Source organism: Salinicola endophyticus, assembly GCF_040536835.1.
GTDB classification, from domain to species: Bacteria; Pseudomonadota; Gammaproteobacteria; order Pseudomonadales; family Halomonadaceae; genus Salinicola; species Salinicola endophyticus_A.
In genome coordinates this window covers 3,517,970-3,573,483 of the sequence record NZ_CP159578.1, presented here as the reverse complement: position 1 = coordinate 3,573,483, position 55,514 = coordinate 3,517,970, and the positions used below count along the sequence as shown (strand labels likewise).

Below are 55,514 nucleotides of genomic sequence, written 5' to 3'. Positions count from 1 at the left end.
AGGCGGTCTTGGGGTCGACCTGATGACGATAGGCGAAGACGAAGTCGTCGGCGGTCAACGGCTGGCCGTCGGACCACTCGAGCCCGTCGCGCAGATGGAAGGTGTAGGTCTTGCCGTCGTCGGAGACCTCCCAGCTCTTCGCCGCGCCGGGGATGATATGGCCCGCGGCGTCGATCGCGATCGGCCCCTCGAACAGATCGCGCAATACGTCCTCTTCCCATACGCCACCGGTGATCTTGGCCGGGCTGAGCGAGGCGGGATCGCCCGAGATCCCCATGTGCAAGGTGGCGGCGGGCAGCGAGAGCGAGGTCAGGCCGGCGGCCAGACCGATGGCGAGGGCGAGCGGATGAGAGCGCATCGGCAGGGGTTCCTTGTAGCTGTTGTTGGTCATGACGATAGGGTGACGACCGTCTGATAGCGGCCGTCGAGCGTTGGTGGCGAATGGTCGTCGACGGTAGCAGGGCCTTCGCGGCCGGGGTAAATGAATAATAGTGAAACCGTTATAACTATCTACCGCGTGCGCTCCCGCGCCTCGCCCCTGGCGCACTGCCACCACGCCGGCCGGCGAAGCCGGGATGACGCTCTGCCGGCGTTTGGCTACAATAGTCGACCTTTTGGCGCAGCCCGGCGCCGGGTGCCGCCTCCGCGGTTGGTGCGGCCTGGCGGGTGCCCACGCTCATGATGGCAGGAGTCCCATGCAAGAGATCAATCCGATCAACAACCTCATCAAGGACCTGTCCGAACGGACAGACGTCCTGAGGGGGTATCTTTGACTATGCCGAGAAGAAGGATCGGCTAGAAGAAGTCTCGCGCGAGCTGGAGAACCCCGAGGTCTGGAACGACCCCGACTACGCCCAGAAACTGGGCAAGGAGCGGGCGTCGCTGGAAGCCGTGGTCGAGACCATCGATACCCTGGACAGCGGCCTGGCCGACAACCGCGAGCTGCTCGAGCTGGCGGTGATGGAGGAGGACGATGCCACCGTCGATGAGGTGCGCAAGGAGCTCGCCTACCTCGAAGGGCAACTGGACAAGCTGGAGTTCCGGCGCATGTTCGCCGGGGAGATGGACGAGAACAACGCCTATCTCGACATCCAGGCCGGCTCCGGTGGCACCGAGGCCCAGGACTGGGCCAACATGCTGCTGCGCATGTATCTGCGCTGGGCCGAGCACCATGGCTTCAAGGCGGAGCTGACCGAAGTCTCCGCCGGCGAGGTCGCGGGCATCAAGTCGGCCACCGTGCATGTGCAGGGCGATTACGCCTTCGGCTGGCTGCGTACCGAGACCGGCGTGCACCGGCTGGTGCGCAAGAGCCCGTTCGACTCCGGCGGGCGCCGGCACACCTCGTTCGCCTCGGTGTTTCTCTCCCCGGAGGTCGATGACAACTTCGAGGTGGAGATCAACCCGTCCGATCTGCGTGTCGACACCTACCGCTCCTCCGGGGCCGGCGGCCAGCACGTCAACACCACCGACTCGGCGGTGCGTATCACCCACGAGCCCACCGGTATCGTGGTGGCGTGCCAGAGCCAGCGTAGCCAGCACGCCAACCGCGACTTCGCCATGAAACAGCTCAAGGCGAAGCTGTGGGAGCACGAGATGCAGAAGCGCAATGCCGCCAAGCAGCAGGCCGAGGACAGCAAGGCCGATATCGGCTGGGGCAGCCAGATCCGCTCCTACGTACTCGATGACCAGCGGATCAAGGATCTGCGCACCGGGGTGCAGACGAGCAACTGCGAGAAGGTGCTCGATGGGGAGTTGGATCAGTTTATCGAGGCGAGCCTGAAACAGGGGCTTTAAGGCGCGTGTCTGCGCTCGACGAGGCGGTGTTGCGCCGGCGCTCATCCTGCTCATGGACAACCGCGTCCACTGCGCGGATTCGCGCCGGCGCGCCTAGCCTCGTCGTCGCTCGAACCCCGCGCTGCTAGCGCTGGCCGGGTTGATACCCTAGAGCGGTTCGGGAATTCGACCCCCGCGCTACGAGCGTTGGCCGGTTGATTCCCTGAGCGATCATTGCCAAACCCTCGGACGATGGGCGCCGGTGCCAGGGCAAGGTGCGCAGCAGTGAGCCGGCCGTTTCACGGATTCGACGGCGTTATCGATTCGACGACTTCATAGATACGATTTTCCACAGGCGACGACATGGCGAACCAGGACAACCCGCAATCTCCCTCCGCTGCACCGACCGACGTGCAGGAAGAAAATCGGCTGATCGCGGAGCGTCGCGGCAAGCTGGCTGAACGCCGCGAGCGCGCGGCGGAGCAGGGCGGCAGCGCCTTCCCCAACGCCTTCCGCCGCGACAGCCTGGCCGCCGAGCTGCAGGCCGAGCTGGGCGAGCAGGACAAGGCGGCGCTGGAGGCGCTGGACCGTCAGGCTGCGGTCGCCGGGCGGATCATGCGCAAGCGCGGCCCGTTCATCGTGATTCAGGACGTCTCCGGGCAGATCCAGCTCTACGTCGACAAGAAGGGGCTGCCCGCCGAGCTGCTGGCGGACATCCAGAGCTGGGACATCGGCGATATCGTCGCCGGCAGCGGCCCGGTGCACAAATCCGGCAAGGGCGATCTCTACGTCATGCTGCGTCAGGCGGAGCTGCTGACCAAGAGCCTGCGCCCGCTGCCCGACAAGTTCCACGGCCTCACCGATCTCGAGGCGCGCTACCGTCAGCGCTATGTCGACCTGATCATGAACCCGCAGTCGCGGCGCGTGTTCGAGGTGCGCTCCGGGGTGATCGCGGCGATCCGGCGCTTCATGGTCGAGCGCGGCTTCATGGAGGTCGAGACGCCGATGCTGCAGCCGATCCCCGGCGGTGCCACCGCGCGGCCCTTTGTCACCCACCACAATGCGCTGGATATCGACATGTACCTGCGCATCGCCCCGGAGCTCTATCTCAAGCGACTGGTGGTGGGCGGCTTCGAGCGGGTGTTCGAGATCAACCGCAACTTCCGCAACGAGGGGCTGTCGACGCGTCACAATCCCGAGTTCACCATGCTCGAGTTCTACTGGGCCTACGCCGACTACCAGGACCTGCTCGACTTCACCGAGGCGATGATCCGTGACGTCGCTGAGCGCGTGCTGGGTAGCAGCGTGGTGGTCTATCAGGGCACCGAGTATGACCTGGGCCAGCCGTTCCGGCGCCTGACCCTGCGCCAGTCGATCCTCGAACATGGCGATGGCATCGGCGAGGCGGACATCGATACGCTCGACGGTGCCACCGCCACCTGCCGCCGTCTGGGCATCGAGGTCAAGTCGAGCTGGGGCCTGGGCAAGCTGCAGACCGAGATCTTCGAAGCGGTGGCCGAGCATCGCCTCGACCAGCCCACCTTCATCACCGAGTATCCGGCCGAGGTCAGCCCGCTGGCACGGCGCAACGATACCAACCCCCACGTCACCGACCGCTTCGAGTTCTTCGTCGGCGGGCGCGAGATCGCCAACGGCTTCTCTGAGCTCAACGACGCCGAAGACCAGGCCGAGCGCTTCGCCGCCCAGGCCGCGGAGAAGGATGCCGGTGATCTCGAAGCGATGTACTACGACGCCGACTACGTGCGCGCGCTGGAGTACGGCATGCCGCCCACGGCGGGCGAGGGTATCGGCATCGACCGCCTGGTGATGCTGCTCACCGACAGCCCCTCGATCCGCGACGTGCTGCTGTTCCCGGCGATGCGCCCGGAGTGATCGCCGCTCGCGGCAGCGCTGTCGCCGGCGCCCGCTGCGCGAGCGACGGCGCTGACCCGAGCGCGATAGGGTTCGCAGGCGGCGAGGCCGGCAGCGTTCAGCCCAGCGGGGCGACGCCGAGGCCCTCGACCAGGGTTTCCAGCGCGCGCAGGCCGGCGACCGAGTTGCCGTAGCTGTCGAGCCGCGGCGACCACACGCAGAGGCTCATCTGCCCCGGTACGATCGCCACGATGCCGCCGCCCACGCCGCTCTTGCCGGGCAGGCCCACGCGCCAGGCGAAGTCACCGGCGGCGTCGTAGAGACCGCAGGTCAGCAGCAGGGCGTTGAGCTGGCGGTTCTGCTGCGGGGTGACGATGACGCCGCCGTCGTCTGGATGCACGCCGCGATTGGCCAGGAAGGCGAACGCCCGCGCCACGTCGACGCAGCTCATCGACAGCGCGCAGCCGTGGAAGTAGACGTCGAGCACCTCGTCGACCTCGCCGTGAAGATTGCCATAGGCCTTCATCAGATAGGCGAGCGCGGCGTTGCGCGCCTTGTGTGCCATCTCCGAGCTGGCGACCCGGGTATCGAAGCCGAGCGTCGGGTTGCCCGCCAGGCGCCGCGCCAGCTCGCGCATGACCCAGTGGATCGACATGATCCGCGACACCAGCAGATCGGTGACCAGCAGTGCGCCGGCGTTGATGAACGGATTGCGCGGAATACCGCGCTCCACTTCCAGCTGCACGATCGAGTTGAATGCCTGCCCCGAGGGCTCACGGCCGACCCGCTGCCAGATATCGGCCTCGTCCAGATGCTGGATCGCGATGATCAGGTTGAGCAGCTTGGAGATCGACTGGATCGAGAACGGCGTATCCGCCGCCCCGGCCCGATAGACGCGCCCGGCGACGTCGCACACGGCGATGCCGAACTGATCCGGCACCACTTCCGCCAGTGCCGGTATGTAGTTGGCCACCTGGCCCTCACCGAAGTGGCGCGGCGCGTCGTGGGCGATACGCGCGAGCAGGTCATCGAGGGCGCTGGGGTCGAACGAAGTGGACATGGCGATGGTGGCAGTCGGCTGACAAGGGGGCGCCAGTGTAGGGCGCCGCCGCGCCGATTGCATCTGCCGCTCCGCCGCCGTCGGGCGCCGCGGCGGGCGCTGCAATCCAGGGTTGGTCATGGGCGCGACGAACGCTCATACTGTCGGCGCTGCGCGCAGCGCCGCACCATTGCGGCGTCGAGCTCACCGGCCTGAGGGCTGGCAGATTCGACGCCGTCGGTTTCGATGCAAAGGGGTGACACCATGAAGCTGCTCAACCGTTCCGCACTCAGCGTGAAGCCCACTCAGGCCTTCGTCGACTGGGTCAATTCGCTCGAACCCACAATGGGCGAGGACGATCTCACCCTCGACGACATCGCGGCGGAGACCACCGTCTATCTGATCCCCGAGATGGATACGCCGGAAGCGCTGGCGGCCTACGTCGAAGAGCGCTGCGTGGATATTCTCGAAAGCGAGCTGCGCGCCTGGGAAGAGGATTCACGGCAGTGGCCGGAGGTGGTCGATCTGGCGCTGTTCGAACAGTTCCTGACCGTCGAGCACAGCTATCTGGCGATCGACCTGGATGACGAGGTCGAGCTGGAGACCGCCGAGGTCGATGACGAGCTGCTGATGGAGACCGACGAGGAGTGAGCGAGACCCTGGGGCTGGCTAGTCGCGCGCTGTCGGAGGTGGGCGTGGCGGTATGCTGAAACGGCTGTTCGAGGTACGTGACGGCGACGACGGGCTGCCCGGGCGCGAGCGCAAGCTGGCGCTGCTGGCGCTGGTCACCGGCACGCAGATGGCGGTGCTCGACAGCGGCATCGTCAATATCGCACTGCCGACCCTGGCCGACGAACTCGGGATCAGCGGCGCGGCATCGATCTGGATCGCCAACGTCTACCAGTTGGTCACCGCGGCGCTGCTGCTCACCTTTGCCGCGCTGAGCCGGGTCATTGGCCGGCATCGGCTCTATATCGGCGGTCTGGCGGTGTTCACCCTGGCCTCGCTGGCCTGCGCGCTGTCGCGCTCGTTCGAGCTGCTGCTGGTGTCGCGCATGCTGCAGGGGATCGGCGCGGCGGCGATGCTGAGCATCGGCCCGTCGCTCTACCGTGTCATCTTTCCCACCCGCCTGCTGGGCTCGGCGATCGGCCTCAGTGCGCTCACCGTGGCCTTCGGGATCGCCGCCGGGCCGTCGATCGGTGGCCTGATCCTTCATCTGGCGAGCTGGCCTTGGCTGTTCGCGATCAATGTCCCGGTGGGGCTGCTGGCGCTGTTTCTGGCGACCCGTTCGCTGCCGCGTGAGCCGGCCCGGCGAGCGCACTTCGATGTCTGGGGGGCGCTGCTGTCGATCGTGATGTTGAGCGGCAGCGTCTTCGCCCTGGATCAGTTCGGCCATGGCGACGGCGGGGCGATGGCGCTGGTCACCCTGGCCCTGGCACTGGCCTGCCTGGTGGGCTTCGTCTATCGTCAGCGCCATGTCGACAGCCCGCTGGTGCCGCTGGCGCTGTTCCAGGAGCCGCGCTTCTCGTTCGCCGCGGTCACCTCGATGTTCGCCTTTCTGGCCCAGGGCATCGCCTTCGTCGGGTTGCCGTTCCTCTACCAGACGGTGATGGGCGTCTCGCCGATCGCCTCGGCGCTACTGTTCACGCCCTGGCCGCTGGTGATCATGGTGATCGGGCCGGTGGCCGGGCGACTCGCCGACAAGGCCAACCCGGCGCTGATCAGCTCGCTGGGACTCGGGTTGTTCCTGCTCGGCATGCTCGCGCTGACCGGGCTCGATGCCGACTCCAGCTATGTCGATGTGATCTGGCGCACGGCGCTGTGTGGCGTCGGCTACGGCCTGTTCCAGGCCCCCAACAATCGCGAGATGATCGGCAGTGTGCCGCTGGCGCTGAGCGCCAACGCCTCCGGCGTGCTCGCCTCGGTGCGCACTTTCGGGCAGTCACTGGGCACCGCCCTGGTGGGTCTGATCCTGGGGCTGTCGTTCGGCTCGCTGACGCTGTCGCTGTGGCTGGGCTGCGTTTCGGTGGTGGTGGCGCTGGCGCTGAGCCTCTACCGGGTGCCGCTGGCGGCCCGCGAGCGCCGCGGCTGAGGCGGCTCCCGGTGCCGTCGCCGCGACGGCCGCCAGACGTTACAATGATCCGACTGGCACAGGAGGTGTTGCATGAGTGTTCAAACCCGCATCGAAGAGAAGTTGGCCGCGCTCGAGCCGCAGTATCTGACGGTCGAGAACGAGAGCCACATGCACCATGTGCCGCCCGACTCGGAAACCCACTTCAAGGTGACCCTGGTCTCCGAGCGCTTCGCCGGGCTGATGCCGGTCAAGCGCCACCAGTTGATCTACTCGGTGCTGGCCGATGAGCTGGCCGGCCCGGTGCACGCCCTGGCGCTGCACCTCTATACGCCGCAGCAGTGGGCAGCGCGTGGCGGCAGCCGTCCCGACTCGCCCAACTGCCGCGGGGGAGGCGGGCGGTGATCGCCGACCCCCAAAGGCTGCAGTACCTCGAGGCGATGGGCATTCCGGCCTGGGTCTCGCGCTACCGCTTGATCAATGCCCGGCCCACCGCACAGTCCGAGTGGGAAATGCCAGCGGCAGCGGAGAAACCCGCGCCGGGACAGCGTCTCCATGCGCTGCTGGAAACGCCCCCGGCCCAGCCCGAGCCCGTGGCGCGAACGCCCGCCGAGGTGGCCCCCGAGTCCGCCGGCCAGGGCGAGAGCAGCGCCCCGGTGGCGCGTGCCCGGGCCCTGCTGGGCGAGGATCGGGCGCCCGCCGAGGCATCTGCCCCTGTCTTCGATAAACCCGTCGATACGCCAGCCGAGCCCCCGGCACCGGTGGCGGCGGACGGCGAGCGGGCCGCACCGCTGCGCTTCTCGCTGACGCTGGCGGTGCTCGATCAGCGCTGGTGGCTGCTGTTGCCCGGCGCGCGCGAAGGGCTGTCGGCGCCGGCCCAGGCGCTGCTCAAGCAGATGCTCGCGGCGGCCGGGCTGCCCGGCGACTGGCGGGCGCTGTCGAGCCTCGACTGGCCGCTGATGGAGACGCCGGTGGACGACCCTGTCGGTGAGGCCCGCGACGGCCTGGCGGTGTTCTGTGAGGGTCAGGCGATGCGCAACGGCCTGGCCATCGAGGGGGCCATCGTGATCCCCGGTGATGACGCCGCGGCGCTGTTCGCGGACGACGACACGCCGCTCGAGGTCGACTGCCACCGCTGGCCGCATCCGGCCACCCTGCTCGGCGACCCGGGGGCCAAGCGTGCCTGCTGGCCGCAGCTGCATGCCACCGGCGAGGCGTGGCGGCAGGCGGCCGCCGGCGCTGCCTGAGCCGAGCCGCGCGCATGACTGTCATTCCCTCTCTACCGAAATCGCCGCGTCTGTTGGGCACGGAGGATCTGGTCCCCTGGGCCCGCTTCGAAGTGCTCGCCAATGACGATGCCTGGTCGACCACGCTGCTCGGCGGCGCACTGAGCGACGACACCCTGGAAGTGTGGGGCGTGTTCGATGCCGCTGAACTGCGCGCGGTAGCGGTGGTGGCCTATCTGCCGTTCGATGCCGAGCTGCAGTCGATCAGCGTGCATCCGGACGCGCGCCGGCGCGGTCTCGCCGCGGCGCTGTTGACGTGGCTGCTGGCGCGGACGGCGCAGCGCGGGGCAGAACGCATGCTGCTGGAGGTGCGGGCGTCGAACCAGGCTGCGCAGCGGCTCTACCACAAGCTGGGCTTTGCCGAGGATGGCCGGCGGCGGGGCTACTATCGCTGTGACGACGGCGGCAGTGAAGAGGCGGTACTGATGTCGCGGGCGCTGCACTCGGGCGGTCCCGCCGAGTAGGCGGCGACACCGACGGCCGGGGATGTCGTCGGTGTCGCGAGACGGGCGGAGCAGGCCGGGCTGAGCGGGACGCCCTGGCGCGCTTTCAGGCGCTGGCGTCGCTTTGCGTCTCGTCGAGCGCGCGCAGCTTGTCGAGCAGACCGCCCAGGCGGCGTTCCCACTCGTCGCGCTCCTGGCGCAGCTGGGCGTTCTCGGCCTTCAGCTCTTCGTTTTCCATCTTCAGCATCTCGATGCTGTCGACCGCGTTCTGAATCTTCTGCTCGAGCTGGGCGAAGATCTCTCCGTTCATGACGCTCTCCTTGGGGTTGACGACGGTTGCAGGCGCCGCAGGCGTAACGCGCCAGCGTGCGGGTAATAAGGTGGCGAATGACGCCCGCCACTGCCGATGATTCGGCTGGCCGCCAGCCTACGTGGCGTGGCCGACGGCGACAAGCGTCTCGATGTGGAGACGGCGGCGTCAGGCGGCTGGCGGGGTGCGGCGGAACAGCCGGGCGTGGCTGTCGCCGGCGCGCAGCTCGCGGTGCAACTGCCACCCGGGCGGCGCCTGCCAGGCCAGCTCGTGCTCGGTCTCGACGTAGATCCAGGCGTGCGGCGCAAGCCAGCCACCCTGCTCCAGCCGTTCGCAGGTGGCCGTCGCCAGCCCCTGACGGAACGGTGGGTCGAGGAACACCAGCCCGAAGGGCTGCGCCGCGCCGGCCAGGTAGGCGGCGACATCGCTGCGATGGACCGTGGCCTGCACCCCCAGGGTATCCAGGTTGCGCGTCAGCGCGGCGGCTACCGGAGCCGCCGCTTCGACGAAGTGCACCTCGCCGGCGCCGCGGGAGAGCGCCTCCAGCCCCAGCGCGCCGGTACCCGCGAACAGGTCCAGCACTCGCGTGCCCGCGAGTTCGAAGGCGAGCCAGTTGAACAGCGTCTCGCGCACCCGGTCCGGGGTCGGACGCAGGCCGGGGTTGTCGAGTATCGGCAGCCGGCGACGGCGGAACTCACCGCCGATAAGGCGCAGTTCGCCGCGCCCACCGTGGGAGGCACGCTGGCCGCGACGGCCGCTGTCGGCGGCAGGGGAGGTGGCACGCCCGCCGGGCGCGCCACGCTGGGATCGACGTCGATTCATGGCGCGCAATTGTACCCCCGCCACCCTCGCGGTGATAGGATTGGCGCTCGATATCGACCTTTTCCGAGAGCGTGTCGACGCCCGCCGACCCGGCGGCGTCGCCACGGCCATCAGCAGCGAAGTCATCCATGTTCGGACTATTCAAGAGCCGCAAGAAACAGCAGCAGGAGCAGGAAGCCGCCCGCCGGGAAGCGGAGGCGGCCGAAGCGCGTGCCGCTGAGGAAGCCCAAGCCGCCGAGGCGCCGGCAGAGAGCGCTGCGGTGCAGCCGGAGCCCCCCGAGCCTGAGACGCCTGCCGTGGATGAGGCGGTGCAGGCCGCCGACCCCGAGCGTGGCGCTGCGGTCGACTACGCTCCCGCGCCGGTCGAGACCAGCGCCGCTCGCGCGGCGCTGGATGCTCCGCTGGCCGAAGAGGCCGCGGTCTCCGCCCTCGACGAGACCCCGGCTGCGCCGAGCCGTGAGACGGCGCTGGCCCACGACGCCGCGGCGCCGGCCGCAGACGAAACCGCATCACCTGCTGCTTCGGCGGCCGAAGCGGCGCCCGCGGAGGTGGTTGCCGACGAGCCTGTAGCGACTGAGCCTGTAACGACCGGCCCTGTCAGAACCGAGAGAGACGCGGTCGATGACGTAGCGGCGGCGCAGGCCCCCCCGGCCCCGCGCGAAAAGCCCAAGGGCGGCTGGCTGGCGCGGGTGCGCGCCGGACTCGGGCGTACCCGCGCCAACCTGACCGATGGCATCGCCGATCTGCTGCTGGGCAAGAAGCAGATCGACGATGACCTGATGGAGGATCTCGAGACCCAGCTGCTGCTGGCGGATGTGGGCATCGAAGCGACCAGCGAGATCATCGCGCGGCTGACCGAACGCGTCTCGCGCAAGGAGCTGGCCGACGCCGACGCGCTCTACCGCGCGCTGCAGGAGGAGCTGGCGGCGCTGCTCGAGCCGGTGACCCAGCCGCTGACGCTGCCGCCCAAGGGCGAAGGGCCCTTCGTGATCCTGATGGTCGGCGTCAATGGGGTGGGCAAGACCACTACCATCGGCAAGCTGACCCAGCGTTTCCAGAACGAGGGCCGCAGCGTGATGCTGGCGGCCGGCGACACCTTCCGCGCCGCGGCGGTGGAGCAGCTCAAGGTATGGGGCGAGCGCAACCAGGTGCCGGTGATCGCCCAGCACACCGGCGCCGACAGCGCCTCGGTGATCTACGATGCGGTGGCGGCGGCACGTGCGCGCAAGGTCGACGTGCTGATCGCCGACACTGCCGGGCGGCTGCACAACAAGGGCCACCTGATGGAGGAGCTCAAGAAGGTGCAGCGGGTGATGGCCAAGCTCGACGCCTCGGCGCCCCACGAGGTGATGCTGGTGCTCGACGCCGGCACCGGCCAGAACGCTATCTCCCAGGCCACCACCTTCGACGAGGCGATTCCGGTCACCGGGATCACCCTGACCAAGCTCGATGGCACCGCCAAGGGTGGCATCATCTTCGCCCTGGCCAAGAAGATGGGCACGCCGATCCGCTTCATCGGGGTCGGCGAGACGCTCGACGACCTGCGTCCGTTCGACGCCGATACCTTCGTCAAGGCGCTGTTCGACCGCGACGGTGACGCCGCTTCATGATCGCCTTCGAGCATGTCGGCAAGCGCTACGGCGGGCGCTTCGAGGCGCTCGCCGATATCAACTTTCGGGTCGAGCGCGGCGAGATGCTGTTTCTCACCGGCCACTCCGGCGCCGGCAAGAGCTCGCTGCTGCGGCTGATCATGCGTCTCGAGCGCCCCTCCCGCGGGCGCGTGCTGGTTGCCGGGCACGACCTCGACCGCCTGCACCTCAGCCAGGTGCCCTACTATCGGCGCCAGATCGGGGTGGTGTTCCAGGATCACCAGTTGCTGTTCGACCGCGATATCTTCGCCAATGTGGCGCTGCCACTGACGATTCAAGGGATCGAGCCCCACGAGGCGGCGCGCCGGGTGCGCGCGGCGCTCGACAAGGTCGGCCTGCTGCATCGCGAGCGCGCGCTGCCGATCGAGCTCTCCACCGGTGAGCAGCAGCGCGTCGGCATCGCTCGCGCGGTGGTCAACAAGCCGGCACTGCTGCTTGCCGACGAGCCCACCGGCAACCTCGATCCCCAGCTCTCGGCCGACATCATGCGGCTGTTCGAGGACTTCAATCGCATCGGCACCACGGTGCTGATCGCCAGCCACGATCTGGCTCTGATCGCGCGTCTGCGCCATCGCGTGCTCAAGCTGCGCGAGGGGCGCCTGGTGCGTGACGGGGAGGCGGCATGAGTGAACGTCACCCGGCGCCGCGCGGCGCCCAGCGCGCGCGGCCGGGGCCGGCGGGGGGCGGGCGCGCCTGGCTGCGCCACCACCGCGCCATGCTCGGCGACAGCGCTCTGCGCCTGGTGCGGCGCCCGCTGGCTACACTGCTGACGATGCTGGCGATCGCCATCGCGCTGATCCTGCCCGCCGGGCTGTGGCTGGTGCTGGACAGCGCTCAGCTGCTCGATGCCCAGCTCGAAGAGAGCGCCACGCTGACCGTCTACTTCGATCACGATATCGACGAGAGTCGCGCGCTGGCGCTCTCCGAGACGCTGGGTGCCGAGCCCGGGGTGGCCGGAACACGGCTGGTGACCGCCGCCGAGGGGCTGGACGAGTTCCAGCGTGCCCTGGGGGTGGACGACGCGCTCAGCCAGCTCGAGCGCAACCCGCTGCCGGCCAGCGTGGTGGTGACGCCGGATGACCCGAGCCCGGCCGCGGTGCAGGCATTGAGCCAGCGTCTTGGCCAACTGCCGGGGGTGGACGAAGTGCGCCTCGATCTGGCCTGGCTCGACCGTCTGCAGCAGCTGGCGGCGCTGGGCCAGCGGGTGGCGCTGGCGCTGGGGTTGCTGTTCGGGCTCGGCGTTCTGCTGGTGGTGGGCAATACCATCCGCCTGGCGGTGGAGAGTCGGCGTCAGGAGATCGAGGTGGTGACCCTGATCGGTGCCACCCACGCCTTCGTCCGGCGGCCGTTCCTCTACAGCGGGGCCTGGTACGGGCTCGGCGGTGGGCTGCTGGCGCTGGGCATTCTAGCCCTGGGCGGCAACTGGCTGGCCGCGCCGGTGAACGCGCTGGCCCAGAGCTACGGTGCGCACTTCGCGCTACCGACTTTAGGCGTGTCCAACTCGGTTTTTCTGCTGCTCTTTAGTACACTATTGGGCTGGTTGGGCGCGTGGCTCGCCGTCGGTCGTCATCTGGCCGAGACCAAGCCGCGCTAGGGAAGTGCTGAATAAGCCGCCGATCGAGACGGCACGCGACGTCTGCGTCATCTTCACGCCAGCCTGGCATGGCAGTGGCGGCTGGCACGGTCATCGCCCCCCCTCGGGGCGGTCATAGTCTCGAGGCATGACGTCGATAGCCGCTCGAACACCGGGTCGCGCTGGCCCAACGATTGAACTTTTGTCTACACTCGGGGTCATAAAGGCATCCCTAGAGCATAGACAGGCCTAACAACCTGCGGCGGTGCGATGCGACGCCTGAGCGATACCACGTTCGGCACCGCGGGCACCGCCTAGCATGGAGACACGGCATATGAGCACCAGTCTTCAAACCATCGGCAACCTTTCGCCGGGCCACGACCTCAACGGCTATATCCAGGCGGTCAACGGCATCGCCGTGCTGACGGCCGAAGAGGAGCACGCTCTGGCGGTGCGCCTGCACGAAGAGGACGACCTGGAGTCGGCGCGCCGGCTGATCATGTCGCACCTGCGTTTCGTGGTGCACATCGCGCGCAGCTACTCGGGCTACGGTCTGCCCCAGGCCGACCTGATCCAGGAAGGCAACGTCGGCCTGATGAAGGCGGTCAAGCGCTTCGACCCCTACCAGGGCGTGCGTCTGGTCTCCTTCGCGGTGCACTGGATCAAGGCCGAGATTCATGAATACGTGCTGCGCAACTGGCGTATCGTCAAGATCGCCACCACCAAGGCCCAGCGCAAGCTGTTCTTCAACCTGCGCAGCGCCAAGAAGCGCCTGGCGTGGTTGAACAACGACGAAGTCGATGCCATCGCCAAGGATCTCGACGTCAAGCCCAAGGTGGTCCGCGAGATGGAAGGGCGGCTCTCGGCCTACGACGCCGGCTTCGATGCCAGCCCCGGCGAGGACGACGAGCAGAGCTATCAGGCGCCGGCCCAGTATCTCGAGGACAGCAGCTTCGACCCGGCGGCGCAGCTCGAGGCCGACGACTGGGAGGCGGACTACACCCGCCGACTGCGTGATGCGCTGGCGCTGCTCGATGACCGCTCGCGGGACATTCTGCAGCGGCGCTGGCTCTCCGAGGAGAAGTCGACGCTGCACGAGCTCGCCGATGTCTACGGTGTCTCCGCGGAGCGTATCCGTCAGCTGGAGAAGAACGCCATGAAGAAGATCAAGCAGCAGCTGGGCGACGCCCTCGCTGCCTGATCGAGGATCAGCACACTCGCAGCACGAAAGCCCGGCATGCTCAGCATGTCGGGCTTTTTGCGTTACAGGGCCTGAGTCAGGATCGCCGGCTCAGACGCTGGTGGTCGGTTGCCCTACCAGCAGCTGCGCGCCGAGCAGAGTCCACTGATCCTCCCAGTGAGCGCTCGGCAGATGGCGGAAGTCGCTGCGCACGTACTGACTGATGCGACCCTCGACGAAGGCGGCGAGCAGGTTGGCGCTGGCCGAGACGGCGACCCGCGGGCGCAGCCCCTCGCGCAGTTCGGCTTCGCGCAGGATCTGCTTGAACTGGGTCTCCAGGCGCTCGAACAGCTGCGACATCCGCGTGCGCAGCCTGGCCGTCTCGCCGGTGAGCACGTCGCCATCCATGAGCCGGCTGAGCCCGGGGTTCTTCTCGGCGAACATCAGCACCAGCTGCACGATCGTCTCGCAGCGGCCGAGGGCATCCGGGGTCTCCTCGAGAATCCGCCGAATGCGTTCGAACAGGCTGGTCTCGATGAACTCGATCAGCCCCTCGAACATGCGCGCCTTGCTGGGGAAGTGGCGATAGAGCGCCGCTTCGCTGACGCCGACCTGACGCGCCAGGGCGGCGGTGGTGATCCGTTTGCCGCTGTCCTCTTCCAGCATCAGTGCGAGTGCCTGGAGGATCTGTTCGCGGCGGGAGAGCGTTGAAGTTGCCTGCGTCATGAGCGTTCTTGTCGGTGGTGGTGTCTTGGCTCCTGCCTGGAGTGGCTCCGCCGCACGTGTCCGGGGCGATGACGACCCGGGCGATGCACGGCGGAGCGGGCCGTCCTGGCCCGCGTCGAAAGTGCGCTAGCGCGCGACGATCTGAGTACCGACGCCGGCGTCGGTGAAGATCTCCAGCAGGGTGGAGTGGACCACCCGGCCATCGACGATCACCGCACTGCCTACGCCGCCCTTGACCGCCTCCAGGGCGCAGCGGATCTTGGGCAGCATGCCGCCGTAGATGGTGCCGTCAGCGATCAGCGCGTCGACCTGCTCGGTGGAGAGCCCGGTCATGACGTTGCCGTCGGCGTCCTGCAGGCCGGCGACGTTGGTCAGCAGCATCAGCTTCTCCGCCTTCAGCGCCTCGGCCACCTTGCCCGCCACCAGGTCGGCATTGATGTTGTAACTGTGGCCCTCGGCGTCGACCCCGATCGGGGCGATCACCGGAATGTAGTCGGCCTTCGACAGCATCTCGATCAGATCGGTGGAGACGTGTTCGACCTCGCCCACGTGGCCGATGTCGATGATCTCCGAGGCGGTCATCTCCGGGGTGCGCCGCTCCACCTTGAGCTGGCGCGCGCGGATCTGGGCGCTGTCCTTGCCGGTCAGGCCGATCGCCTTGCCGCCGCACTGGTTGATCTGGTTGACGATGCTCTTGTTGACCAGACCGCCGAGCACCATCTCGACCACGTCCATGGTCTCGGCATCGGTGACGCGCATGCCGTCGACGAAGCGCGACTCGATGTTGAGCCGCGCCAGCAGCTGGCCGATCTGCGGGCCGCCGCCGTGCACCACCACCGGATTGATGCCGACTTCCTTCATCAGCACCATGTCGCGGGCGAAGGAGTCGATCAGCGTGTCCTCGGTCATGGCATTGCCGCCATACTTGACCACGATCGTCTTGCCCGAGTAGCGCTGGATGTAAGGCAGCGCCTCGGAAAGGATCTCGACCACGTGGCGCGGGTCGCGTGGGCTAACGCTCATGAGTCGTCACTGCTCCCAGGTTGGAATGAATGTCCCTTGTGCATGTGTCTGTCGACGCCCGACGTGCTCAGAAGGGCAGCGTCGCGTCGGGCACCTCGGCCTCGAGGGCGCGGCGGAAATATCCCTGAATGCGTTCGAGCGCGGCCTGATCCCGACCTTCGAAGCGCAGCACCAGCATCGGCGTGGTGTTGGAGGCGCGGCACAGCCCCCAGCCGTCGGGATAGTCGACGCGAATGCCGTCCAGCGAGGTCCTGACCCCGTCGGCGCCGAAATCGCCATTCTCCGCCAGGCGCGCAACGATGGCGAACTTGGTCTCGTCGCTGACCGCGACGTTGAGCTCCGGTGTGCTCGGATCCTGCGGGTAGTCGGCGAAGAAGGCGTCGGCACTGCGCGGCTGATTCGCCAGGATCTCGAGCAGCCGGGCGGCGGCGTAGATGCCGTCGTCGAAACCGTACCAGCGCTCTTTGATGAAGATGTGTCCGCTCATCTCGCCGCCGAGCTGGGCCCCGGTCTCGCGCATGCGTGCCTTGATCAGCGAGTGGCCGGTGTACCACATTTCCGGCTCGCCCCCGGCGCGCTCGATGCGCTGGGCCAGATGGCCGGTGCACTTGATGTCGAAGACCACCTTGGCGCCCGGGTTGCGTTCGAGCATGTCCTCGGCGAAGGCCATCAGCAGGCGGTCGGGATAAATGATCTCCCCCGACGGCGTGACCACGCCCAGGCGGTCGCCGTCGCCGTCGAACGCCAGCCCGATGTCGGCTTCGTGGGCGGCTACCGCGGCGATCAGATCGGTTAGATTCTCGGGCTTGCCGGGGTCCGGATGGTGGTTGGGAAAGTCGCCGTCGATCTCGGCGTAGAGCGGTACGCTTTCCGCCCCCAGCGCCGCGATCAGCCTGGGGCCGAGCTCGCCGGCGACGCCGTTGCCGCAGTCCACCACCGCCTTGAGCGGCCGCGCCAGGCGCACGTCGCCGAGGATGCGGTCGAGATAGCGTTGACCCAGGTCGCGGCGTTCCAGGCGGCCCTCACCGTGGCTCAGGTCATTCTGGCGCAGACGCGTGTGCAGCGCGGTGATCGCCTCGTTGGAGAGCGCCACGCCATCGAGCACGATCTTCAGGCCGTTGTAATCGGGCGGGTTGTGACTACCGGTGACCATGACGCCGCTAGCGCTCTCGGTCAGGGTAGCGGTGGCAAAGTAGAGCACCGGGGTCGGCACCCGGCCGATGTCGATCACATCGCGGCCGGCGGCGCGCAGGCCACGGATCAGCGCCGCCGCCAGCGTGGGGCCGGAGTGGCGGCCGTCGCGGGCGACGATCACGCACTGCTGGCCGCGGGCCGCGGCCTCGCTGCCGATGGCGCGGCCGATCCATTCGACCCCGTCTTCGGTGAGGGTCTCGCCGACGACGCCGCGGATGTCGTAGGCGCGAAAGATCGAGGCGGGCACCGAGTTGGCGGGTGTCTGCGGGGCTTGGCTCATGGGGTCTCCTCGGCGGGGCCGCTCCAGCGATCGAACGCCAGCGTTAGCGTGGTCTGGCCGTCGGTCAGCAGCCACTGACCCTCCATGCACGTGGCGTCCACGCTCATGCTGCGTGCGACCCAGCCGGTCAGCGTCTCCAGCGGCGCCGCCGGCACGCTCATCACGCGCACCCGGGGCAGGGCGCGAATGTCGTCGCCGAGCTTCTTCCACCACTGCTCGGCGCTGCGCGGTGAGTAGGGGTAGACGATGACCGTCTCGGCGCGCGACAGCCCTTGCTTGATGCGCTTGAGTGACGGCTCGCCCAGCTCGATCCAGGCCAGAATGCGCCCGTCCGCGGCGGTGAGCCACAGATCCGGTTCGTCGTCGCTGCTCAGGCCCCGGGTCATGCGCAGTTCGCCCGGCGCCTCATGGGTCGGCGCGTTGAGCGTGTGGGCGTTGTCGATGAACGCGAGCAGCCGCACCATCAGGCGGGTGGCGGTCTCGGAGGGGTGGCACGCCACGGTCAGAGCGTGGGTGGCGTAGTAGTGGTGGTCCAGGTCGCTCACATTGAGCCGGGCCTTGTAGATGGTTGCGCCTAGCGCCACGCGACTCTCCTTGGAAAACACTGCATAAATGCCTGCGCGAGCGAATCGCTTCACCTTTGTCGTGTCACGGTGGTCGCCTCAAGGCTGTCACCGCGAGCGCTGCTCACTGCCGGCCGGAGTGGCCGAAACCGCCGGCGGCACGCTCGGTGGCGACGAAGTCTTCGACGATCTCGAGTTCGGCCTGCACGACCGGAACCAGCACGTACTGGGCCAGGCGCTCGCCGGGCTCCAGCGTGAAGGTGTCGCGACCGCGGTTCCAGACCGAGATCATCAGCTCGCCCTGGTAGTCGGAGTCGATCAGGCCGACCAGATTGCCCAGCACGATGCCGTGCTTGTGGCCCAGCCCGGAACGCGGCAGCACCACGCCGGCGAGCTGGGGATTGCCGATATGGATCGCCAGGCCGGTACGCACCAGCGCGCTGTCGCCGGGGGCCAGCGTCAACGGGGCGTCGAGCAGGGCGCGCAGGTCCATGCCGGCACTGCCCTCGGTGGCGTAGTGGGGCAGCGGATAGTCGTGCACGCGCGGGTCGAGAATCTTGACCGCGAGCTTGGGCGCGGGCGAGGCGGGGCTGGTCATGATGAAACCTGATTCCTGCAAAAACGTGATGAATAGAGTATCGCTACCGCCGCGGCGGGCGGCAGCGAATCTGGCACTAGCTTACCATCGCTTGGTGGTCGGCGAACGCCGCCGTGCAGGGCGGCGTCCATTGATGCGTGTGTGCCGGCACGGAGGGACGTCAGGGCAGGCGTGGCACCAGATGGTCGAGAATCGCCGTGGCCAGCGCCGTCTTGGGCTGGGGCGGCAGCGCCTGGCGATGCAGCTCATCCGCTTCCCGCCACAGCAGGGTGGCGGCGTTGTCGTCGCTGCCGAAGCCCAGCCCCGCCTGGGAGACATCGTTGGCCACGATCAGATCGAGACGCTTGCGTGCGAGCTTGTCGCCGGCATGGGTCTCCAGCGCCTGGGTCTCGGCGGCGAAGCCGACGCAGAAGGGGCGCTCGGCACGTGCCGCCACCGTGGCCACGATATCCGGGTTGCGCACCAGTTCGAGCGTCATGCCGCTGGTGTCGTCGCTCTTCTTCAGCTTGTGCTCGGCGACGCTGGCGGCGCGGTAGTCGGCCACTGCGGCGCAGCCGATGAACAGCTCGCAGGGCAGTGCGGCCTCCACCGCCGCAAGCATCTCACACGCCGAGAGCACGTCGACGCGCGCCACGCCGGGCGGTGTCGCCAGCGCCACCGGGCCGCTCACCAGGGTCACCTCGGCGCCACGCGCGGCGCAGGCGGCGGCCAGGGCATAGCCCATCTTGCCGGAGCTGTGGTTGGAGAGGTAGCGCACCGGATCGAGCGCCTCGCGGGTCGGTCCGGCGGTGATCACCACCCGGCGCCCGGCGAGATCTTGCGTCGAGCGGGCGGCCGCGGGGTCGAGCATCTGCTGTAACCGGGTGAAGATCGTCTCCGGTTCGAGCATGCGCCCGAGGCCGACGTCGCCGCAGGCCTGATCGCCGGCATCCGGCCCCAGCAGGGTCCAGCCGAGGGCCTCGAGACGCTCGGCATTGGCCAGAGTCGCCGGGTGGCGCCACATCGCCTGGTTCATCGCCGGGGCCATCAGGCAGCGCGCCTCGCTGGCCAGGCACAGTGTGGTCAGCAGATCGTCGGCGTGGCCATGGGCCAGGCGCGCCATCAGATCGGCGGTGGTCGGGGCGATCAGGATCACGTCCGCCCACTTGGCCAACTCGATATGCCCCATGCCGGCTTCGGCCTCGGGATCGAGCAGTGAGGTGCGCACCGGCTCGCCGGTGAGCGCTTGCAGCGTCAGTGGAGTGATGAAAGCCTGGGCGCCGTCGGTCATCACCACGCGCACCTCGGCCCCGCTCTTCTTGAGCAGACGCGCGAGATGGGCGCTCTTGTAAGCGGCGATGCCGGCGCTGATGCCGAGCAGGATGCGGGGGCCGGCGAGTCCCGGCCCGAGGGGTAGCGACATGGGATGCGTGTCCTGAATCATTGGCGCTACCTTACCACCGCAGGGCGCCGGGGCGGAACGCGCGCTCCCGCCCCGGCAGGCTCGGCGCCCTACTGGGCCGGCGCCTCGATCACCCCTTCACCGGCGATCTCGCCCTGCTGGAGCCACTCGATGCGATCGTCGCCCGCGGCACGCACGCCGTAGCACTCGACGCTGTCGCTGCCGTAGTCGAAGCACATGCGGTCATCGACGATCCTGGCCTGGCCGGTGTAGCCGTCGCCCTGAATCTTGCCGTCGGTGGCATAGGTCTCGTCGTAGGACTGGCCGTTTGCCATGGCGCCGTGAACGCGATGCCCCCACACCCGCTGCTGGATCTCGTCGCCGCTGAGTACCCGCTCGCTCTCCGGCTGTGCCTGCGCGGCACCGGTCTCGGCGGCGAAAACGCTGGAGACACCGCCGCCGACGGTAGCGGCGAGGATGGCAGCGATGGCCAGGGTAGCCAGGCGCTGGCTGGAGGCGAACACGAGGGATCGTTGCATGGTGGTACTCCCGAAGAGACGAGGGTGTGACTTCACCATAGCTCAGTCGGCGTCCCTCGCCATGCATGGACGCCAACCGCACCGCTTCCACCGCTTCCTTAGCGCACCGCGGGGCCGAAGGCGAAATCGACCGGCACCGGACTATCGATCAGATGGATCGGGCCTTCGAGCTGGCCGTCATCTGCGCCGATGCGGAACACCGCGATGGTGTCCGAGTTCTGATTGCCCACGTAGAGCCAGCGACCGGACGGTTCGATGTTCATGCCCCGGGGGATCTGCCCCCGGCTCTGGACCCAGCCCGTGGACTCCAGACGCCCCGAGTTCGCGTCGACCGCGAACATGGCGATGCTGTCCATCCCGCGGTTGGTGGCATAGATCCAGCGGCCGCTGGGATGAACCCGGATTTCGGCGGTGGTGTTCGTCCCTGTCGGCACTTCGCCCGGGTTGTCGGGATTGAAGGCGGGACGGGTGAAGGGAGTGTTCTGGGGCAGGGTGGAGATCGACTGGCGCCAGATGAAGGCGCCCCGGCCGGGCTCGAAGTCGAACACGTCGATGGTCGAAGAGAGCTCGTTGATAACGTATGCCCGGCGCCCATCGGGATGGAATGCCAAGTGGCGACAGCCGCTGCCGGAGGGCACGTTGGCCCGCGGCACCGGGCCGGGTGTCAGTTTCCCCGTCGCCGGGTCGAGTTCCCACGCCAGCAACGTATCGCCGCCCAGATCCACCCCGAAGACGTGCTGGGCGCCGGGGTTGGCGAGCATCATGTGCGCGTGCGGCCCCTCCTGGCGTACCGGGTCGGGCCCGCCGCCATTGCCCGGCGCCTGGAACAGGTCACTCATCGGCTCGATTCGGCCATCCTCGCCCAGCGGGAAGACGACGAAGGTGCCGGTGCCGTAGTTGGCCGCGAGCAGGTGCCCGCCCGAGGGGTGAACGGCGCAGTGACAGGGCCAGGTACCGCGGGTCGAGCGGGCGTTGATCAGCGTCAGCTTGCCGGTGTCGGGGTCGATAGCGTAGGCGCTGACCCGACCCAGCGGCTTGCCGGAGTCGTCTGCGCCGAGTTCGTTGACGCAGTAGAGATGGCGCTGTGACGGCGCCACGGCAAGAAACGAGGGATTGTCGGCGGTGACCGTCTGGACGTGGCTCAGATCGCCGGTAGCGTGGTTCAGTTGGTAGACGTAGAGGCCCTCGGCGCGGCTCGGGGCGACACCACCCGGAGCCGTGTTCGGTGCTGAATAGGTGCCGACATACACATAGCGTGGCGCTGCCGGTGCGTTCGGCTCGGCCTGCGATGCGGTGTTCTGGGCGAAGACGCCCGGCGCGCTGACCGCCCAGGCCGTGCCGGCGCCCACCGCTTGCAGAAAAGTGCGTCGGGAGAGGCCAGTGGTGACTGAGGAAACACTCGAGGGCCGTTGTTGTTGCTCTTTGACTGTCATCTCGATGACTCCAGGGTCTGGCGGTCGGGCGCTGTCGGCGTCGGCCGCAGGTTGGGTAGCGCTCGCCTCGGTCTGATGCAGAGGCAGCCGCTACGGGATCCAGTGCTGTACCGCTGCCTCCACTCCGCGCAGTTCGGCGAGCCCCTTGAGGCGGCCGATCAAGGGGTAGCCGGGGCGGGTGTCGCGCTCGAGGTCGTCGAGCAGGTGGTGGCCGTGATCGGGGCGCAGCGGCAGGCGTGCACCGCCGTCACGCTGGCGCCTTCGCTCTTCACGCACCAGCGCGGCGATCACCCCGACCATGTCGACGTCCCCTGTCAGATGGCCGGCTTCGTGGAAGCTCGATCCGTCCGTCTCGCGGCGGGTCGCGCGCAGGTGCGCGAAATGGATACGCGGGGCGAAGCGCTCGGCCATCGCCACCAGATCGTTGTCGGCGCGCACGCCGTAGGAACCGGTGCAGAAGGTGAGGCCGTTGGCCGGACTGGGCACGCTGTCGAGCACGTAGGCGGCATCGTCGGCGGTGGAGACCACTCGGGGTAGGCCCAGCAGCGGACGCGGCGGGTCGTCGGGGTGGATCGCCAGGCGTACCCCGGCTTCCTCTGCCGCGGGCACCACGGCGCGCAGGAACGCGGCCAGATTGGCGCGCAGACGCTCGGCATCGACATCGCGGTAGGCGGCCAGGGCCTGGCGCAGCTCGGCCAGGCCGTAGTGGGCATCGCTCCCCGGCAGCCCGGCGATGATGGTCTCGATCAGCCGCTGGCGGGCATCGTCGTCGAGCCGTTCGACGTGGGCGCGGGCGGCGTCGCGCTCGGCGGCGGTATAGTCGGCCGCGGCGCCGGGGCGTTCGAGCAGGTAGAGGTCGAAGGCGGCGAAGGCGGCCTGTTCGAAACGCAGCGCGGTACCGCCCTCGGGCAGCGGCCAGGCGAGATCGGTGCGGGTCCAGTCGAGCACTGGCATGAAGTTGTAGCAGACCGTGTCGATGCCGCAGGCGCCGAGGTTGGCAAGCGTTCGACGATAGTTGTCGAGATAGTGTTCGGCTGCTGGCAGCCCCAGCTTGATCGCCTCGTGGACCGGTACGCTCTCGACCACCGACCAGCTCAGCCCCGCCGCCTCGATCTGCTGCTGGCGTTCACGGATGGCCGCGCGTGGCCAGGTCTCACCGATGGGGATTTCGTGCAGAGCGGTGACGATGCCGGTCGCCCCGGCCTGACGAATCTCGTCGAGGCCGATGGGGTCACTGGGGCCGAACCAGCGCCAGGTGTGTTGCATGATCAAGCCTCCTGATCAGAAGCGTCGTGTATCGAGGCGGCAATGGCCGATGCCACGCCGTCGCGTTCCAGCCGCATCAGCGCGTCGAGGAGCTGCCGGGTGACGGGGCGAGCGTCGCGCAGCGCCGCGGGGAAGACCTCATCGAGTGCGAGGAAGGCGTCGATCAGCGCCGCGGGGTCGTCGCCGTGGCGACGGTGGAGCGCGGCGAAGGTCTCCGCCAGCGGGTCGTCCACCGCATGCGGCTGACCTTGGAGGTCGGTGCCGGCGGTGTAGCGAATCCAGGCTGCGATGCCGAGCGCGGTGGCGCGCAGATCCGTAGCGTCGTTCGCCGTCAGGCGGTCGACGGCGCCGGCCAGCCAGCGCTGGGGCAGCTTCTGCGAGCCATCCATGGCGATCTGCTGTAGCCGATGATGCAGGCTGTCGTTGGCGAAGCGCACCAGTAGCCGCTCGGTGTAGGCCGCGACATCGCTGCCCGCCGGCAGCTCGAGCGTGGGTGCCGCCTCGCGCTGCCAGTAGTGCCGCAGCAGCCCGCGGAGCACCGGGTTCGCGACAGCGGCATCGACCGTCTCGATGCCGGCCAGCGCACCCAGATAGGCGAGCAGCGAATGGGCGCCGTTGAGCAGACGCAGCTTCATGGTCTCGAAGGGGGTGACATCGGCGACCATCTCGACGCCTTCGGCCTCCCAGTCCGGCCGGCCCAGCGGGAAGTCATCCTCGACCACCCACTGGCTGAAGGTCTCGCAGACTACCGCTGCCGGATCGTCGACACCCAGCGCGACCAGGCGTGCCCGATCGGCCGCGCCCATGGCCGGTACGATGCGATCGACCATGCTCGAGGGGAAGGCGACCTGGGCCTCGATCCAGTCGGCCAGCGCGGTGTCCTGTTGGCGCGCCAGTGCCACCACCGCATGCCGTGTGCGCTGGCCGTTGGCCGGCATGTTGTCGCAGCAGAGCACCGTGAAGGGCGGGGTGCCGGCAGCGCGGCGCCGGGTCAGCGCCGCCACCAGCAGGCCGGGTGCGGTGTGGGGTGTCGTCGGATTGGCGATGTCGTGGGCGATCGGCTCGGCCCGGGTGAGCAGCTCGCCGCTCGCCGGATTGAGAAAATAGCCCTTTTCGGTGACCGTCAGCGTAACGATGCGCACGGCGGGATCACTCATCCGCGCCAGCAGCGCTTCGCGATCCGGCCCGTCGGGGCCGGCGTAGAGCGCCTCACGCATGACCCCGATCTCACGCAGGTCGAGGTGCTCGCTGTCGCGGTATTCAGCCACGTGGTAGCGCAGGTCGTTGGCGCGCAGCTGCTCGACCAGGGTGCGGTTGGCGCGGATGTTGGCACTGCAGACGCCCCAGGCTTCGTCGCCGCTGCGCGCCAGATACCGCTGCAGATAGACCGCCTGGTGGGCGCGGTGGAAGGCGCCCAGGCCCAGATGGACGATACCGATCTGGCGTGGCACGCGCGTGGCCGGATGACGTTCGACATGGATCTCGCTGGATGACATCTCAGGAGGCTCCCATCAGCAGGTTGGGCAACCACAGCGACAGTGCTGGCACGAAGGAGACCAGCAGCAGTACCAGAAGATTGCAGATCAGAAACGGCACGATCGCCCGCGCCACGCGCAGCATCGGCAGCTTGCCGATGCTCGAGACCACGAACAGGCAGACCCCCACCGGCGGCGTGGTCAGCCCGATCATCAGGTTGAGCACTGCCATCACGCCGAAGTGGATCGGATCCATGCCGATCCCGGTGGCGACACCGAGCAGCGCCGGGAACAGGATGATCAGCGCGGCGATGGTCTCCATGAAGGCGCCGACGAAGAGCAGGATCAGGTTGAGGATCAGGATCACCACGACGGGGTTGTCGCTGAAGCCCAGGATCGCGCCGGCGATCAGTTGCGGAATCTGCTGGCTGGTGAGGATCCAGCCGAACAGATTGGCCAACCCCACCAGCAGCATCAGCGAGGCCGAGGTGATCACGGTATCCGTCAGGATGCCGCCGAGGTTGCGCCAGTTGATGCCCTTGTAGACGAAGGTGCCCACCAGCAGCGCATAGAGACTGGCGACGATCGACGCTTCGGTCGGGGTGAACAGCCCGCCGATGATCCCGTAGAGGATGATGAAGGTCATCAGCAGCGCCCAGAACGCGCTGCGCCCCTCCTTGAGCAGCGTGATGAAGGAGGCGCGCGGCTCCTTGGGATAGCCGCGTTTCACCGCCAGCCAGTAGACGGTGATCATCATCGCCACGCCGAGCAGCAGCCCGGGTACGGCGCCGGCCAGGAACATGCGCCCGACCGAAATGCCCGAGAGCGAGCCGACGATGATCATCGGCACGCTGGGCGGGATGATCGGGCCGATGGTCGAGGAGGCGGCGGTGACCGCGGCGGCGAACGGCTTGTCGTAGCCGCTCTTGGCCATCCCCGGAATCATCACCGAGCCGATGCTGGCGGCATCGGCCACCGCGGTGCCGGAAATACCGCTGAAGATCATCGAGCCACCGACGTTGGCCAGTCCCAGGCCGCCGCGGACATGGCCGACCAGGGCGTTGGAGAAGCGCACGATGTGCTGGGTGATATTGCCCACGTTCATCAGGTTGCCGGCCATGACGAAGCCGGGAATACACAGCAGCACGAAGGCGTCGATCCCCGAGAACAGACGCTGGGGCACGATGGTCAGCGAGATGCCGCCGAGCAGCAGATAGGCGACCGAAGAGACGCCCAGACAGAAGGCGATCGGCAGGCCGAGCAGCAGCAGGGCCAGAAAGGTGATGAAGAGAACGGCGATATCCATTAGCGCTCACTCCGGGCGTCGGGAACCGGGCGGATCAGGGCCATGACTCCCTCGAGGGTGCAGATCGCGGCGTAGAACGCGAGCGAGACGAACAGCAGCACCGAAGAGAAGAAGATGTAGATCATCGGGATGCGCAGCGTGGGCGAAGTCTGGAAGGCGCCGATCTGGGCGAACTGCCAGGCGCCCGGCAGCACCATGACCACGAAGCCGAGGGTGATCAGTGAGATCACGCTGAGATAGAGGGCGCGCCCGCGTGGCGAGAGGCGCCCGTGGAACAGCTCGACGTTGACGTTACGGTGGCGATGCAGCACCACCCCGGCGCCGAGCGAGACCATGTAGATGAAGAGGTAGCGGGTGAGCTCCTCGGTCCAGGCCAGGGTGATCGGCAGGAACAGGCGCGAGGCCACCTGCAGCAGCACGGTCAGCGACAGGCCGACCAGTGCGATCACCGCCAGTGTCAGCAGCACGCGGTCGAGCAGCGCCGCGAACTTGCCCAGTGGCCCGCCCAGGCGAGGCACACGGTTGAGCACCTCGAGGCCCTCCTGGATGTCGACCGAAGGGTGTTCCGGGTTGGGGTGCGTCATGGGAGTCTCCGCATGAGAAGAAGGGGCACGCTCGGACGCCTGCCGGTGGTGCTGGCCGTCACCGGCGAGGCGCCGCCTGGTTCAGAACGCCTAGGTGCTGTCTGAAAAGTCGACGAGCGCAGTACTTTTCAGGCAGTGCCTAGTTCAGAGCGCCTGGATCTCTTCATAGAGCGCGCGCTGCTCGTCGTTCAGGGCGTCGAGCACTGCCGGCTTGGCCTTCTTGGCGAAGGCCGCCTGGTCCACCTCGACGAAGGTCATGCCCTTGTCCTTGAGCGCCTGTTCGAGCCGCTTCTGGTCGGCGGCGAACAGCGTCTCTTCATAGCTCTGCATCTGGCTGGCGGCATCGCGCACCACCTGCTGCAGGTCGGCGGGCATCGATTCGAGCTTCTGCTTGCCGATCACCACGTAGATCCAGCTGCGCACGTGGTCGGTCATGTCGACGTACTTCTGCACCTCGTTGAAGCTGGCGCTCTCGATCAGGCTGAGCGGGTTCTCCTGGGCCTCGATGGTGTTCTGCTGCAGCGCGGTGAAGACCTCGCTGAATGCCATCGGTGTCGGTCGCGCGCCGAGTGCCTTCCAGGTGTCGACGAACAGCGGCACGTTGGGTACGCGAATGCGCAGGCCGTCGAGATCGTCAGGGGTCTTGATCGGGCGGTTGGAGGTCAGCTCGCGCGGGCCGCGCTCGAACCAGGCCAGCGGCACCAGGCCGGTGCGTTCGGTGATCTGTGCCTCGATCTGCTTGCCGACGTCACCTTCCACGGCACGGCGCAGCTGGTCGGCGTCCTTGAACAGGTAGGGCACCGCCATCATCGCTGCCTTGGGTGCCCAGTTCTGCAGGCTCTCGCCGGTGATGGTCATGTCAGCGGTGCCGAGCTGGATGCTGTTGATCACATCCATCTCGTTGCCGAGCTGCTCGTTGGGAAAGACCTGAACCTCGATCCGACCATCGGAATTGGCCTCTACCAGTTCCTTGAACTTGAGCGCGGCCTTGTTCCAGATGTTCTCGGCGTTGGCCAGGTGGCCGAACTTGAGCGTGTAGTCGGCGGCGAAGGTGGCCTGGCTGGCGACGAGGGTAGCGCCGAGGGCGACGCCGGCGAGCAGCTGCTTGAGAGTCGAGGTGGAGAACATGGCGTGAAACTCCTTGGGTGAGGTAGCGCGGCGTTGTCGCTGTTGTGCCGCAGAGACGTTGTGGCTACGGAGACGATGGTGCCGCGGAGACGACGAGCCGCGGCGAGTGACGCCGCGACCCGACTGGCAGGGCGTCAGGGTGCGATGCGTACCAGCACCTTGCGCGCGCGTTCCGGGTGGTTGTCGAGCAGGTCGATCGCGGACGGCATCTCCGCCAGCGCCACGCGGTGGCTGATCAGCGCCTTGGGATCGAGACGCCCGGCGGCTATCTGCGCGATCACCGACGGAAACCGGCGGTTGTTGAGCCGCGAGCCGACCAGCGTCAGCTCCTTCTTGATCACCTCCAGCTGGATCAGGTCGCTCGGCGCCGGGCTGAAACCGAGCAGGCCGATGCGTCCGGCCGGGCAGGCCATGCGCAGCATGGCCGGCAGCATCGCCGGGATGCAGGCGGCATCGGCGATCAGCGGGATGCCCTCGCCGGCGGTCACGTCCCGCACGGCGGTCTCGAGGTCGCTCTCGCGGCCGTTGATCACGTGGCTGGCACCGAGCTCACGAGCGCTTGCCAGGCGGGCGTCGAGAATATCGGTGACGATCACCTCCTCGATGCCCAGGGCGCGGGCCATCTGCAGCACGGTCAGTCCGATGACCCCGGCGCCGATCACCAGCAGGCGATCGCCCGGCTGCGGCTCCATGCGGGCGAGCACGTTGGCGGCGATGGAGTAGGGCTCGACCAGGGCCGCGGCATCGAGGTCCAGCGCGTCGGGAACCCGGTGGGCGTTGGCGGCGGGGACATTGACCTGCTCGGCAAAGCCGCCGCTGCGATGCACGCCGATCACCTGCATGGCGCTGCAGACGTTGGGCCGGCCGATGCGGCAGGGATAGCAGCTGCCGCAGGCGACCACCGGGTCGACGCAGACCCGTTCGCCGATACGCGCGGCATCCACACCTGCGCCCACCGCGCTGATCACCCCGGCGAACTCGTGGCCGGTGATCCGTGGGAACTGCACGAAGGCGTTGTCACCGTGGATGATGTGCATGTCCGAGCCGCAGATGCCGGCGTAGGCGACGTCGACGATCACCTCGCCCGCGGCGGCGGCGGGAGCGGGCTGCTCGGTGACCGCGAAGGCGTGCGGGGCGCTGACACGAAAGGCTTGCATCGATCTCTCCTCAAACTGGCGCGGGCTGCGCCGGTGTGATCCGCCACGCGCCGTGGATGGCACCGTGCGCTTCAACCGCGGCGCCTCTCGCGTATCGCATCACCAGTGCCACAGGGTGCCGTCCTCGAGCCGGTTGACCGGCAGGCTGGCGGGTTTGTACGGATAGCGGGCGGCGGCTTCCTCGTCGATGTCGACGCCGTGGCCCGGCGACTCGCCGACCACGAAGTGCCCCGCCTCGAAGCGATAGTCGTGGGGGAAGACGCTATCGGTCAGCGGGTCATGGGGCATGTGCTCCTGAATGCCGAAGTTGGGCACCCAGGTGTCGAAGTGAACCGCCGCGCCGAGGCACACCGGCGACAGATCCGTCGGCCCGTGGAAGCCGGTGCGCACGTGATAGAGCGAGGCGAAGTCGGCGATCCGGCGCACGTGGGTGATGCCGCCACCGTGGGTCAGCGGCGTGCGGATATAGTCGATCCACTGGTTCTGGATCATCTCGCGGCAGTCGTGGATCGAGTTGAACACCTCACCGATGGCCAGCGGCGTGGTGGTGTGCTCGCGGATCAGACGCAGGCTCTCCTGGTTCTCGGCGGGCACGCAATCCTCCAGCCAGAACAGGTGGTAGGGCTCTACCGCCTTGCCCAGCCGTGCCGCTTCGATCGGAGTCAGCCGGTGGTGGACGTCGTGGAGCAGGTGCAGCTCGTGGCCGAACTGCTCGCGCACGGCGGCGAACAGCTTGGGCACGTGGTTGAGGTACTTCTCCGTGCTCCAGACGTGCTCGGCGGGCAGTTCGGCATCCGCCGGCTCGTAGCGCTCGCCGTCGCGCTTGGCCACGCCGTAGATCGTCTCGATGCCCGGCACGCCGGCCTGTACGCGCACGGCCTTGTAGCCCAGTTCGACGTGGCGGGCGACCTCCGCGAGGCAGCTGTCGATATCCTTGCCGGTGCAGTGGGCATAGGTCATCACCCGCTCGCGGCTCTTGCCGCCCAGAAGCTGGTAGAGCGGCATGCCGGCGGCCTTGCCCTGGATGTCCCACAGCGCCATGTCCACTGCACTGATCGCGCTCATGGTGACCGGGCCGCGACGCCAGTAGGCGCCGCGATAGAGGTACTGCCAGGTGTCCTCGATACGGCTGGCGTCGCGGCCGATCAGCGCCGGTACCACGTGCTCCTGCAGATAGGCGGCCACGGCCATCTCGCGGCCGTTCAAGGTGGCGTCGCCGATGCCGTGGATGCCGCAGTCGGTGATGAGCTTGAGGGTGACGAAGTTGCGTCCCGGGCAGGTGACGATGACGCGGGCATCGATGATTTTCATGCGCTCTCCGGCGGCGGTGGCGGGCTGTTCAGCACTCGGCGAACAGCTCGGGATGACGTTCGATAAGACGTGGCAGCGAGGTCAGGAGCTCGCGCAGGTGCGCCTGCACCGCGCGCTCGGCGGCGGCCGGGTCGCGCTCGGCGATGGCGCCGACGATGCGCTCATGCTGGGCCACCAGGGTCTCCAGCGGCGTGCCGTCGGGCATGCTGATGTAGCGCACGCGGTCGAAGTGCGCCTTGACCTCTTCGGTGAAACGCCACGCCGAGGCGTGGCCCGCCTCCCGCGACAGCGTCTGGTGGAAGGCTTCGTCGAGCAGATAGAAGCGCTCGTATTCGTCGCTGCCGAGGGTGCGCCGCTGACGCTCGACCAGCTCGTAGAGCTCGTCCAGGCCGCGTCGCGAAAGCCCCGACTCCGCCGCCGACTTGGCCACCGCGACCTCGATCGCTTCGCGCACGAAGCGCGCGCTGTAGACCGCCCGCGGCGAGATCTTGACCACGAAGGTGCCGCGCTGGGGGCGCACCTCGACCAGTCCCGCCTCGGAGAGGCGGATGAACGCCTCGCGCACCGGCTGGCGGCTGACCGCGAAGGTATCGGCGATCTCCTTCTCCGACAGCGCCTGGCCGGGGGCCAGCGTCAAGCGGATGATCGCCTGGCGCAGGGTGGCGTAGAGGCGCTGGCGGACCGGGCCGGTGGCGGCGTCTTCCCACAGGCTGTAGAGCGATTGGCTCACGGCGATCCTCGTCTGGGTGGCTCGTCTCGAAGGCCCTGGCAGGCGCCGTGTCGGCACCGTCAGACCATCTTGTCTAACTAGTATGGTAGTTGCCGGTAGAGCATGGCGATTCGACTTTCGGAGGCCCCGCGCCAGGACACATCACGCCATGCCACGTCACTCCACGTCCGCCCATACCCCGCGGTGGGCCACAGTTTTGGCCGCGGTGGCCGATCTCTCTGGAGTGGTCGCATCCCGCGGCGCCCGCATGCTGGGCAGAGAGTCGGTCAGGGGGCAGAGCGGGCCGGGAGGCTGATGGCCGGCTGGCGAGCGGACAGTGAAAAGGCCGGCCAGGGATAGCGGGTTAGCGAATAGCGGGTAGCCAATAGGCAGCAGAGAGACGTGCTGAAAAGAAAGTGCTGAAAAGGCAGCAGTGAAAAGAGGAGGAGATGACGCGATGGGGATCAACGACTGGCCGGCGGGGGAGCGCCCGCGAGAGAAGCTGCTGACGCTGGGCGCTTCGGCGCTCTCCGATGCCGAGCTGCTGGCGATCTTCCTGCGCGTCGGGGTCAAGGGGCGCTCGGCGGTCGACCTGGCGCGGGATCTGCTCGCCAGCTTCGGTGGGTTGCGGGCGCTGCTGGAGGCGGATCGCCAGCGCTTCTGTGCCGAGCATGGGCTGGGCGAGGCCAAGTACGTGCAGCTGCAGGCGACGCTGGAGCTGTCGCGGCGCCATCTCGGCAGCCTGCTCGAGCGCGACGCCGCGCTCACCTCGCCGACCCTGGTTCGACGCTTTCTCAGTGCTCAGCTGCGTCATCTCCCCCACGAGGCGTTCGCGGCGCTGTTCCTGGATAACCAGCATCGGGTGATCCGCTTCGAGATTCTCGCCGAAGGCACGCTGGATGGGGCCTCGATCTACCCGCGGGAGGTGGCGCGTCGGGCGCTGGCCCACAACGCCGGCGCGCTGATCTTCGCTCACAACCATCCCTCCGGCGTGGCCGAACCGAGCCAGTCGGATCGCCGGGTCACCGAGCGCCTGAGCGAGGCGCTGGGGCTGTTCGATATTCGCGTGCTCGATCACTTCGTGGTGGGCGACGGTGAGGTGATCTCGTTCGTCGAAAGGGGCTGGCTGTGAGCGGGATGGCGGGGAAATTACGCGCGCCGATCAAAGGGAAAAAGCGCCCGCGCGCTTGCGGGGGGGTAGGGGGTCTGGTATAAAGTACGCCCTTTGAAACAGGGCAGAAGGCGGACGCCAGCCATTTATCGTGGTTTGCCCGAGCTAACTCTGCATAACCCGCCAGTGGTCGGAGGCTTCCATGTCCCAAGTTTGTCAGGTTACCGGTAAGCGTCCGGTGACTGGTAATAACGTCTCGCACTCACAGCGCAAGACGCGTCGTCGTTTCGTGCCGAACCTGCACACCCATCGTTTCTGGGTCGAGTCCGAGAAGCGTTTCGTCAAGCTGCGTATCTCTTCCAAGGGCATGCGCATCATCGACAAGAAAGGCATCGACGCGGTGCTCAGCGACATCCGCAAGCGCGACGCCAGCATTTAAGGAGTCTGAGAGATGCGTGACAAGATCAAGTTGGTGTCCAGTGCCGGTACCGGTCACTTCTACACCGCCGCCAAGAACAAGCGTAACACCCCGGACAAGCTTGAATTCAAGAAGTACGATCCGGTCGTTCGCAAGCACGTCATCTACAAGGAAGCCAAGATCAAGTGATCTAGCTTTCCGCTGGTGCCAAAGTGCCAGCGCAGAATGACAGTACGGAAAACCCGGTCCTCGACCGGGTTTTCTCGTTGGTGATGAGCCGGTTGGTGATGACAGAGCCGCGAGAACAGATGCATGCCCGAGCTTCCTGAAGTCGAGACCACCCGTCGCGGTATCGCGCCCCACGTCGAGGGTCGTGAGATCGTCGAGGTGATCGTACGCAGCCGCAGCCTGCGTGTACCAGTGCCGGTAGATCTGGAAGCGGCGCTGATCGGTGCGCGCTTCGGAGAGCTCGCGCGGCGCGCCAAGTATCTGCTGTTGCCGGTGGGTGATCGCTCGCTGCTGTGGCACCTGGGCATGTCCGGCAGCCTGCGTCTGGCGCGGGTGGGCGATCTGCCCAAGAAGCACGATCATGTCGACGTGGTGGTCGAGGGCGGTGCCATCCTGCGCTACCACGATCCGCGCCGCTTCGGCTTCGTCGACTGGCTGGCACCTGACGTCGCCAGCGACCCCAGGCTCGCGCGGCTGGGGCCGGAGCCGCTGTCGCCCGATTTCGATGGCGCGCGTCTCTACACCCTCTCGCGGGGGCGCCGGGCGGCGATCAAGCCGTTCATCATGGACAATGCCGTGGTGGTGGGGGTGGGCAACATCTACGCCAGCGAGGCGCTGTTCATGGCCGGGATCGACCCGCGCCGCGCCGCCGGACGCGTCTCGCGCGAGCGCTATGCGCGCCTGGCCGAGGCGATCAAGACGGTGCTGGCGGCGGCGATCACCCAGGGCGGCACGACCCTGCGCGATTTCGTCAGCGGCAGCGGCGAGCCCGGCTACTTCGCCCAGCGCCTCAACGTCTACGGCCGTGGCGGCGAGCCGTGCCGCGAGTGCGGCCATCTGCTGCGCCAGGTGACGCTGGGGCAGCGTGCCAGCGTCTACTGTCCGATCTGCCAGCGCTGAGCGCCTGGCTCCGATACTGTTAGAATGCGCCCCGATAATCCTTTGCCCATGGAGTCCTCCGTGCCCCAGACCCTGCGCCTCAAGAAGAACGCCGACCGCCGCCTGAAGGCGGGCCATCTGTGGCTCTACTCCAACGAGATCGACATTCAGGCGACGCCGCTGAAGGGGCTCGAGCCCGGTGCCCAGGCGGTGATCGAGGCCGCCAACGGCAAGCCGCTGGGGGTGGCCTACGTCAACCCGCACTCGCTGATCTGCGCCCGTGTGGTCTCGCGGGATGCCGACGTGCGCCTGGACCGTTCGCTGCTGGTGCACCGTTTCAATCAGGCGCTCGGCCTGCGCGAGCGGCTCTTCGCCAAGCCGTTCTACCGTCTGGTCCACGGCGAGGGTGACCTGCTGCCGGGGCTGATCGTCGATCGTTTCGACGATGTGCTGGTGGTGCAGCTCAATACCCTGGGCATGGAGCGGGTGCGCGACGAGGTGATCGCGGCGCTGGACAAGGTGCTGTCGCCGCGGGCGATCGTGTTCAAGAACGACTCCAGCGGCCGCCGTCTCGAACAGCTCAAGTCGGAAGTGGCGGTGGTCCACGGTGAACTGCCCGAGCAGGTGCTGCTCGAGGAGAACGGGGTGCGCTTCGTCGCCCCGGTGCTGGATGGCCAGAAGACCGGCTGGTTCTATGATCACCGCGCCAACCGTGCCTGGCTCAACGGCCTGGTCGCCGGCAAGCGGGTGCTCGACCTGTTCAGCTACGTCGGTGGTTGGGGCGTGCAGGCGGCGGCCCACGGCGCCAGCGAGGTGCTCTGCGTCGACGCCTCCGAGGCGGCGCTCGAGCGGGTCGCCGAGAACGCTGCGCTCAACGGCCTGCACGAGCAGGTGGCGGTGGGCCACGGCGACGTGTTCGAGGCGCTGACCGCGCTGCGCGCCGAGGGTGAGCGCTTCGACGTGGTGGTGCTCGACCCGCCGGCCTTCATCAAGAAGCGCAAGGACATCACCAACGGCGAGCGCGCCTACGCGCGTCTGAACCGCGAGGCGATGCGCCTGCTCGGCCGCGATGGCCTGCTGCTGTCGGCGTCGTGCTCGATGCACCTGGCCGAGGAGCGTCTGGTCGAGTGCGTGCGCGGGGCCGTGCGCCACCAGGACCGCCATGGCCAGATCCTCTATCGCGGCGGCCAGGCCGGCGACCATCCGATCCACCCGGCAATCCCCGAGACCGCCTATCTCAAGGCGCTCGGCGTGCGTGTCTTCCGCAACTAACAGGGGAGTGGGGTGATGACGGCGCTTGTCTGTCTCTTTCGTCATCCCAATGTCTTGCTGGTGTGTCATGTTCGCAACGTCATCGACAGTGCGGGTATCGGCGTCGAGTTGCGTAACATGACCCTGGCCGGCGCCGCCGGCGAGCTGCCCATGGATCAGTGCGAGCCGCAGGTGTGGGTGGCCCGGGCCGACTGCGAGCGTGCCCGGGGGCTGCTGCGCGAGGCGCTGGAGGGGCCGGCCGACGTGCCCGCCGACTGGGTCTGTCCCGGCTGCGGCGAGCGCCTCGGTGGCGCCTTCGATACCTGCTGGCAGTGCGCGACGCCGCGTCCGGCAGCCGGTGCGGCGTCGGCCTGACAGCCCTTGCAGGAGAACGCCATGAGCTGGGATCTGCCCCGACCCTTCCTCCTCGACATCGCGGTCGAGGCGAGCCATATCGACCACTACGGCCACGTCAACAACGCCGAGTACCTGCGCTGGGTGGAGCAGGCCAGCTGGGCTCACTCGCGGGCGCTGGGGCTAAGCCTCGACGACTACCGCGCGCTCGATCGCGGCATGGTGGTGCATCGCCACGAACTCGACTATCTCGCCCCGGCGTTCGAAGGCGATGGGCTCAAGATCGCCACCTGGATCGTCGCCTGCGATGGCCGCCTGACGCTGACACGGCGCTTCCAGCTGCGCAATGACGCGACCGGCGCCACCTTGCTGCGAGCCCAGACTCGCTTTGCCTGTATCGAACTCTCCAGCGGTCGGGCGCGACGCATGCCGGCACGCTTCGTCGAGGTCTACGGTGAGGCGGTGACATCTCCTGTCATCGGCTAGGCTTTTCTACTGTTTTTTCCCTATTGACGAGAAGTTTCGTGGCGATAGTTGGGCTATGCGCGATTTTTTCGTCTTTTTTCTTCAGATGTCCCGTCGTCTGAATGGCTGTGCTGTAATCCGCTCGATCCCCCAATGACAAGTCACGATCGCGGAGTCAGCCATGCATATCGGTGTCCCCAAGGAAATCAAGAACCATGAGTATCGCGTCGCCCTGACCCCGGGCGGCGCGCGTGAACTCGTCGCCCGTGGCCATCGGGTGTCGGTCGAGACGAGCGCCGGTGGCGGCGCCGGTTACCCCGACGATGCCTACCGCGAGGCCGGCGCGGCGATCGTCGAGGACGTCGAGGCGCTGTGGCGCGAGGCCGAGGCGATCCTCAAGGTCAAGGAGCCCCAGGCGGTGGAGGTGGCGCGGCTGCGTCCGGGCCAGATCCTGTTCACCTATCTGCATCTGGCCGCGGAGGAGACGCTCACCCGGGGGCTGCTCGACAGCGGCGCCACCTGCATCGCCTACGAGACCATCACCGACGCCCAGGGCGGGCTGCCGCTGCTGGCGCCGATGAGCCGGGTCGCCGGGCGCATGGCGATCCAGGCCGGTGCGCACAGCCTGGAGAAGGCCCAGGGCGGAGCCGGCATCCTGCTGCCGGGGGTACCCGGGGTGGCGCCGGCCAAGGTCAGCGTGATCGGCGGCGGCGTGGTCGGCGAGAACGCTGCGCGCATGGCGCTCGGCCTGGGCGCCGAGGTGACCATCCTCGACAAGTCGCTGGCGCGCCTCGAGGTGCTCGATCACCGCTACCAGGGGGCCATCCGTACCGTCTATTCCACTGCCGAGACCCTGGAACAGGCGATTCGCGAATCGGACCTGATCGTCGGCGCGGTGCTGGTGCCCGGCGCCGCCGCGCCCAAGCTGATCACCCGCGCCATGCTCGCCGAGATGAAGCCCGGCAGCGTGCTGGTCGACGTGGCGATCGATCAGGGCGGCTGCTTCGAGACCAGCCGTCCCACCACCCATGCCGAGCCTAGCTACATTGTCGACGGCATCGTCCACTACTGCGTGGCCAATATGCCGGGCGCAGTGGCGCGCACCTCCACCCAGGCGCTGACCAACGCCACCCTGCCGTTCGTCATCGCCCTGGCCGACAAGGGCTGGCAGCAGGCGCTGACCGACGATAGCCACTTCCTTGCCGGGCTCAACGTCCACGCCGGGCAGTTGACCTACGCTGCGGTGGGTGAGGCGTTCGACATCGAGGCGGTCGACGCCGAGAGCTGCTTGCGCTGAGCGCAACCCTGGCCGCTGACTGCGCCGCCCGCTGTGGCGGCGTAGTCGGTGTCGCCGGCGCGGCTTGCCTCTGACCGCGCCGATAGCGGCTGAGCCCTGGGCTCGCCAGCGCCGCTGATTGCGGTCGTCGTGTCTCGTATAGCGAGACGAATTCCTCTGTGTGTCTCGGTTATGCTCGGACGACATTCGCCGCCGAGCCATGACCGTGCCTGCTAGCCGTGATGCCTCCCAGACGCCTTCGACCCTGCGCCACGTGATGGCGCTGCTGCGCGTGACCGCCGCCTGCGGCGCTCGTGGCGCGGGTATCGATGACTATCTCGACGCCACCGAGCTGAGCCGGCCGACCATCTATCGCCTGCTCAAGGGGCTACGCGAGGAGGGCTTTCTGCGCCCCTCGCCGCTGCGCCACCGCTATCTGCTCGGCTACGAGCTGCTGGTGCTGGGGGCCGAGGCGGGCAATGGCGCCCAGCTGCGTGACCTGGCCCGGCCGCGGCTGCTGGCGCTGGCCCAGCGCCTGGGCGGCAGCTTCTATCTGTTCGCCCACGATGGCCTGCACGCGGTTTGCCTGGAAATTCAGAACGGGGCCTACCCGGTGGGGGGCTTCGTGGCGTCCATCGGTGGACGCGTGCCGCTGGGCGTGGGCCAGGCCTCGATCGCACTGCTGGCATCGCTGGAGGCGCGCGAGCGGGCGTGGATTCTGGAGACCAATCGCGAGTGCCTGTCGCGCGACTACGCCATCGGCGTTGACGCGGTGCGCCGCGAGATCGACTACTGCCATGCCCACGGACACGCCCGCGGGGTGGAGGGCTCTAGCCTGCCCGAGTTCACCGGACTGGCGATGCCGCTGCTCGGCCCGGGCGAGCGCTGTCTCGGCGCCTTCAGCTGTTCGCTGCTCAAGTCGCGCCTGAGCGAGGCGCACCGCGCCACGCTGATCACCGCCATGGCCAGCGAGGTCGCCGGGCTGAAGGCCGATCTCCACGGCCTGCTGCAGCCGGAGTCCTGAACATGACGTTAGCCCCTCACCTGGCGCCGCATCTTGTCACCCATCCCGCTCATCGCAGCGCCTGCGGCTGGCAGGCACTGCTGCCGGCACGCCCGCCCGGGCCTAGCCAGCGCGGCGACGAGCGCGCCGACCTGGTGGTGGTCGGCGCCGGCTATACCGGCGTCGCCGCCGCGCGGGCCTATCAGGCGCTGGCCCCCGAGCGGCGCGTGGTGATGCTCGAGGCGGAGCGGGTGGGCGACGGCAGCCCGGGGCGCAACTCGGGTTTCATGCTGGAGATCGCGCTGGCCAACGATGCCAGCAGCGGAGCGCTGTCGCGCATGGCGACCCTCAACCGCCTCAGTCGCGAGGCGATGGCATCGCTCAAGGCGCAGGTCGATACCCACGCTATCGACTGCCAGCTGACCCGCAGCGGCACCTACCGCGCCGCCCGGGGCGCTGCCGGGCGCGCGGCTCTGGCCAGTTACGCCGAGTTTCTGCACGCGGCGGGGCTCGATTACCGCCACCTCGATCGCGCGGCCCTGGCCGAGCGGCTGGGTACCGACTACTACGCCGAGGGGCTCTACTCGCCGGACTGCTATCTGGTGCAGCCGGCGGCGCTGATTCGCGGGCTGGTGGCGGCGCTGCCGCCGGCGGTCACCTGCTACGAGCAGAGCCCGGCGCTGTCACTGACCCGCGACGGCGACGGCTGGCGCGTGAGCACCCCCGAGGGCGAGATTCGCACGCGCCAGGTGATGCTGGCCAACAATGCCTTCGCGCGCGCCCTGGGGGCCGACCGTTCGCGCCTTACCGCCATCTATACCTATGCCGCGCTGACCGCACCGCTGGCCCCCGAGCGGGTCGCTGCGGTGGCCGGCGCGCCCTGGGGGCTGCTGCCGGCGCATCGGCTCGGCTGCACCCTGCGCACCACCGCCGACCGGCGCCTGATGATCCGTGCCCAGTACGACTACGAGCGCGAACGCGACCCCGCCACGGTGGCCGCCGCGCTGGCCACGAGCCTGACGGCGCGCTATCCGGCGCTGGCCGATGTCGGCTTCGAGCGGGTCTGGGGCGGCACCACCGGGCTGACTTACAACGGCGCGCCGCTATGGGGCGAGATCGGCCCGGGGCTATACGTCTCGGCGGGCTGCAACGGTGGCGGCATCGTCAAGGGCAGCGTGCTGGGCGAGGCGCTGGCGCGGCTGGCGCTGGGGCGGCCGGCGGAGGACATCCCGGCGCTGTTCGGCCGCGCCAGCTGGATGCCACCGGCGCCGATCCGGCGTCTGGCATTCGAAGCGATCCGCCGCGTGGAGCAGCGCCGCGGCCGCGACGAGGCATAGGCGCCACGAGTGATGGTGCCCCCGCGTTCGACCAACAAAGGCAACCAACAGAGCCCGACTAACAGAGGCCGTTCGACAGAGTCCGACAGGCGCAGGACGACGATCCCGAATCGCCTAAATCGTCTAACCCGACCCCGATTCGATAACAACATCAACAACACCAAGGAGTCAGCATGGATCCGCAAATGCACTATGGGCTGCTCTCGCTGCTGCCCGCTTGTCTTGCCATCGTCCTGGCCTTCGCCACCCGTAACACCGTGTTCTCGCTGGCGGTGGCCTGCGTGGTCGGCGTGTCGATCATGGGGCAGGGGCCAATGGGCTTTCCCACCCTGCTGAAGACCTCGCTGGGGACCACGGACTTCTCGTGGATCCTGCTGCTGGAGCTGTTCATCGGTACCGTGATCGCCTTCTTCCAGCGCACCGGGGCGATCCGCAACTTCACCGCCTGGGTCGAGGCGCGCGCGCTGTCGCGGGTGCGGGTCCAGCTGGTGGGCTGGTTCATGGGCATGTTCGTGTTCTTCAGCGACTATTTCAGCCCGCTGTTCGTCGGCTCCACCCTGCGCGGGCTCACCGACCGCTACCGCGTCTCGCGCGAGAAGCTGGCCTATATCGCCGACTCCACCTCGGCGCCGGTCAGCGTGCTGGTGCCGATCACCGGCTGGGCGGTATTCATCTCCGGGCTCTTGATCGGCATGGGCCCGATCGATACCGCAGGGGAGGCCATGCAGGCGTTCGTCTACGCGGTGCCGTTCAATCTCTACGCCTGGCTCTCGGTGCTGGTGGTGGGGCTGGTGATCGTCGGCGTGGTGCCGCTGTTCGGCCCGCTCAAGCGCGCCGAAGCCCGTGCCCAGAACGAGGGCAAGGTGTTCCGCGACGGCGCCGACCCGCTGCTCGGCGAGGAGCTGACCGACCTGCAGCCGTTCGAGGGCGTGCGCACCAATCTGTTTCTCAACTTCGTGCTACCGGTACTGATCGTGATCGGCGTCGCCGTGAGCACCTTCGTGATCATGGGCTCGGCCAAGACGATGGAGGCGTTCCTCGCCGCAGCGGTAGTGCTGGGCGTGATCATGCGGCTGCAGGGGATCCCGCTCAACGACATCATGAAGACCGCCACCGCCGGCATGAAAGGGGTGATGCCGGCGATTCTGATCCTGGCCCTGGCCTACTCGCTCAATCAGCTCTCCAAGGAGATGGGGACCGCCGGATATATCGTCGAGATCAGCCGCGACTGGCTCTCGCCGACGCTGCTGCCGGCGATCACCTTCCTGCTGGCGGCGCTGATCGCCTTCGCCACCGGCTCTTCCTGGGGCACCTTCGCGATCATGATGCCGATCTCGGTGCCGGTGGCCTTCGTCTTCACCGGCGATACGCTGACGCCGCTGGTCTACGCCACCATCGCCGCGGTGGCCGGCGGCGGGGTGTTCGGCGACCACTGCTCGCCGCTGTCGGACACCACGGTGCTCGCTTCGACCGGCTCCGCCTGCGACCACATGGACCATGTGCGCACCCAGATTCCTTATGCGCTGGCGGTGGCGCTGGTATCGCTGGCGATCTATCTGCTGGTGGGCGTGACCCTGGTCGATATCGGTTGAGTCCTGGCCTGCCCGCGCCTCGGCGGGGGCACGGCGAGGCGGGTTCGCTAAGGCACGGGCGGCAAGGTAAACTGCCGCCATTCGCCATTTCCCGTCCACTCTCCCATCGATCGAAGAGTTCATGAGCCAGCGACGCGTTCTTACCGGCATCACCACCACGGGTACGCCGCATCTGGGCAACTATGTCGGCGCGATCAAGCCGGCGATCGCCGAGAGCCAGAATCCCGATGTCCAGTCCTACTATTTCCTCGCCGACCTGCATGCGCTGATCAAGGCGCAGGACCCGCAGCGGGTGCAGCAGTCGCGGCTCGAGATCGCCGCCACCTGGCTGGCGCTGGGGCTGGATACCGATAACGCGATCTTCTATCGCCAGTCCGACATCCACGAGATCCCGGAGCTCGCCTGGCTGCTCTCCTGCGTCTGCGCCAAGGGGCTGATGAACCGCTCCCACGCCTACAAGGCGGCGGTGGCGGAGAACGAAGAGGGCGGTATTCCCGACCCAGATCGGGGTGTCACCATGGGGCTGTTCGGCTATCCGGTGCTGATGGCCGCCGACATCCTGATGTTCAACGCCCACAAGGTGCCGGTGGGGCGCGACCAGATCCAGCATATCGAGATGGCCCGCGACATGGCCGGGCGCTTCAACCATATCTACAAGGGTGACTACTTCACCCTGCCCGAGGCGATCGTCGACGAGAAGGTCGAGGTGCTGCGCGGGCTCGACGGGCGCAAGATGTCCAAGAGCTACGACAACACCATTCCGCTGTTCGTCTCGGCCAAGAAGCTGCAGAAGCTGGTGCGCAAGATCAAGACCAACTCGCTGGAGCCGGGCGAGCCCAAGGACCCGGACACCTGCACCCTGTTCCAGATCTACAGCGCCTTCGCCACCGCGGAGGAGAGTGCCGACATGCGCCGCCGCTACGCCGAGGGGATCGGCTGGGGCGAGGCCAAGAACGAGGTGTTCGAATACCTCGATGCGCACCTGCGTGAGCCGCGCGAGCGCTATGAGGCGCTGATGAACGACCCCGGGCACATCGAGCAGGTGCTGCAGCAGGGCGCCGAGCGCGCCCGCGCCGAGGCCAATGCGCTGATGGAGCGGCTGCGAGTGGCGGTGGGGCTGGGGCGCTTTCAATAGGCGTCCGTCCGCACCCGCTACTCCACCCCGACGAGCCGGCCCTGCGCCGGCTCGCGGCTATCTGGGCCGGAGCCGCCTGGCGCTGGCTCGGAACGCTATATAACACTTTCGTCTATATAAATAATATTTAGTCGTTTTCGAATTCCTGACCAAAAGACTAAGGTATCGCCCATTCGATTCCGGTCTAAGAGGGATATCGCTTATGACTACCTTGACACAAACCGCGCCGCCCGGCCTGGGGCGGCTCTCGCCCAGGGCGTGGCTCGCCGCCCTGTTACTGGTGCTCGGCGCGCTCGCCGTGGGGCTCTTCGTCGGCGGCCGCCAGGGCTGGCTGATGCTGATCGGCGGCGCCCTGGGTATCGTGCTCTACCATGCCTCCTTCGGCTTCACCTCGGCGTGGCGGGTGTTCATCACCGAGCGCCGCGGCCGCGGTCTGCGCGCCCAGATGGTCATGCTGGCACTGGCGGTGGTGCTGTTCCTCCCGGCGCTGGGGGCGGGCACGCTCTTCGGCGAGCCGGTGCGGGGCTTCGTCTCGCCGATCGGGATCTCGGTGATCGTCGGCGCCTTTCTCTTCGGCGTCGGCATGCAGCTCGGCGGCGGCTGCGCCTCGGGCACGCTGTTCACCGTCGGCGGTGGCAACGCGCGCATGCTGATCACGCTCGCCTTCTTCATCGTCGGCTCGGTGATCGGCACGGCGCATTTCGCCTGGTGGCAGAGCCTGCCGGCATTCCAGCCCACCTCGATGATCGATCTGTTCGGCACCGGCGGCGGCATCGGCGTGAGTCTCGCTCTGTTCGCGGCGATCGCAGGCCTGACCGTGGTGATGGAGAAACGCCGCCACGGTCAGCTCGAGCAGGCGCCGCGGGTGCCCCACGGCGGCGCGCGCTGGCTCACCGGGCCATGGCCGATCCTGGCCGGCGCCATCGGCCTGGCGCTGCTCAACTATCTGACCCTGGCGCTGGCCGGGCGCCCCTGGGGGATCACCTCGGCGTTCGCGCTGTGGGGCGCCAAGGCGTTCCAGGCCGTGGGCGGCGATGTCACCGCTTGGGGCTACTGGCAGAATCCCGCGCGCGCAGCCTCGCTCGACAGCAGCGTCTTCAGCGACATCACCACGGTGATGAACCTCGGCATCATCCTCGGAGCCGGCCTGGCGGCGACGCTGGCCGGGCGCTTCGCTCCGAGCCTGCGTATTCCGCTGCGCTCGGTTGCTGCCGCCATCATTGGCGGGCTGCTGCTGGGCTACGGCGCGCGGCTCGCCTTCGGCTGCAACATCGGCGCCTACTTCAGCGGCATCGCCTCCGGCAGCCTGCACGGCTGGCTATGGCTGGTGGCCGCCTTCGCCGGCAACATGCTCGGCGTGCGCCTGCGTCCGCTGTTCTTCCCTGGCCAGGCCAGGCCGGTCGCTGCCAGCTGCTGAGCACGCTCGCTGAGCACCACCAAGCCCCGCCACGGCGGGGCTTTTGCGTGCCTGCTGGCGCGCTCTCCGGGCGCCTGGCCGCGCCGATACATGCCTTTGGCGCCGCCAAGTGGCATACTGGGCGACCCTCGACCGGCCACGGCCGGTTGCCCGCCCGCCAGGCGCCGCCGGTGGGGCAATAACGACAGCGCGCCACTCCCGGTCTGGCCCCGTTGCGGGGGGCGAGTTCGGCCCGGCCAGCGCTTTTCATCCGTAGGTCATCGCGAGAGCCGATTCATGTCCGATCACGCCAAGCGCCCCCTCTACATTCCCTATGCCGGCCCGACGCTCCTGGAGATGCCGCTGCTCAACAAGGGAAGCGCCTTCACCAGCGAAGAGCGGGTCGAGTTCAATCTGCTGGGGCTCTTGCCGCAGAACGTCGAAAGCATCGAGGAGCAGGTCGAGCGCGCCTACCGTCAGTACTCGCTGTGCCAGAACAACCTCGACAAGCACATCTATCTGCGCGGTATCCAGGACGACAACGAGACGCTGTTCTTCCGCCTGCTCGAGGAGCACCTCGAGGAGATGATGCCAATCATCTACACCCCGACGGTGGGTGAGGCGTGCGAGGAGTTCTCCAAGATCTACCGCAACCACCGCGGGCTGTTCATCTCCTATCCTGACCGCCATCGCATGGACGATATCCTGCGCAGTGCGACCAAGGACAAGGTGCGGGTGATCGTGGTCACCGACGGCGAGCGCATCCTCGGTCTCGGCGACCAGGGCATCGGCGGCATGGGTATCCCCATCGGCAAGCTCTCGCTCTACACCGCCTGCGGCGGTATCAGCCCGGCCTATACTCTGCCGATCACCCTCGACGTGGGTACCAACAACCAGAAGCTGCTCGACGACCCGATGTACATGGGCTGGCGCCACGAGCGCGTCTCGGCGGAAGAGTACGCCGAGTTCATCACCCTGTTCATGCAAGCGCTCAAGCGCCGCTGGCCCAACGTGTTGCTGCAGTTCGAGGACTTCGCGCTGACCAACGCCATGCCGCTGCTGGCGCGCTACCGCGACGAGCTGTGCTGCTTCAACGACGATATCCAGGGCACCGCGTCGGTGTGTGTGGCGACCCTGTTGGCGTCGTGCAAGGCCAAGAACGCCAAGCTCAGCGATCAGGTGATCACCTTCGCCGGTGCCGGTTCCGCCGGCTGCGGCATCGCCGAGCAGATCGTGGTGGCGATGACCCGCGAGGGACTTTCCGAGGCCGAGGCGCGCAAGCGTATCTTCATGGTCGACAAGAACGGCCTGCTGACCACCGACATGGATGGCCTGCACGACTTCCAGCGGCGCCTGGCCCACGCCCCCGAGTCGCTCGATTTCGACGGCGATGCGCGCGCGCTGATCGACGTGGTGCGCAACGCCAAGCCGACCATCCTGATCGGCGTCTCGGGGCAGCGCGGACTATTCACCGAAGAGGTGATCACCACGCTCAACAGCCACTGCGAGAACCCGCTAGTGATGCCGCTCTCCAACCCGACCTCCAAGGTCGAGGCGACGCCGCAGGACGTGCTCACCTGGACCCGCGGTCAGGCCATGGTCGCAACCGGCAGCCCGTTCGCCCCGGTGGAGATCGACGGGCGCCAGATTCCCATCGCCCAGTGCAACAACTCCTATATCTTCCCGGGGATCGGACTGGGTGTGATCGCGGCCAACGCCAATCGCGTCACCGACAACATGCTGATGGCCGCCTCCAATGCGCTGGCCGAGAGCGCGCCGATCGTCAAGACCGGCGAAGGGGCGCTGCTGCCGGCGCTCGGCGATATCCGCGAGATCAGCCAGCAGATCGCCTTCGCCGTGGGCAAGCAGGCGCAGCAGGATGGCGTCGCGCTCAGCTCCAGCGACGAGGTGCTGTGGGAAGCGATCCACGGCCACTTCTGGTATCCGCGCTACCGTCAGTACCGTCGCCGCTCGATCTGAGCCCGGCGATACGGGGGCTCGTCGAAGCGATCTTCGGCGCGTCTTCGAAAGCGATCTTCGGCGCGTCCCATCGGGGGCGCGCCGTTTGTTTTTCATCCCTCCAAGAACGCCTTTCACAACCGCAGGATGGTTGGGCTTGTCCGGCGGCAGGGCCCGAAGCGTCGGACCGTTGCGAGGGCGCTGTGAACCCCTCCCTGGGCGCTACCTTTGCCATCCCTGGCAAAGGACCCTCGCTTTGCCCTGCCCCCGGCGCCCACCATCAGAGGGGGGATGGGCTCCAAGCCCCGTCCCCGCGGCTTCTTGCCGGTCTGTTGCCGTCGTCAGCGGTTGTACTGCTGGTCGAACTTCTCTTCGCTGATCACCAGAAAGTAGATGAACTCGAAGAAGGCGATCAGCGCCGGCACCAGGGTCCAGCAGAACAGCAGATAGATCAGGCCGACGATCGGCTGACCCAGGTAGAAGCGATGCACGCCGAAACCGCCGAGGAAGAAGGCGAGGATCGCCGCGCTCCACTTGCTGCGCCCGCTCCTGGCGCCGCGCGCGACGGCGCCGCAGTTAGGGCAGCTCCGGGCGCTCTCGTGGATCGGTTTGCCACAGCCGTGGCAGTAGATCATGCCGGCGGAGAGCGGCTGTGGCCGGGTGTCGACGTCTTGGGTCATGCGGGGTTTCCTATTGATGTTCCCTATGGATGAACTTGAGGGAAACGCTGAATAAATCGACGAGCGAGATGAAGCGCAAGGCGCATGGAACACAGAACACGAGACATAACATGGGGTTAGGTGAGTGTTCGAGTACCACGCAACGCAGCGATTCGCTCGCGCAGGCATTTATGCAGCGTTTCCTGAGCCGGCGCGGTCTTGGCCGCGATGTCCGGTCGCCAAGTCTAAGGGATCGGCGGCGGGCCCGACAGCGCCTCGCCGCCGCGGGGGCGTCGCGTCTCGCGGGTCACGCCTCGCGCTGGCACCGGGTCCACCACTCGGCGCCCTGGACGTCGACGAACAGGCTGTAGAGCGAGGTGGTCGCGGTGATGTAGAGACGCTGACCGTCGCTGCCGCCGAAGCACAGGTTGGAGACCGTCTCGGGAACCAGGATACGCCCCAGCAGGGTGCCGTCGGGGGCGAAACAGTGGACCCCGTCGGCCGCCGACGACCACAGGTTGCCCTCGCGGTCCACGCGCATGCCATCGGGCACTCCGGCGCCGATCTCGGCGAAGATGCCGTCGTCTTCGAGCGTCTTGCCGTTCACCCGGAAGCGACGGATCACCGGGGCGACCGTCGAATCATGGGTGGCGCCGCTCTCGGCCACGTAGAGCAGGCGCTCGTCGGGGGAGAAACAGAGCCCATTGGGCTGGGCGAAGTCGCTGGCCACCGCGCTCAGGCTGCCATCCTCGGGGTCGAGCCGGAAGACGTGGCGCGCGGGCTGCTCGGGGTCGGCGCGGTAGCCCTCGAAGTTGGAGATCAGCCCGTAGGTGGGGTCGGTGAACCAGATCGCCCCGTCGCGGCTCACCACCACGTCGTTGGGCGAGTTGAGCCGCCCGCCGGCGTAGTGCGAGGCGAGCACCTGAATACGCCCGTCGGGCTCGGTGCGCACCAGGTCGCGGCTACCGTGGCGGCAGCTCACCAGGCGCCCCAAGTTGTCGCGGGTATTGCCGTTGTTGAAGCCGGTGCGCTCGCGGAAGGTGGTGATACCGTCGCGTGCCGACCAGCGCAGCAGGCGCTGGCTGGGGATATCCGAGAACAGCAGGCACTGATGGTCACCGAACCATACCGGCCCCTCGGTCCAGGTGAAGCCTGTGGCTAGCCGGGTCAACGGTGCCATGGGGTGAACCAGCCGCGCGAAGCGCGGGTCGTGGCTGTCGAGATGCTCAGGGGTGGGGATCATGTGCGGCGTCTCCGGGCGTTGGCGGCGATCACGATACCGATGATGATCATGCCGGTCAGCATCATGCGCGCGCCGGCGTCGAAGCCGTAGGCGTTGAGCATCGACACCACCAGGAACATGAACAGGGCCGCGCCCCACACCCCGGGCACGTTGGAGAAGCCGCCGGCGATCGAGGTGCCGCCGATCACCACCACGGCGATCGACAGCAGCAGATACTGCTGCCCCATGTTTAGCGCAGCGCCGCCGGAGAAGCTCGCCAGCAGATAGCCGGTGAGCCCGGCCAGCAGGGCCACGCTGAGATAGGCACTGGCACGCACGCGTTCCACCGGCACCCCGGCGAGTCTTGCCGCGCGCGGATTCTGGCCGGTGGCGAGCAGCCAGCGCCCCCACAGCCCGCGCTCCAGCAGCCACCACACGACCAGCGCCAGGAGCACGCCGATCAGCGCCACGTTGGGCACGCCGAGGGTGCGCCCGGTGGCGAAGTCGGCCAGCGCCGCCGGCGGCTTGATACGCAGGCCGCGGTTGGACCAGATCGCCAGCGACTGATAGAGCAGCGAGGCGGCGAGGGTGGCGATGATCGGCGGCAGACGCAGCAGCCGGATCAGCGTGAAGTTGGCCGCGCCGCAGCCCAGGCCCACCAGCAGGGCGACGCCCAGCCCCAGCAGCGCGGTACCGGGGGCGCCGCCCATGGCCTTGAGTGCCAGGGTGCCGGCCAGGGTCATGACTGCGGGGATCGAGAGGTCGATATTGCCCGGCCCCAGGGTGATCACCAGCATCTGGCCGATGCCGACGATCGCGGCGAAGGCGCCGAACGAGAGCGCGGCGTAGAGCAGCCCACCGGCCTGGGAGGCGCCGGAGAGCGCGATGGAGAGAGCGAAGACCGCGATGGCGGCGAGCCAGGCCCAGAGCCAGGGCCGCGAGATCAGGCTTTGCATGGCGTCGATCCTTGCAGTGGAGAGGGGGCTCGTGGAGAGAAGTCTCAGAGCAGCGCTTCGCGGCGCGTGAACAGCAGGCGTGCGGCGAGTACCAGGATCAGCACCGCCCCTTGAGCGCCGATCTGCCAGTCCGGCGAGATGTGCATGAAGGCCAGCAGCGACCCCGCCAGCGACAGCGTCAGCGCCCCCAGCACCGCGCCGATCGGCGATACCCGTCCACCGATGAACTCGCCGCCGCCGAGAATCACCCCGGCGATGCTGAGCAGGGTGTAACTGGAGGCGACGCTGGCCCCGGACGAGGTGTAGAGCCCCACCAGCGTGAGCCCGGCGAGCACGCCGAAGATCCCGGCGAGGCCGTAGGTCAGCGCGTAGAGCCCGCTCAGGCGCCAGCCGGCGCGGGCCACCGAGCGTGAGTTGCCACCCAGGCCGCGCAGTACAGTGCCTATCCCCGAACGCATGATCAGCAGATGCGCTGCGGCGGCGATCAAAAGCGCCGCCACTACCGCCATGGGGGCCAGCGGCGGCTTGACCGTCATCAGCGCACGCAGCCACTCCGGCGAGGTGCCGCCGGGGGCGGGCATGATCACCAGCGCCAGCCCGCCCCAGATGAACGACATGCCCAGGGTGACCACGATCGCCGGTAGCTCGAAGCGGTGGATCAGTGCCCCCAAGGCGGCGTAGGCGAGCACCAGGCCGGCCAGCGCCAGCCAGCCGAGCCAGGGGTGCTGCACCAGCAGGGTGGAGACGATGCACGCCACCAGACTGACGAAGGCGCCCACCGAGAGGTCGATGTCGTTGACCATGATGATCAGCAGCTGGCCGATGGTCGCCAGCGCGATGGGGATGGTCAGGTTGAACAGCAGGTTCAACCCCAGATAGCTCATCGCCCGCTCCTGCAGGGCGAAGGTCGCGATCAGCAGCACGCTGAACGAGATGAGCGGCAGCAGCTTGCGCGGCGAGATCGAATGACGGGTCATCTCAGTTCTCCTGCATCTCGAACGAGGCGGCCAGGATGCGCTCTTCGTTGATCTCGGCGCCGCTCAGTTCGGCCGAGATCTTGCCGTCGCGGAAGACGAAGACGCGATCGCACTGGCATACCTCCTCGGTTTCGGTGGAGTACCACAGGAAAGTCCGGCCGGCGTCGGCCTCGGCACGAATCAGCGCATAGACCTCCTGCTTGGTGCCGACATCGACCCCGCGCATGGGGTCGTCCATCACCACGATGGGGGCGCTCGACGCCAGCGCCCGGGCGAACAGCACCTTCTGCTGGTTGCCGCCGGAGAGCGAGGTGATGGGGTTGCCCAGATCGTCGCTGCGGATGCCGATGCGCTGCTGCCACTCGCGGCCCAGCGTCGCCTCGGCGCGGCGATCCACCGCGCCGCTGCGGGCCCCGGCCGGCAACACCGAGAGGCTCAGGTTGCGCAGGATCGACCACAGCGGCAGCACGCCGTCGCGGCCGCGGTCGCCGGCGACGAAGGCCATCCGGGGCTGGCGCGGTGCGCGCCAGCCGGAGGTACTGGCGAAATAGAGCTTGGCCAGGGCTTCGGCCTGGCCGTGGCCGGCGAGCCCGGCGAGGCCGACGATCTCGCCGCGCCGTGCGCTGAGCCCGGCGCTATCCTCGATCACCATCTCGCCCGCGGCTCCGGCCGCGCTGGCGCCCTCGGCATACCGACGCTGGTCGGCGCTCGGGGCGTGCTGGGCCACATGGCCCATGGCGTCGACCAGCGAGTCGCGGTCGAAGTCCTGGCTCGCACGCTCGGCCACCACGCGGCCGTCCTGCATCACCACGATGCGGGTAGCGACGCGGAAGATCTCGCCCAGCATGTGCGAGATGAACACCACCGTGCCGCCCTCGGCGCAGAAACGCTCGACGTAGGCCAGCAGCTGTTCGGCGATGCCCGCATCCAGCGACGAGGTGGGCTCGTCGAGGATCACCAGCCGCGCCTGGCCGCCGCGCGGGGCGAAGCCGATGGCGATCTCGATCATCTGACGCTGGGCGATGGACAGCGTGTCGACCCGGGCGTCGGTGTCGATGCCGTGGCCGGGAAACACCTGGTCCAGGCTGGTGCGGATCTCGGCGCCGGCGCGACGGCGCCAGCCCAGCCCCTTGAGCGTAGGGTGGGCGATGCGCAGGTTCTCGGCCGCGCTCAGATTGGGGCACAGCGAGAGCTCCTGGAACACCGAGCGGATGGCGCTGCCGCGACCGCCGCGGGTCACGTGGCTGTCGATCTCGCCGCGGCTCGGCTTGAGCGTGCCGTTGATCAGATTGACCAGGGTCGACTTGCCGGCGCCGTTGTGGCCCACCAGCCCCACGCACTCGCCGGGGGCCAGGGTGAGGTCGATGCCATCGATCGCCCTGACCGCGCCGAACTGCTTGTGCACGCCGCGCAGGGCGACCACGGCTGCGACCGGTTGAGACGTGTTCATGGCTGGGTCTCCTCGGCGGCGGGCGGGTTCTTGGCCTGGTCCTGGTCTTGGGCCGTGGCGGGGCTGGGTTCAGTCGTCGAGGTTTGCGTGGCTCGGGCCTGCTGGATCAGCCGTTCGACGTCGGCGCGGGTGAAGATCTGGTCGGCCACCGAGCCCTTGGGCGTATGCGCCAGCACCTCGGAGAGCTCGTCCTGGCGAATGTGGTAGAGCGGTACCGTCAGCTGTTTGGGCACGTCTTCGCCGGCGAGAATGCGCTGGGCCACCCAGAAGGCGACCACGGCGATGCCGGGGGCGTTGGAGATGGCGATGCTCTGGTAGCCGTTTTTGCGGTGCTGTTCGGCCCACCAGGCCAGTTCGTCCTGGGCGTTGGAGAAGATGATCACCGGCATCTCGCGCTGCGAGGCGCGAAACGCCTGGGCTACGCCGTAGGCCTCGCCGCCCTGGTTGAGCACGCCGTCGATGTGCGGCAGCGAGGGCAGTACCCCGGCCACCGCCTGCTGGGTCACGTCCTGGGCCCAGTCGCCCTCCACCGAGGAGACGATGTGCAGCTTGGGGTAGTGCTCGAGCTCGTCGACGATGCCCTGGTGCAGGTCGTCATCGACGAAGGTTCCCGGCAGCCCACGCACCTCGAGCAGGTTGGCGCCATCGGGGAAGCGCTTGGCCATGTAGTCGACCTGCTCGCGGCCCCACTCGCGGAAGTCGTTGACGATCTTCCAGGCGCAGGGGGCGGTGACTATGCCGTCGAACGAGACCACCACCACGCCGGCGTCGCAGGCCTCCTGCACCGCGCCGTTGAGGGCGGTGGTCGAGGCGGCGTCGATCACGATGGCGTCGTAGCCCTGCAGGATCAGGTTCTGGATCTGGGCGGCCTGATCGGTGGGCTGGTTCTCGCCGATGGTGAAGGCGTCGGCGGCGGCGACCACGCCGGTCTTGACCGCCGGTGCGGTCTGCGACTGCCATGCCGCGAGCATCTGTTGGCGCCAAGCGTTGCCGGCGTAGTTGTTGGAGAGCGCGATGCGCTTGTCCGTGGTCGCACTCTTCCGAGGCTGGGCTTGGCTCTGGCTTGCGACCTGAGTCTGGGCCGGGTCCCGGGGCGTTGCCGCTGCCTCGTCGCCGGTATCGGCGTGCGCGGCGAGGGCCGCGGCACTCAGGGCCAGCCCCAGCAGGCCCGCACGCCAGCGCCGGTTGTCGTTATCAGGGGTCATGCTCGGCTCCCATCTCTTCTGCCGCCCGCCGTCGCGATCGGGTCGCGCTGGCGGTGCGGACGTCGCCCTCTGGCGGGGCGTGGTATCGGACGCGTGTCCAGGGATGAACATGGTTGGGCGTGGCGGTCTGGGGTGTAAAGGCGGCGCCCCGCACAAATGCTGCGGGTTCCCGCAGTTTCACCCTCAACTTAAGGATGAGGGGAAGGCGCCGGCGATGCCGCTATGCTGGTCCACCTGGCGCCTGATGGGCGCCTGACACGGGCGCGCGAGTCCGCGCCCGTGCCATGATTATCCAGGCCGTGCGGGCCATGAAGCGCGTTCTAGCCCAGCAGGCCAGACACCAGAGGAGTCCGGTGTGAGCGAGACGATGAGTCCTCAGCCCCTGGCGGAGAGGCTGCCCGGCGAGACCGCGGCGGCGCGCGAGGCCGAGGTCACTGCGCTGCTGCTGCGGCTTCCCGCACTGCTGGGCGAGGCGAGTGATATCCAGGCTGCACTCGATCGGGTCGCCGAGGCGCTGACGCCGCTGCTGCCGTTCACCCATGCCGATGTCTGCCTTCACGACGGGCCCGAGTGGTCGGTGAGCTATGAAGTGGGGATCAGTACCCACTGGTCGGCGCGGCGCACCCGGCTCGACTGCTCGCCGATTCGAGCGGTGCTCGACGGCTCGCTGCCGCTGATGGTCAGCGCCAATGCGCTGCTCGATCCGCGCCAGATCTTCGCCGGCGCCTGCTGCGAGCCGATCTTCGCCCACCAGCTGCGCAGCCGGGTTCACGTGGCGCTGCGCAGCGGCGGTCAGGTGATCGGCGCGCTGAGCGTCTCGCACCGCGAGGCCGACCACTTCGATGCCGAAGACGTCGCCCTGATCCAGCGTCTGGCGGCGCCGCTGGCACCGGTGTTCCACGCCCTGCACGGCGCCGCCGAGCTGCGCCAGCAGGCCCACGGCCGCAGCCAGACCCAGGCCAGCGAGGAGTGGCTGCGCCAGGGCTCGCTGCAGTTGACCCAGGCGCTGGAGCAGGCGCGTCAGCGTATCGGCATGGATCTGCACGACCAGACCCTGGCCGACCTGACCCGGCTGCTGCGCGAGCTGGAGGGCGCGGGGCCGCCGCCCAGTCGCGAGACACTGGCGCAGGCGCTGGCCCAGAGCATCGACGACCTGCGCTGCATCATCGACCGCACCGCGCCCAAGCTGCTCGATCTGTTCGGCTTCCACCATGCGGTGCGCGATCACCTCGAGCGGGCCACCGAGGGCGAGCGTATCCAGATTCTGGTCGAGGATCTCACCGCGGGGGCGCCGGACCGGCTGCCCGGGGAGACCCGTACCGCGCTCTACCGGATCGTCCAGGAGGCGATCAACAACGCCGCGAGACATGCGCGCGCCGAGCGTATCGAGGTGCGCATGACGCAGGCCCCGGACAACACTCTGTGTGTCAGCGTGGACGACGATGGCCAGGGACTCGTCAATGCCGGTACGCGCCAGTCCGGGATGATCCACATGCGCACCCGGGCGCGGCTGATCGGCGCCACCCTGGATATCTTCGAGCACGTCGGCACCCGGGTCGCGGTGCGGCTGGCGCTGCCGCCAACGGAGGCCGCGGCGTGAAGATCCTGGTGGTGGAGGATGACCAGTTCCACGCCTCTTTCCTGCAGGGGGTGATCGCTGAGGCGCTGCCGGAGGTGACCGAGACGCTGCATGTGCAGGACGGGCTGCAGGGTGAGGCGGCGGCGCGCGCCGGGCGCTTCGAGGCGGTGGTGATGGATCTGCAGATGGCCCGGCGTAATGGCATCGAGGCCGCACGGACCATCTGGCACGAGCGCCCGCACACCCGCATCCTGTTCTGGTCCAACTACTCCGACGAGGCCTACCTGCGCGGGGTCGCCGATATCGTGCCGACCCACAGCGCCTATGGCTACGTGCTCAAGACCGCCAGCCGCGAACGTCTCAAGCTGGTGCTGCGGGCGGTGCTGCTGGAGGGGCAGGTGATGATGGATCGCGAGATCCAGCGTCTGCGCCGGCGCAGCGTCTCGCCACGCCACTCGCTCAGCCACAGCGAGTATGCGGTGCTGCTGGATCTCGCCCTGGGGCTGCAGGACCGGCTGATCGCCGAGCGTCAGGGGCTGTCGCTGCGCACGGTGCAGAACCGTCTGCTGACGCTCTACGACAAGCTCGGGGTCAACGGCGAGGAGCAGGTGCTGCCGGGACTCAACAAGCGCGTGCGCGCGCTGTCGCGGGCGATCTCCACGCGCACGCTCAATCTGGAGATGCTGGAGACCGCCCAGCACGATCTCGAGTGCTGGCTGGCCGCGCGGCCTGCCCATGAAAAAGCCCCGCCGACCCAGGGGGGCGGTGAGGCTCTGTAGCGGGTTGCCAGCGTCTTACAGCATGCTACGCAGCACGTAGTGGAGAATGCCGCCGTGGCGGTAGTACTCCAGCTCGTTGGCGGTGTCGATACGGCACAGAGCGTCGAGCTTCTTCTCGCCCTTGTCGCTCTTGATGGTCACCTTGACGCTGCCGCCCGGGGTCAGGTCCGCGAGACCCTCGACGGAGACGATCTCGTCACCGGTCAGGCCCAGCGATTCGCGGCTCTCGCCCTCGGGGAACTGCAGCGGCAGTACACCCATGCCGATCAGGTTGGAGCGGTGGATACGCTCGTAGGACTCGGTGATGACCGCGCGCACGCCGAGCAGACGCGTGCCCTTGGCGGCCCAGTCCCGCGACGAGCCGGTGCCGTACTCCTTGCCAGCGATCACCACCAGCGGGGTGTCGTCCTCGGCGTACTTCATCGCCGCGTCGTAGATCGACATCTGTTCGCCGCTGGGCACGTGGCGGGTATAGCCACCCTCGACGTCGTCGAGCATCTCGTTGCGGATGCGCACGTTGGCGAAGGTGCCGCGCATCATCACTTCGTGGTTACCCCGGCGCGAGCCGTAGGAGTTGAAGTCCTTCACCGCCACCCCGTGCTCCTGCAGGTACTTGCCGGCGGGGCTGTCGGGCTTGATCGAGCCGGCGGGCGAGATATGGTCGGTGGTCACCGAGTCGCCCAGCTTGGCCAGGATGCGGGCCTCCTGGATGTCCTCGACCGGCTTGGGCTCCTTGTCCATGTCCTCGAAGAACGGCGGATGCTGGATGTAGGTGGAGTCCTTGGACCAGGCGTAGACCTCGCTCTCCGGCACCTCGATCGACTGCCAGGTCTCGTCGCCGTCGAACACCTCGGCGTACTCCTTGCGGTACATCTCGGTCTTGACCTTCTCTACCGCCTCGGCGATCTCGGCCTGGGAGGGCCAGATATCCTTGAGGTAGACGTCGTTGCCGTCCTGATCCTGGCCCAGGGGCTCCTTCGACAGATCCTTGCGCACGTTGCCGGCCAGCGCATAGGCGACCACCAGGGGCGGCGAGGCGAGCCAGTTGGTCTTGACCAGCGGGTGCACGCGGCCCTCGAAGTTGCGGTTGCCCGAGAGCACCGACGCCACGGTGAGATCGCCTTCGTTGACCGCCTTCTCGATCGGCTCGGGCAGCGGCCCGGAGTTGCCGATACAGGTGGTGCAGCCGTAGCCCACCAGATTGAAGCCGAGGGCGTTGAGGTCGTCCTGTACACCGCCTGCGGCCAGGTAGTCGGTGACCACCTTGGAGCCCGGTGCCAGTGAGGTCTTGACCCACGGCTTGGTGGTCAGCCCCTTCGCCTTGGCCTTCCGCGCCAGCAGACCGGCAGCCATCATCACGCTGGGGTTGGAGGTGTTGGTGCAGGAGGTGATGGCGGCGATCACCACGGCGCCATGGTTGAGCGAGAAGGTCTCGTCGTCGTAGGTCACGTCCTGGCTGTCGCCGGTGCGGTAATCGGCGCCGTTGTTATAGGCCTCGCCGTCGGCGGGCGGGGCGCCGATGGCGGTATCACCGCCTTCACCGGTCCACTTGGCCTTCTCCTCGTGGGAGGCATCCGGCTGCTCGCCGCCCA

54 protein-coding genes (2 of these 54 running past the window's edge) are annotated in these 55,514 nt (G+C 68.0%); 27 read left to right on the top strand and 27 right to left on the bottom strand.

Going from position 1 to position 55,514, the window contains the following annotated elements:
• Nucleotides 1-358: the start of a peptide ABC transporter substrate-binding protein gene (locus ABV408_RS16195; RefSeq protein WP_353979916.1), read on the bottom strand. Its footprint begins 1,220 nt before the window's first position; only the first 358 of its 1,578 coding nucleotides appear in the window; it begins with the start codon at nt 356-358; its stop codon lies beyond the left edge, outside the window.
• A gap of 337 nt (nt 359-695) precedes the next feature.
• Between ABV408_RS16195 and prfB the strand changes: the two genes are divergently transcribed.
• Nucleotides 696-1,794, top strand: a protein-coding gene (gene prfB, locus ABV408_RS16190) for a peptide chain release factor 2 (protein WP_285950521.1) whose coding sequence is annotated in 2 segments (ribosomal slippage) — nt 696-770 and nt 772-1,794 — 1,098 coding nt in all. Because the reading frame shifts where the segments join, the coding sequence is not laid out codon by codon here.
• 342 nt (nt 1,795-2,136) lie between these two features.
• Entirely contained in the window at nt 2,137-3,666 is a 1,530-nt protein-coding gene (gene lysS, locus ABV408_RS16185; RefSeq protein ID WP_353979915.1) for a lysine--tRNA ligase, read from the top strand.
• A gap of 97 nt (nt 3,667-3,763) precedes the next feature.
• Here lysS and glsB read toward each other — a convergent pair whose 3' ends face one another.
• The gene (gene glsB / locus ABV408_RS16180) at nt 3,764-4,705 is read right to left on the bottom strand and encodes a glutaminase B (RefSeq protein ID WP_353979914.1); all 942 of its coding nucleotides are present in this window, start codon (nt 4,703-4,705) and stop codon (nt 3,764-3,766) included.
• Between the two features lie 243 nt (nt 4,706-4,948).
• On the opposite strand from glsB, the gene ABV408_RS16175 reads away from it, so the two are divergent.
• The 5 genes from ABV408_RS16175 to ABV408_RS16155 all read left to right on the top strand — a co-directional run bounded on the left by ABV408_RS16175 (nt 4,949) and on the right by ABV408_RS16155 (nt 8,505).
• On the top strand, nt 4,949-5,335 hold the full coding sequence (locus ABV408_RS16175) for a hypothetical protein (protein ID WP_035473929.1): 387 nt from the start codon (nt 4,949-4,951) through the stop codon (nt 5,333-5,335).
• 52 nt (nt 5,336-5,387) lie between these two features.
• Entirely contained in the window at nt 5,388-6,776 is a 1,389-nt protein-coding gene (locus ABV408_RS16170) for an MFS transporter (protein ID WP_353979913.1), read from the top strand.
• 72 nt (nt 6,777-6,848) lie between these two features.
• On the top strand, nt 6,849-7,160 hold the full coding sequence (locus ABV408_RS16165; protein WP_353979912.1) for a BolA/IbaG family iron-sulfur metabolism protein: 312 nt from the start codon (nt 6,849-6,851) through the stop codon (nt 7,158-7,160).
• A complete protein-coding gene (locus ABV408_RS16160; RefSeq protein ID WP_353979911.1) occupies nt 7,157-8,002 on the top strand; it encodes a hypothetical protein in 846 nt (281 codons plus the stop codon). The genes ABV408_RS16165 and ABV408_RS16160 overlap by 4 nt, the downstream gene beginning before the upstream one ends.
• 14 nt (nt 8,003-8,016) lie before the next feature.
• Nucleotides 8,017-8,505 carry a GNAT family N-acetyltransferase gene (locus tag ABV408_RS16155; RefSeq protein ID WP_353979910.1) on the top strand — a complete coding sequence of 163 codons (489 nt, stop codon included), beginning with the start codon at nt 8,017-8,019 and terminating at the stop codon, nt 8,503-8,505.
• Nucleotides 8,506-8,590: 85 nt separating this feature from the next.
• On the opposite strand, the gene ABV408_RS16150 is transcribed toward ABV408_RS16155, so the two are convergent.
• Nucleotides 8,591-8,794 carry a cell division protein ZapB gene (locus tag ABV408_RS16150; protein ID WP_353979909.1) on the bottom strand — a complete coding sequence of 68 codons (204 nt, stop codon included), beginning with the start codon at nt 8,792-8,794 and terminating at the stop codon, nt 8,591-8,593.
• A gap of 168 nt (nt 8,795-8,962) precedes the next feature.
• Entirely contained in the window at nt 8,963-9,616 is a 654-nt protein-coding gene (gene rsmD / locus ABV408_RS16145; protein ID WP_353979908.1) for a 16S rRNA (guanine(966)-N(2))-methyltransferase RsmD, read from the bottom strand.
• 128 nt (nt 9,617-9,744) lie between these two features.
• Here rsmD and ftsY point away from each other — a divergent pair, with 128 nt between their 5' ends.
• From ftsY to rpoH, 4 genes are all read left to right on the top strand, one after another.
• Nucleotides 9,745-11,226: a signal recognition particle-docking protein FtsY gene (gene ftsY, locus ABV408_RS16140; RefSeq protein ID WP_353979907.1), complete on the top strand. Its 1,482-nt coding sequence runs from the start codon at nt 9,745-9,747 to the stop codon at nt 11,224-11,226.
• Nucleotides 11,223-11,891, top strand: a complete 669-nt coding sequence (gene ftsE, locus ABV408_RS16135) for a cell division ATP-binding protein FtsE (RefSeq protein ID WP_106419408.1) — start codon at nt 11,223-11,225, stop codon at nt 11,889-11,891. The genes ftsY and ftsE overlap by 4 nt, the downstream gene beginning before the upstream one ends.
• The gene (gene ftsX, locus ABV408_RS16130; protein WP_353979905.1) at nt 11,888-12,859 is read left to right on the top strand and encodes a permease-like cell division protein FtsX; all 972 of its coding nucleotides are present in this window, start codon (nt 11,888-11,890) and stop codon (nt 12,857-12,859) included. The genes ftsE and ftsX overlap by 4 nt, the downstream gene beginning before the upstream one ends.
• A 313-nt stretch (nt 12,860-13,172) precedes the next feature.
• Nucleotides 13,173-14,039: an RNA polymerase sigma factor RpoH gene (rpoH, locus tag ABV408_RS16125; protein WP_106419410.1), complete on the top strand. Its 867-nt coding sequence runs from the start codon at nt 13,173-13,175 to the stop codon at nt 14,037-14,039.
• A gap of 90 nt (nt 14,040-14,129) precedes the next feature.
• Here rpoH and slmA read toward each other — a convergent pair whose 3' ends face one another.
• From slmA to ABV408_RS16045, 16 genes are all read right to left on the bottom strand, one after another.
• Nucleotides 14,130-14,744, bottom strand: a complete 615-nt coding sequence (gene slmA, locus ABV408_RS16120; RefSeq protein WP_353979904.1) for a nucleoid occlusion factor SlmA — start codon at nt 14,742-14,744, stop codon at nt 14,130-14,132.
• Nucleotides 14,745-14,870: 126 nt separating this feature from the next.
• The gene (argB, locus tag ABV408_RS16115) at nt 14,871-15,767 is read right to left on the bottom strand and encodes an acetylglutamate kinase (protein ID WP_285950513.1); all 897 of its coding nucleotides are present in this window, start codon (nt 15,765-15,767) and stop codon (nt 14,871-14,873) included.
• A gap of 67 nt (nt 15,768-15,834) precedes the next feature.
• Complete coding sequence (locus ABV408_RS16110) at nt 15,835-17,241, bottom strand: phosphomannomutase/phosphoglucomutase (protein WP_353979902.1); 1,407 nt, start codon at nt 17,239-17,241, stop codon at nt 15,835-15,837.
• Nucleotides 17,238-17,825 (bottom strand): YaeQ family protein, encoded by a 588-nt coding sequence (locus ABV408_RS16105; protein ID WP_353979901.1) that lies wholly within the window; start codon nt 17,823-17,825, stop codon nt 17,238-17,240. Before ABV408_RS16105 ends, ABV408_RS16110 begins: the two co-directional genes overlap by 4 nt.
• A 103-nt stretch (nt 17,826-17,928) precedes the next feature.
• Entirely contained in the window at nt 17,929-18,402 is a 474-nt protein-coding gene (gene dut, locus ABV408_RS16100) for a dUTP diphosphatase (protein ID WP_207033255.1), read from the bottom strand.
• A gap of 160 nt (nt 18,403-18,562) precedes the next feature.
• Entirely contained in the window at nt 18,563-19,804 is a 1,242-nt protein-coding gene (coaBC, locus tag ABV408_RS16095; protein WP_353979900.1) for a bifunctional phosphopantothenoylcysteine decarboxylase/phosphopantothenate--cysteine ligase CoaBC, read from the bottom strand.
• Nucleotides 19,805-19,893: 89 nt separating this feature from the next.
• Nucleotides 19,894-20,322: a hypothetical protein gene (locus ABV408_RS16090; RefSeq protein ID WP_353979899.1), complete on the bottom strand. Its 429-nt coding sequence runs from the start codon at nt 20,320-20,322 to the stop codon at nt 19,894-19,896.
• Nucleotides 20,323-20,420: 98 nt separating this feature from the next.
• Nucleotides 20,421-21,755, bottom strand: coding sequence for a lactonase family protein (locus tag ABV408_RS16085; RefSeq protein ID WP_353979897.1), 1,335 nt, complete (start codon nt 21,753-21,755; stop codon nt 20,421-20,423).
• Nucleotides 21,756-21,845: 90 nt separating this feature from the next.
• The gene (gene uxuA, locus ABV408_RS16080; protein ID WP_353979896.1) at nt 21,846-23,021 is read right to left on the bottom strand and encodes a mannonate dehydratase; all 1,176 of its coding nucleotides are present in this window, start codon (nt 23,019-23,021) and stop codon (nt 21,846-21,848) included.
• Between the two features lie 2 nt (nt 23,022-23,023).
• Nucleotides 23,024-24,517 carry a mannitol dehydrogenase family protein gene (locus tag ABV408_RS16075; protein WP_353979895.1) on the bottom strand — a complete coding sequence of 498 codons (1,494 nt, stop codon included), beginning with the start codon at nt 24,515-24,517 and terminating at the stop codon, nt 23,024-23,026.
• Nucleotide 24,518: 1 nt separating this feature from the next.
• Nucleotides 24,519-25,802 (bottom strand): TRAP transporter large permease, encoded by a 1,284-nt coding sequence (locus tag ABV408_RS16070; protein WP_353979894.1) that lies wholly within the window; start codon nt 25,800-25,802, stop codon nt 24,519-24,521.
• Nucleotides 25,802-26,386, bottom strand: a complete 585-nt coding sequence (locus ABV408_RS16065) for a TRAP transporter small permease (protein ID WP_353979893.1) — start codon at nt 26,384-26,386, stop codon at nt 25,802-25,804. The genes ABV408_RS16070 and ABV408_RS16065 overlap by 1 nt, the downstream gene beginning before the upstream one ends.
• 144 nt (nt 26,387-26,530) lie before the next feature.
• Nucleotides 26,531-27,514: a TRAP transporter substrate-binding protein gene (locus ABV408_RS16060; protein WP_353979892.1), complete on the bottom strand. Its 984-nt coding sequence runs from the start codon at nt 27,512-27,514 to the stop codon at nt 26,531-26,533.
• 134 nt (nt 27,515-27,648) lie between these two features.
• The gene (locus tag ABV408_RS16055) at nt 27,649-28,671 is read right to left on the bottom strand and encodes a Zn-dependent oxidoreductase (protein WP_353979891.1); all 1,023 of its coding nucleotides are present in this window, start codon (nt 28,669-28,671) and stop codon (nt 27,649-27,651) included.
• A gap of 99 nt (nt 28,672-28,770) precedes the next feature.
• Nucleotides 28,771-29,982, bottom strand: a complete 1,212-nt coding sequence (manD, locus tag ABV408_RS16050) for a D-mannonate dehydratase ManD (protein ID WP_353979890.1) — start codon at nt 29,980-29,982, stop codon at nt 28,771-28,773.
• Nucleotides 29,983-30,010: 28 nt separating this feature from the next.
• The gene (locus tag ABV408_RS16045; protein ID WP_353979888.1) at nt 30,011-30,712 is read right to left on the bottom strand and encodes a GntR family transcriptional regulator; all 702 of its coding nucleotides are present in this window, start codon (nt 30,710-30,712) and stop codon (nt 30,011-30,013) included.
• 436 nt (nt 30,713-31,148) lie between these two features.
• Between ABV408_RS16045 and radC the strand changes: the two genes are divergently transcribed.
• From radC to ABV408_RS15975, 14 genes are all read left to right on the top strand, one after another.
• Nucleotides 31,149-31,823, top strand: coding sequence for a DNA repair protein RadC (gene radC / locus ABV408_RS16040; RefSeq protein WP_035472443.1), 675 nt, complete (start codon nt 31,149-31,151; stop codon nt 31,821-31,823).
• A 181-nt stretch (nt 31,824-32,004) separates the two neighbouring features.
• The gene (gene rpmB, locus ABV408_RS16035; RefSeq protein WP_035472445.1) at nt 32,005-32,241 is read left to right on the top strand and encodes a 50S ribosomal protein L28; all 237 of its coding nucleotides are present in this window, start codon (nt 32,005-32,007) and stop codon (nt 32,239-32,241) included.
• 12 nt (nt 32,242-32,253) lie between these two features.
• On the top strand, nt 32,254-32,409 hold the full coding sequence (gene rpmG / locus ABV408_RS16030; protein WP_353979886.1) for a 50S ribosomal protein L33: 156 nt from the start codon (nt 32,254-32,256) through the stop codon (nt 32,407-32,409).
• Between the two features lie 123 nt (nt 32,410-32,532).
• Nucleotides 32,533-33,348 carry a bifunctional DNA-formamidopyrimidine glycosylase/DNA-(apurinic or apyrimidinic site) lyase gene (mutM, locus tag ABV408_RS16025; protein WP_353979885.1) on the top strand — a complete coding sequence of 272 codons (816 nt, stop codon included), beginning with the start codon at nt 32,533-32,535 and terminating at the stop codon, nt 33,346-33,348.
• Between the two features lie 48 nt (nt 33,349-33,396).
• Nucleotides 33,397-34,599 carry a class I SAM-dependent rRNA methyltransferase gene (locus ABV408_RS16020; RefSeq protein WP_353979884.1) on the top strand — a complete coding sequence of 401 codons (1,203 nt, stop codon included), beginning with the start codon at nt 33,397-33,399 and terminating at the stop codon, nt 34,597-34,599.
• 15 nt (nt 34,600-34,614) lie between these two features.
• Entirely contained in the window at nt 34,615-34,953 is a 339-nt protein-coding gene (locus tag ABV408_RS16015; protein WP_353979883.1) for a DUF2007 domain-containing protein, read from the top strand.
• Between the two features lie 21 nt (nt 34,954-34,974).
• Entirely contained in the window at nt 34,975-35,418 is a 444-nt protein-coding gene (locus ABV408_RS16010) for a thioesterase family protein (protein ID WP_353979882.1), read from the top strand.
• A 160-nt stretch (nt 35,419-35,578) separates the two neighbouring features.
• Nucleotides 35,579-36,694: an alanine dehydrogenase gene (gene ald, locus ABV408_RS16005; RefSeq protein WP_353979881.1), complete on the top strand. Its 1,116-nt coding sequence runs from the start codon at nt 35,579-35,581 to the stop codon at nt 36,692-36,694.
• A 199-nt stretch (nt 36,695-36,893) separates the two neighbouring features.
• Complete coding sequence (locus ABV408_RS16000) at nt 36,894-37,697, top strand: helix-turn-helix domain-containing protein (RefSeq protein WP_353979880.1); 804 nt, start codon at nt 36,894-36,896, stop codon at nt 37,695-37,697.
• 2 nt (nt 37,698-37,699) lie between these two features.
• Nucleotides 37,700-39,013 (top strand): FAD-binding oxidoreductase, encoded by a 1,314-nt coding sequence (locus tag ABV408_RS15995; protein WP_353979879.1) that lies wholly within the window; start codon nt 37,700-37,702, stop codon nt 39,011-39,013.
• Between the two features lie 173 nt (nt 39,014-39,186).
• Nucleotides 39,187-40,605, top strand: coding sequence for a Na+/H+ antiporter NhaC family protein (locus tag ABV408_RS15990; RefSeq protein WP_353979878.1), 1,419 nt, complete (start codon nt 39,187-39,189; stop codon nt 40,603-40,605).
• Nucleotides 40,606-40,726: 121 nt separating this feature from the next.
• The gene (locus tag ABV408_RS15985) at nt 40,727-41,740 is read left to right on the top strand and encodes a tryptophan--tRNA ligase (RefSeq protein ID WP_353979877.1); all 1,014 of its coding nucleotides are present in this window, start codon (nt 40,727-40,729) and stop codon (nt 41,738-41,740) included.
• A gap of 202 nt (nt 41,741-41,942) precedes the next feature.
• Nucleotides 41,943-43,157 (top strand): YeeE/YedE family protein, encoded by a 1,215-nt coding sequence (locus ABV408_RS15980; protein ID WP_353979876.1) that lies wholly within the window; start codon nt 41,943-41,945, stop codon nt 43,155-43,157.
• A 276-nt stretch (nt 43,158-43,433) separates the two neighbouring features.
• Nucleotides 43,434-45,116 carry an NAD-dependent malic enzyme gene (locus tag ABV408_RS15975; protein ID WP_353979875.1) on the top strand — a complete coding sequence of 561 codons (1,683 nt, stop codon included), beginning with the start codon at nt 43,434-43,436 and terminating at the stop codon, nt 45,114-45,116.
• A 320-nt stretch (nt 45,117-45,436) separates the two neighbouring features.
• Here the strand turns inward: ABV408_RS15975 and ABV408_RS15970 are convergent, their stop codons facing one another.
• The 6 genes from ABV408_RS15970 to ABV408_RS15945 form a co-directional block, all read right to left on the bottom strand.
• Entirely contained in the window at nt 45,437-45,775 is a 339-nt protein-coding gene (locus ABV408_RS15970) for a TM2 domain-containing protein (protein WP_051895831.1), read from the bottom strand.
• Between the two features lie 286 nt (nt 45,776-46,061).
• Nucleotides 46,062-46,997 (bottom strand): SMP-30/gluconolactonase/LRE family protein, encoded by a 936-nt coding sequence (locus ABV408_RS15965; RefSeq protein WP_353979874.1) that lies wholly within the window; start codon nt 46,995-46,997, stop codon nt 46,062-46,064.
• Nucleotides 46,994-47,932 (bottom strand): ABC transporter permease, encoded by a 939-nt coding sequence (locus tag ABV408_RS15960; RefSeq protein WP_353979873.1) that lies wholly within the window; start codon nt 47,930-47,932, stop codon nt 46,994-46,996. Before ABV408_RS15960 ends, ABV408_RS15965 begins: the two co-directional genes overlap by 4 nt.
• A 44-nt stretch (nt 47,933-47,976) precedes the next feature.
• Nucleotides 47,977-48,909: an ABC transporter permease gene (locus tag ABV408_RS15955; RefSeq protein ID WP_353979872.1), complete on the bottom strand. Its 933-nt coding sequence runs from the start codon at nt 48,907-48,909 to the stop codon at nt 47,977-47,979.
• A gap of 1 nt (nt 48,910) precedes the next feature.
• Nucleotides 48,911-50,359, bottom strand: a complete 1,449-nt coding sequence (locus ABV408_RS15950; RefSeq protein ID WP_353979871.1) for a sugar ABC transporter ATP-binding protein — start codon at nt 50,357-50,359, stop codon at nt 48,911-48,913.
• Nucleotides 50,356-51,564, bottom strand: a complete 1,209-nt coding sequence (locus ABV408_RS15945) for an ABC transporter substrate-binding protein (RefSeq protein WP_353979869.1) — start codon at nt 51,562-51,564, stop codon at nt 50,356-50,358. The genes ABV408_RS15950 and ABV408_RS15945 overlap by 4 nt, the downstream gene beginning before the upstream one ends.
• Before the next feature lie 367 nt (nt 51,565-51,931).
• Between ABV408_RS15945 and ABV408_RS15940 the strand changes: the two genes are divergently transcribed.
• Nucleotides 51,932-53,164, top strand: coding sequence for an ATP-binding protein (locus ABV408_RS15940; RefSeq protein WP_353979867.1), 1,233 nt, complete (start codon nt 51,932-51,934; stop codon nt 53,162-53,164).
• Nucleotides 53,161-53,922, top strand: coding sequence for a response regulator transcription factor (locus tag ABV408_RS15935; RefSeq protein WP_353979866.1), 762 nt, complete (start codon nt 53,161-53,163; stop codon nt 53,920-53,922). Before ABV408_RS15940 ends, ABV408_RS15935 begins: the two co-directional genes overlap by 4 nt.
• Before the next feature lie 15 nt (nt 53,923-53,937).
• On the opposite strand, the gene acnA is transcribed toward ABV408_RS15935, so the two are convergent.
• Nucleotides 53,938-55,514, bottom strand: the 3' portion of a protein-coding gene (acnA, locus tag ABV408_RS15930; RefSeq protein WP_353979865.1) for an aconitate hydratase AcnA. It continues 1,186 nt past the right edge of the window; 1,577 of the gene's 2,763 nt are visible here — the last part of the coding sequence; its start codon lies beyond the right edge, outside the window; its stop codon occupies nt 53,938-53,940.

What these genes read in the sequence shown, in the direction of transcription:
- ABV408_RS16010 (WP_353979882.1), top strand. Translation starts at nt 34,975, where the DNA reads ATGAGCTGGGATCTGCCCCGACCCTTCCTCCTCGACATCGCGGTCGAG.
- rsmD (WP_353979908.1), bottom strand. Translation starts at nt 9,616, where the DNA reads ATGAATCGACGTCGATCCCAGCGTGGCGCGCCCGGCGGGCGTGCCACC.
- uxuA (WP_353979896.1), bottom strand. Translation starts at nt 23,021, where the DNA reads ATGCAACACACCTGGCGCTGGTTCGGCCCCAGTGACCCCATCGGCCTC.
- ABV408_RS16170 (WP_353979913.1), top strand. Translation starts at nt 5,388, where the DNA reads ATGCTGAAACGGCTGTTCGAGGTACGTGACGGCGACGACGGGCTGCCC.
- ABV408_RS15985 (WP_353979877.1), top strand. Translation starts at nt 40,727, where the DNA reads ATGAGCCAGCGACGCGTTCTTACCGGCATCACCACCACGGGTACGCCG.
- ABV408_RS15950 (WP_353979871.1), bottom strand. Translation starts at nt 50,359, where the DNA reads ATGAACACGTCTCAACCGGTCGCAGCCGTGGTCGCCCTGCGCGGCGTG.
- coaBC (WP_353979900.1), bottom strand. Translation starts at nt 19,804, where the DNA reads ATGTCGCTACCCCTCGGGCCGGGACTCGCCGGCCCCCGCATCCTGCTC.
- ABV408_RS16055 (WP_353979891.1), bottom strand. Translation starts at nt 28,671, where the DNA reads ATGCAAGCCTTTCGTGTCAGCGCCCCGCACGCCTTCGCGGTCACCGAG.
- ABV408_RS16060 (WP_353979892.1), bottom strand. Translation starts at nt 27,514, where the DNA reads ATGTTCTCCACCTCGACTCTCAAGCAGCTGCTCGCCGGCGTCGCCCTC.
- ABV408_RS15955 (WP_353979872.1), bottom strand. Translation starts at nt 48,909, where the DNA reads ATGACCCGTCATTCGATCTCGCCGCGCAAGCTGCTGCCGCTCATCTCG.
- ABV408_RS16150 (WP_353979909.1), bottom strand. Translation starts at nt 8,794, where the DNA reads ATGAACGGAGAGATCTTCGCCCAGCTCGAGCAGAAGATTCAGAACGCG.
- ABV408_RS15990 (WP_353979878.1), top strand. Translation starts at nt 39,187, where the DNA reads ATGGATCCGCAAATGCACTATGGGCTGCTCTCGCTGCTGCCCGCTTGT.
- ftsX (WP_353979905.1), top strand. Translation starts at nt 11,888, where the DNA reads ATGAGTGAACGTCACCCGGCGCCGCGCGGCGCCCAGCGCGCGCGGCCG.
- ABV408_RS16065 (WP_353979893.1), bottom strand. Translation starts at nt 26,386, where the DNA reads ATGACGCACCCCAACCCGGAACACCCTTCGGTCGACATCCAGGAGGGC.
- mutM (WP_353979885.1), top strand. Translation starts at nt 32,533, where the DNA reads ATGCCCGAGCTTCCTGAAGTCGAGACCACCCGTCGCGGTATCGCGCCC.
- dut (WP_207033255.1), bottom strand. Translation starts at nt 18,402, where the DNA reads ATGACCAGCCCCGCCTCGCCCGCGCCCAAGCTCGCGGTCAAGATTCTC.
- argB (WP_285950513.1), bottom strand. Translation starts at nt 15,767, where the DNA reads ATGAGCGTTAGCCCACGCGACCCGCGCCACGTGGTCGAGATCCTTTCC.
- ABV408_RS16110 (WP_353979902.1), bottom strand. Translation starts at nt 17,241, where the DNA reads ATGAGCCAAGCCCCGCAGACACCCGCCAACTCGGTGCCCGCCTCGATC.
- ABV408_RS15945 (WP_353979869.1), bottom strand. Translation starts at nt 51,564, where the DNA reads ATGACCCCTGATAACGACAACCGGCGCTGGCGTGCGGGCCTGCTGGGG.
- ald (WP_353979881.1), top strand. Translation starts at nt 35,579, where the DNA reads ATGCATATCGGTGTCCCCAAGGAAATCAAGAACCATGAGTATCGCGTC.
- rpmG (WP_353979886.1), top strand. Translation starts at nt 32,254, where the DNA reads ATGCGTGACAAGATCAAGTTGGTGTCCAGTGCCGGTACCGGTCACTTC.
- ABV408_RS16085 (WP_353979897.1), bottom strand. Translation starts at nt 21,755, where the DNA reads ATGACAGTCAAAGAGCAACAACAACGGCCCTCGAGTGTTTCCTCAGTC.
- glsB (WP_353979914.1), bottom strand. Translation starts at nt 4,705, where the DNA reads ATGTCCACTTCGTTCGACCCCAGCGCCCTCGATGACCTGCTCGCGCGT.
- ABV408_RS15975 (WP_353979875.1), top strand. Translation starts at nt 43,434, where the DNA reads ATGTCCGATCACGCCAAGCGCCCCCTCTACATTCCCTATGCCGGCCCG.
- ABV408_RS16070 (WP_353979894.1), bottom strand. Translation starts at nt 25,802, where the DNA reads ATGGATATCGCCGTTCTCTTCATCACCTTTCTGGCCCTGCTGCTGCTC.
- ABV408_RS15965 (WP_353979874.1), bottom strand. Translation starts at nt 46,997, where the DNA reads ATGATCCCCACCCCTGAGCATCTCGACAGCCACGACCCGCGCTTCGCG.
- slmA (WP_353979904.1), bottom strand. Translation starts at nt 14,744, where the DNA reads ATGACGCAGGCAACTTCAACGCTCTCCCGCCGCGAACAGATCCTCCAG.
- radC (WP_035472443.1), top strand. Translation starts at nt 31,149, where the DNA reads ATGGGGATCAACGACTGGCCGGCGGGGGAGCGCCCGCGAGAGAAGCTG.
- ABV408_RS16075 (WP_353979895.1), bottom strand. Translation starts at nt 24,517, where the DNA reads ATGTCATCCAGCGAGATCCATGTCGAACGTCATCCGGCCACGCGCGTG.
- ftsY (WP_353979907.1), top strand. Translation starts at nt 9,745, where the DNA reads ATGTTCGGACTATTCAAGAGCCGCAAGAAACAGCAGCAGGAGCAGGAA.
- manD (WP_353979890.1), bottom strand. Translation starts at nt 29,982, where the DNA reads ATGAAAATCATCGATGCCCGCGTCATCGTCACCTGCCCGGGACGCAAC.
- rpmB (WP_035472445.1), top strand. Translation starts at nt 32,005, where the DNA reads ATGTCCCAAGTTTGTCAGGTTACCGGTAAGCGTCCGGTGACTGGTAAT.
- ABV408_RS16000 (WP_353979880.1), top strand. Translation starts at nt 36,894, where the DNA reads ATGACCGTGCCTGCTAGCCGTGATGCCTCCCAGACGCCTTCGACCCTG.
- ABV408_RS15980 (WP_353979876.1), top strand. Translation starts at nt 41,943, where the DNA reads ATGACTACCTTGACACAAACCGCGCCGCCCGGCCTGGGGCGGCTCTCG.
- ABV408_RS16020 (WP_353979884.1), top strand. Translation starts at nt 33,397, where the DNA reads ATGGAGTCCTCCGTGCCCCAGACCCTGCGCCTCAAGAAGAACGCCGAC.
- ABV408_RS16015 (WP_353979883.1), top strand. Translation starts at nt 34,615, where the DNA reads ATGACGGCGCTTGTCTGTCTCTTTCGTCATCCCAATGTCTTGCTGGTG.
- ftsE (WP_106419408.1), top strand. Translation starts at nt 11,223, where the DNA reads ATGATCGCCTTCGAGCATGTCGGCAAGCGCTACGGCGGGCGCTTCGAG.
- ABV408_RS15940 (WP_353979867.1), top strand. Translation starts at nt 51,932, where the DNA reads ATGAGTCCTCAGCCCCTGGCGGAGAGGCTGCCCGGCGAGACCGCGGCG.
- ABV408_RS16155 (WP_353979910.1), top strand. Translation starts at nt 8,017, where the DNA reads ATGACTGTCATTCCCTCTCTACCGAAATCGCCGCGTCTGTTGGGCACG.
- rpoH (WP_106419410.1), top strand. Translation starts at nt 13,173, where the DNA reads ATGAGCACCAGTCTTCAAACCATCGGCAACCTTTCGCCGGGCCACGAC.
- ABV408_RS16090 (WP_353979899.1), bottom strand. Translation starts at nt 20,322, where the DNA reads ATGCAACGATCCCTCGTGTTCGCCTCCAGCCAGCGCCTGGCTACCCTG.
- lysS (WP_353979915.1), top strand. Translation starts at nt 2,137, where the DNA reads ATGGCGAACCAGGACAACCCGCAATCTCCCTCCGCTGCACCGACCGAC.
- ABV408_RS15995 (WP_353979879.1), top strand. Translation starts at nt 37,700, where the DNA reads ATGACGTTAGCCCCTCACCTGGCGCCGCATCTTGTCACCCATCCCGCT.
- ABV408_RS16175 (WP_035473929.1), top strand. Translation starts at nt 4,949, where the DNA reads ATGAAGCTGCTCAACCGTTCCGCACTCAGCGTGAAGCCCACTCAGGCC.
- ABV408_RS16165 (WP_353979912.1), top strand. Translation starts at nt 6,849, where the DNA reads ATGAGTGTTCAAACCCGCATCGAAGAGAAGTTGGCCGCGCTCGAGCCG.
- ABV408_RS15970 (WP_051895831.1), bottom strand. Translation starts at nt 45,775, where the DNA reads ATGACCCAAGACGTCGACACCCGGCCACAGCCGCTCTCCGCCGGCATG.
- ABV408_RS15960 (WP_353979873.1), bottom strand. Translation starts at nt 47,932, where the DNA reads ATGCAAAGCCTGATCTCGCGGCCCTGGCTCTGGGCCTGGCTCGCCGCC.